The sequence below is a fragment of the Paenibacillus filicis genome (assembly GCF_038070315.1).
Classification (GTDB): domain Bacteria; phylum Bacillota; class Bacilli; order Paenibacillales; family NBRC-103111; genus Paenibacillus_G; species Paenibacillus_G filicis.
On record NZ_JBBPCC010000001.1, the window covers coordinates 286,983 to 344,216 of the forward strand.

Genomic DNA, 57,234 nt, shown 5'->3' on the forward strand with positions numbered 1-57,234 from the left:
CCTTGCTTGCCTTCCTCCGCTTCCATGCGGCAGAGACCAACGAGGACAACACGAGCAGCGCAATTCCGGCCAATATAGACCCTGCCAGCGGTCTGGTTGCAAAGATCGCGAAGCTTCCGTCGGAGATCAGCATCGATTGCCGGAAAGAGGTTTCCAGAATCGGGCCGAGTACAAAGGCCAGGACAAGCGGTCCGGCGTCAAAGCCGAATTTCCGCATCAGATAGCCGAGCACGCCGAAGATAATGACGCACCACATGTCGAAGATGCTGTTGTTGATCGTATACACGCCGATCATCGTCATCATGATGGCGACAGGCCCGAGGATGCCCATTCGGACGCGCAGCAGCTTGACGAAGATACCCACGAGCGGAATGCTCAGCAGCAGCAGGATGATGTTGCCGACATACATCGAGTCGATGACGCCCCAGAAAATTTCCGGATGCTCCTTGATCAGCAGCGGTCCCGGTGTGATCCCGTGAATCAGGAGCGCACCGTAGATCAGCGCCATCACCGCATTGGATGGAATCCCCATTGTCAGCAGCGGGATGAATGCCGAGCCGGCGGAGGCGTTGTTCGCTGATTCAGGTCCGGCAACACCTTCGATCGCTCCCTTGCCGAATTGCTCAGGATGCTTGGACACCCGCTTCTCGATGGCGTACGACAGCATCGGGGAGATAATCGCTCCGCCGCCGGGCAGGATACCGATCAGGAAGCCGACCGCAGAGCCCCGGGCGATCGCCCACTTGGACTCCGCCCAATCCTTGAGCGATGGCCATACACGGCTCACCTTGGATGTGATCAGCGTCGCCTTACCCTTCTGATCCATCGTGTGCAGCACCTCGGCTACGCCGAACAAGCCCATGGTCATCGCAGTAAAGTCAAGCCCGTCCATCAGATGAGTGATGCCCATCGTGAACCGCATGGAGCCTTCAATCGGGTCTTGGCCGATCGTCGACAGCAGCAGGCCGAGCAGCGCGACGATGACGCTCTTGATGACCGACTTCGTCGACAGATAAGAGACGAGCAGCACCCCGAATACGGCCAGCATCGTGTACTCCGGCGGACCGAACTTCAAGGCGAAGGTCGCCGCCACCGGAGCGAGCAGGCTCAGTCCGATGATCGCCACCGTACCGGCGATGAAGGAACCGATCGCGGAGATGCCCAGCGCCACCCCCGCCTTGCCCTGCTTGGCCATCTGGTAGCCGTCGAAGGTTGTGACGACCGACGACGCCTCCCCCGGCATATCCATCAGAATCGAGGTGATGGAGCCTCCGTACATCGTGCCGTAGTAGATGCCCGCCAGCATAATAATCGAAGTTTCCGGCGGGATGTTATAAGTCAGCGGCAGGAGCAGCGCGATGGTCGCTACCGTACCGAGCCCCGGCAGCACGCCCACGACCATGCCGAGCAGCACGCCGACCAGGCAGTACAGGAGGTTTTTGAGCGAAAGCGCCACATGAAAGCCTGAAATCATGGAGTCGAATAATTCCATATGCACCCTCCAGCATTATTGACGGTAAGTTAACAACAGGTCGTCCGGGAACGGAATCTTAAACAGCACGACGAACACGATGTAAAAGACGGCCGTAATGACTATCGTGTTGATTAAGGTGGACTTCCACGTTTCCTTGCCCAAAAACCGCAGCCAGTACACCAGCAAAGCGACAGCCGGCAGCGTAAAGCCGATCCGCTCGAACAGCAGCGTGAAGACCACTAGACTGACCGCGCCATACCCGACGAAGCGGGCAAGCTTAGTGAAGCCCTCGTAATCCTCGGTGAGCTTCTCCCGGATCAGGTGGATCAGGGAGAGCAGCACCAGCAGCGAAGCCAGAAGGAAGGGCCACAGGCCCGGGCCGGGAGAGGACAACTGGCCCAGCGACAAGTCATAGGAGTAGTAAGCAAACAACAGGCCAGCGAGCAGGGCCGCTATACTTCCCAGTCTGAACACAAGGATCACCATCGTTTTCGTTTAAGATAAGGAGCCGGTCTTACTTTTTCTCCAGACCCAGTTCTTTGATGATTTCTAAGTTACTTTTGCTTTCCTTCGCAATTTTGGCCTTCAGCTCGTCCGGTCCGATATAGGAAGGCGTGATCGAAAGCTTCTTCCAGGTTTCCTTCAGCTTAGGGTCTTCGCTGGATTTCTTCATCGTGTCGATCAGGACCTTGGTGATGTCGTCAGGTGTGTTCTTAGGGGCAAAGATGCCGAACCAGACACTAGCATCCAGCTCATAGCCTTGTTCTCCAAAGGTCGGCACATCCGGCATAAACTCGTATTTCTTGGGAGAAGTGACGCCCAGCACATTGACTTCGCCTGCCTTCTGCTGCGGCACGACCTGCGAAGCGACGACGATCGCTGCATCGACATGGCCGCCGAGCACGACGGATACGGCATCATTGGCGCCGGAATAAGGGACGTGTACAAGCTTCAGGCCGTATTTCTTGGCCAGCGTTTCCATCACGATGTGGTTGGAGGTACCAGGACCCGGACTGGCATACTTGACCTTGCCGGGATTGTTCTTGGCATATTCGATAAATTCCTTCAAGGTTTTGAAGGCAGCATTTTTATTGGAGATGATGGAGAAAGGAAGCTCGACCAGTTGACCGATCGGCTTGAAGTCATCCGGCGTGTAGCCGACATTAGCCGTGTAAGGTTTGATGCCCATCGCGCCGGAGGAGCCTGTCAGCAGCGTGTAGCCATCTGCGGTAGCCTTGGACACCTCAGCATGACCTACGCTGCCGCCGCCGCCTTCCTTGTTCACGACGACGACCGATTGTCCCAGCGCACCGCCGGCGAATTCCGAGAAGGCACGCGTGGCCAGATCGGAGATATCCCCTGCGGAAAAAGGGACCACGATGCTGACAGCCTTGGTCGGATACGCAGCCGCCTTCGGAGAAGAGGCTCCTTTATCTCCGGCAGCAGGTGCCGGAGAGTTGGAGCAACCGGCAGCTAATACAGTAAAAGCAAGTAACGAGGCGGTAAGAAGCTTCCCTTTTTTCATCATAGATTACATTCTCCCTTTTTGTGTTATATTTACTAACAAACATATGACGCGAATCGGAATATGTTCATATTACCGACAAAATCAGACATCGTCAACAGTTATTTATCGTTATATGATTGTTAGTTATCGTAATAAAATAATTTTATTTACCTTGGTCAAATTGGACGACAGCCTTGGTCAACGCCTCGACGCCCAAAGCCACTTCCTCATAGTCGGTCCATTCCTCCGGACAATGGCTTCGTCCGCCCAGACTCGGCACGAAGATCATCCCGATTGGCGCGATGCGCGCGAGCTGATTGGCATCATGCCCTGCACCGCTCGGCAGCTCGATCGTAGACGCCGTCTGCGCGCAAGCCTGCTCCACCAGCGACCTCACCTCGGCTGATACACGGATCGGCTCCGACTTGGAGAGCAGCTCCATCCCCACGCTCAGCCCGCGCGTCTGACGCAGCTCCTCAGCCTTCTCCGCCAGCAGGCGCGCCAGCTCCTCCATAATGGGTACATCCAGCGAACGGACCTCCAGATCAAACACGACCCGGCCGGGTACGACATTGGAGGCATTCGGCTCCACCGCCAGCTTGCCGACCGTCCCCACCACAGGCTCCGCATAGCTGCGCCCGCAGATCTCCTCCAGCGCCAGCACCAGCCAGGATGCGCCGGTCAGCGCGTCCTTGCGCATCGCCATCGGGGTCGTGCCCGCATGGTTCGGCTCTCCATCCACCGTCACGCGGTAACGGTGAATGCCTACGATACCCGTGACGACGCCCAGCTTGTTGCCGGTCTGCTCCAGCACCGGCCCCTGCTCGATATGCAGCTCCAGATACAGTGCCACGTCGCCTTTGCGTCTGGCCTGTGCCGGGATCTGCTCAGGATCGCCACCCGCCAGTTGGATAGCATCGCGCAGGACAAGCCCGTCGACATCGGTGCGCTCCAGCATATCTGGCGGCAAGTTATCGACCATACCCCGGCTTCCGATCGTCGAGATGCCGAACTCACTCGGCTCCTCAGCCGTGAAGTCCACGATGTGCAGCGGATGCCGAAGCTTCATGCCGCTGGCATGAATCGAACGGGCCAGCTCGATGCCGGCCAGGACGCCGATAATACCGTCGAAGCGGCCGCCGCCCGTCACCGTATCGGTGTGCGAGCCGACCATGATCGGCTTAAGCTCCGGGTCCGTGCCCGGCAGCCGTCCGATCAGATTGGAAGCGGCATCAATCTCGACCTGGAGACCGGCATCCAGCATCTGCTCGCGCAGCCACTGCCGGCCCTCCGCATACCAGGACGTGAACGGCCTGCGGGTCCAGCCCGGCTTTTCCGGATTCGTGATCGCCGCCAAAGCCTCGATCTGGCGCTGCAGCCGCTCCGGATCTGCCTTCCATACATACTGCTCCATTGTTCGTTCCTCCTTTAAACTTCCGGTTGTCCGGTGTCAGTAAGGCTGGCGCCTCTGGGGACGGCCTTGCGAATCTCATACGACGGCCACTGTTTCCCCACTTTATCCATCACTTCACGGGGGATTTCAGCTAAAGGCAAGGCCGTCGGACGGCGCAAGGCGATAATACCGAGCTTAGTAACGGTCCCGCCATCGACGAGCGGATCGGCGCGGTCGGTCCGGACGCCCGGAATGACCATCAGGTCCTGCTCGGCTCTCATGCGGGCAGCAACGGCCCATTCGACTTCTGTGGGATTATCGATCTTGATGTCATCGTCGACGACCGTGACTTGCTTGATCAGATTACAATGTGCGAAAGCGGCGAATACCGCCTTCTGCCCTTCTCCAGGCCTTGCACCCTTGATGGATACGACGGCATGGCAGCGTCCCATCCCGCCCTCGGTCACAAGCACGGCCTTGGTACCGGGAACGGCACGCCGGATATGTGAGAGCAGAGTCGTCTCGATCGCCATCGCTCCGATCAGGAAATGCTCCTGGTATTTCCCGGGCAGAATGACCTGATAATAGGGGTCATGCCGGTGCGTGACGGCCTTGACCTTAAGCACCGGACTCTTGCCGTAATCCACATACATGCCGTGGAATTCGGACACCCAGCCCTCCTCGTGCAGCTCCTCCGGAACAAACTCGGCCTCGATGACGATCTCCGAGCCTGCCGGAACCTCCACGTCCACCGTAACTCCGGGGGACAGCGTGAGCGGCTCGCCTAGCATCCCTCCGGCAATCTCGAACTCATCCACGCCCAGATCGACATAGGCATTGGCCGCTACCAGTACGGCGGGATGGCTCCCGATGGCGACGGATACCTCGAGCGCCCGCCCCAGCCCGGCCGCCTTGACCATGAGCTGGTACAGATGATGGCTCGGCGACATCCCGATCATCAGCCGGTCCGGCCCCAGTACGAGCAGCCGGTTCATGGACACGTTGCGCTTGCCGGTCTCCGGATCCTTGGCCACCACGATACCGGCCGTAATATACGGCCCGGCCTCATGCTCGAAGTACGTCGTCACCGGCATCAGCTTCATCACGTCGATGTTCTCCGTGACGATAACTTCCCGGCACGGAGCGTCTGCGACCATCACCGCCGGAACCGGCTGCTTCAAGCCGGCCGTGATCTGGGCGAGGGACGCCTCCAGCGTCGGCGCAAGCCCGCAGCTAACGGCATAGTTAGGACGGTTGACCAAATTGCCTACCGCCTTGGCCTTATAGCCCTTGACCTTCTCGAAGACGACAGCCGACTCATCCTGGATCTGCGCCAGTACGGCCGGAAGCTCGAAGCGAGGGTCCACCTCCCCGCCTACGGTCGTCACTCTGCCGCTTTGCTGCAGCAGATTCAGTGCGTAACGAAAATCCTGCCGATCGCTCATCGACTCTCCACCTTTCTCCGCTTGCTGGCCATCCCCGGCACGAATCTGCCAAAGCCCGGCTCCACCGTAATGTCCTCGCCGTCATAGACGACCGTTCCCCGCACCACCGTATATTGAATACGGCCTTGCAGCTGCTTGCCATGAAAAGGGGTCAGCTTCGAATGCGAGCGAAGCTTCGTCTCGTCAACCAGCGTCGCTCCCTGCGGGTCGATGACCGTCAGGTCAGCGTCGCAGCCGACGGCGATCCGACCCTTGTCCGCAATGCCGAACACCTCGGCCGGATGCTGGCTCATCAGCTTGGCGAACTGCACCGGCGACATTCCTCCCTGCATGACCGCCCGGTCGAATAGCAGCGGCACCAGAATCTCCACGCCAGGCAGACCCGAGGCGGATAGGAAAATATTGTCATCGCCAATCTCCTTCTTCTCAATCCCCCATGGGGCATGATCGGAACAGATAAGATCGATCTGACCCTCGTTCACATGGCGCCACAGTCCTGCCACGTCCTCCGGCTCGCGAAGCGGAGGGTTCATCTTAGCCCGCGGGCCCATGCGCTCGAGATCGTTCACGTCCAGCAGCAGGTAAGGGTAGCAGGTTTCGCAGGTCACCTGCACACCCCGCTGACGGAATAGCTTAATCAGCTCCACCGTTTCGGGGTGGCTGACATGGACGATATGGAGCTTCACACCCGTCCAGTATGCGAACTCCATCAGCTTCAGTACCTCGCTCGTCTCCGTCACAGGGGGACGCGTCTCCATATGAGCGCGGGGGTATACCTTGCCCGACTCCTGGTACTCTCGGATCAGCTCGACGATCATCTCGTTATTCTCGGAGTGAAAGGCCGCGCGCAGGCCGGTCTGCTCGATCAGGCGCATCGCCTGCATGATCTCCTGGTCGGGAATCCGAGGGAACCGGTACGGATCGGTTTCGAAGGTCGACATCTTGAAGGCGACCGCCCCCGCCTCGGCGAGAGGCACGATCTGCCCTGTTCCGTTGTATTTCGAGATGGTCGCCCAGAGCGCAATGTCCACTACAGACTGCTGCTCCAGACGAACAACCTTCTCTTCAAATACCGCTACATCCGTAATAGGCTTAGGCAGATCATAGGGCATATCGAGGAAGGTCGTGATGCCTCCGACTGCCGCCGAGCGGCTCGTCGGCTCGAAGCCTTCGTCGGGATTGCTGAAGCAATGGACATGCGTATCGATCATGCCGGGGAATACGTAGCTGCTGCCGCAGTCCATGACGCGCTCTGCTTCCAGCACGGCTGTCTCATCGGCAATACAAGCGATCTTACCGTCCTTGACCCCTACTTGCCCCCGAATGACTTCCGTTTCCAACACAAGCATTCCTTTAATGACGTTATCGAAGCGATTCATGCTGACACATCCTTTGACCATTATAAATAGGTTTGAATTTCATGGACGGCCTGATGCAGATGGCTCACAAGCTGTGCTTCAGCCTTCTGCGACAGCCTCTCTACAGGCCCGGCTATGCTCAGAACGGCGATCACCTGGCCATCCGCATCGCGGATCGGCGCTCCGTAGGCCAGCACCTGCTCATCGACCTCCGATTCGGAGACGGCATAGCCCCTCTCGCGAATTCGCCTCAGGTCTGCCTTCAACAGCTCCGTGTCGACGATCGTGTTGTCCGCGAACTTGCGGAGCAGCTCCCGGCTGTGCAGCAGGTCGACCGTCTCCTCCGGCATATAGGCCAGCAGCGGCTTGGATGAGGCTCCGGCATGAAGCGGCAGCACCTGGCCGATCTCGGCCGATACCTTGATCGGCATCGTGGATTCCACCCGCTCCAGACAAATGACGACCAGATCGGAAGCAATCGTCAGAATCGCCGTTTCTTCCGTTTCCTTCGTCAACACCCTCATCGCCGGCAAAGCTACCGAGGCAAGACTGTTCTGACTCCGAATCATCCTCGCCTTCTCCAGAAACCGGTATCCGAGCTTATATACTCCCGCTTGTGCTTCCATCACATAGCCCTTTTCCTTCAACACCCGCAGATGTCGGTAGACCGTGCTCTGCGGCTGCTCCAGAATAACGGCGATTTGCGGCACACTGAGCTCCCAATGCTCCAGGGAAAACAAGTCCAGGATATCAAGCATTTTGGCTCCACTCATAATCAGCACATCCTTGCAAAACTTTATCGAATTATGATAATTGATTATCAATTATCATTTAACTAAATCATAGGGGATTCCAAAATGACTGTCAATATAAAACACATCTCATGTCATCTTGATGTTACATAAATTTTTCTGACTATTCCTGCAGCTTCCGCTCCTCTAGCAGCCCGGATCAACAGGCAGCAAAAAAAGGACTATCCCGACCGTCATGAAGACATGACAGCGAGACAGCCCCGTTCATCAACCATTATATTCCGCTAAGTAACCTTCGCTTCCCGGACAACCCGGCAAACCCTTCTCATGATCTTCCTCTGGAGCGCGGGAAACAAAATTCAGCTTGTCCTTCGGGCCTATACCCTTCTGGCCTTATCCTTGATGCACGGCACTTTCATCCATATGCATAATCTCCCACAGATGCCCGTCCACGTCCTGGAAGCTCCAGGTGTACATAAACCCGTGATCAATCTTATCGTTGTAAGGCTTGCCTCCGTTATCGAGCGCCTTCTGGACGAATTCATCCACTTGATCCCGGCTCTCCGCCGATAGAGCAAGAATCACTTCGGTCGTAGTAGCCGTATTCGCGATTTCCTTCTGGGTAAAGGTCTTAAAGAAGCTTTCGACCAGCAGCATCGCATAGATGCCATCGCCGATGATCATACAAGTCGCGTTTTCATCGGTGAATTGGGGGTTGAACTCGAAGCCGAGCGCCGTAAAAAATTCGACGGATTTATTCAAATCCTTGACCGGCAGATTGACGAATATTTGTTTCGATTGAAATGCCATTTTTATTCACCTCGTAGATTAGAGTGGGGTGCTGCTCTCGATTCCAGTATAACCCAATCATCCGGCAGACATTTCTTATGGATTGCGAACATCAAAAAAATTATTCGCCTTTCAGGGCTTCCAAGGATTCGATCAGGCCGTCGATCTCCGCCGCCAAGGTTTCCTGACCCTTGCGAATCGTCCGGAAAAGAGGCAGCGCCTGCACCAGCAGCCTGCCGCTATAGGCATAGTAGCTGTAGAATGCCGTTTGGTCGTACCCCGGCGGCTCCCCTTCCTCCCATCCCCCATCATCGTCTTCCTCGCTCTCCGGCCACCAGTACCTCGCATCCAGCAGATCGCTCATCGCCGGCACAGGCTCCCCTTCCCCTGCGTCGCCCACACTGGCCGCTACCGCTGCGTACAGCCGGATTTCTTCGGTCTCCACCTGTTCAGGCTCCCGGCTGTCCAGTTCCCTCAGCAGGAATAGCAGCACCCATGGCGTCACCTGCCACAGGGTACTCTGATGCTCGATCAGGTTCGCTATTTCCGGGTAACGCCGCTCCGCCAAGAGTGCAGGCAGCTCCGTGCCTCTTCCATAAGGAGTTGTGAGCCGCTGCCAGGGAACATCGGATATCCGGATCTTGTCCAGTTCCATAGGATCACTCCTTTTCCCAGTAATCTTTCCGCTTCCCGCTTTATTGTAAGCCATACGCCGATCCGGCAACAGAGAACTTCTTCCTGACTTCGACTTCGCAGGACAATGAGGTCTATCACATATTCACAAGCCTCAAGCCCCCCTTATTGATATATAAAGTATATCTGCTATACTATGTATAGAGGTGGTGAGCAAGATGAACGTTTGTCCTTACATGGAGTATACCTTCAGCATCTTAGGGAAGAAGTGGAACGGCCTGATCCTGTACGACCTGTCGCTCCGCCCGCATGGCGCCGCCCATTTCTCCGAGATCAAGAAAAACTTGACGGATATTACTCCCCGAGCTCTGTCCTTGAAGTTGAGCGAGCTGATGGAATATGGGCTGATCGATAAAAGGGTGACGGCCTCCACGCCGGTCGTGATTACCTATGAGCTGACGGAAAAAGGAAGATCGCTCACCGCTGCGCTCCGCCCTATCCAAGCTTGGGCGCAGCAATATAAACCTGAATGAAAGCGAGGCACACCTACTATGAATTCCACGGGAATGGTTTGCAATATGGAAACGGGAATATGCGGAGAAGCCAGTGAAGCTGGTGAAGGCACGCTCCAGCTCATAGACCTGAGCCCTCCCCGCCGCAAGGCCAAGCTTTACTATGTCACGGATCCGATCTGCTCGCATTGCTGGGCACTGGAGCCGGTCTTAAGGAAATTTAAATGGCAGTACGAGCAGTATATAGATGTTCATATCGTGATGGGAGGCTTGCTGGAGAGCTGGGACGGATTTGCCGATGCGAGCAATGGCATCAGTAAGCCCGCCGATGTAGCAGGTCATTGGAAAGAAGTCGGGGAGCATTCGCGTATGCCAATTGACGGTTCACTATGGCTGAATGATCCCATTCGCTCCTCTTACCCGCCCTCCCGCGTGTTCAAAACAATTCAGCAAACGGACGAACGGCTCGCACGCCTGTACCTCCGCCGCGCCCGAGAGGCTGTGTTTGCCTTCAACCGGAATATCGGAGAAGAATCCATGTTGGAGGAGTTGGTCCGTCAGATAGGGCTGGACGGCGCAGCAGTAGTCGAGCAATCCGGAACGTCTTCCGCGATGAACCTGCTGGAAGAGGACTTCGCACTGGCCAGATCTCTCGGCGTCCGCGGTTTTCCGACCATTGTGATGGTCAATGAAGAGCATAAGGGCGTCAAGATCGTAGGAGCCCGCCCGCTAGAAAGCTATGTAGCCGGACTGGCGCAGGTACTCTCCGGAGAGACGCTGCAAGCCAAAGCCCTTCCGTCCCTCCCCGCCCTTCTCGATCAGGAGCAGCTTTTGTTCTCGAGAGAGCTTGAGGTGATGTACGATCTGGAGCATCATGAGATCGAAGCGTTTGTTCAGGACAATCTGCCCGCTGGCAGCTATGCTCTGAAAGAAATGCTTGGGGAATTATACGTCGAGAGAATCTGAACGGTTATGTAATTCTTAAGATAAACCTGCAACCATACAATCATGAAGAAGCCTCCGGTCTCACGACGGAGGCTTTCTGCTTGCCGACAAGTTGAATTATGGCTCCAGATGGTCAAACTTCCCATCGGATGCAAATACATATTCGCAAACATTCTCTCCCCAGACGGCGGTGATGCTGAACACCCTGCCTGTGGTCGGAATGTCGCTTACGGCAGCAGGAGGATTCGCAAACATATACTTGCCCTTCACCTTCCTCACCGCCACCTCACGGATCGGCAGCAGGGACTCATCATGGCTTTCCGTCAGGTACGCCATCTGTACAGTCACCTGATCGGGCGGGTTAGCTCCGAAGTCTACAGACATTCCCTCTCCCGGCTTCAGCCTACGCAATCCGGTCAGCAGAGTCGGCTCGCTGGACCAGGCCGTTTGATAGAAGGAAAGTCTGTTATAGATGGCGCCGTTCCAGCTCGACTTGAGGACTTGATAATTCCCGATAGGCTCGGTATGCCCTTCATGAGCAATCACGATGTCGGGCGGTTCTACCAGTCTATGACTCCGACTGTAGCCTTCCTCCTGCGACGGGTTCGTGACGGCCGTGCTTGCTCCGAGGACAAGCGCGCACATCATGACGAGAGCCAGCAGCGTATTCGAGAACAGTACGGTTGTTTTCGTATGAGTATGGGGTCGCATGATCGCCACCAGCCTTTCCCTAAGCATCGCCTTCTCCTGGGCAAATGTCGCCTGCAATCCGCCTCCAGCCTGCGGTCTGCGGGCCGCAACGGCCAGCAATACAGCGCCGTAAGCTTGCTTTTCCGATGTTGTGAGACCGCGGACAACCGCCTCATCGCAGGAGCATTCGCAGGCTTGATTGATTTCCTTCCTGACTGCCATCATCAGAGGGTTAAACCAGTGCAGAGAAGTGACGATAACCGTCAGCCATTTGACTGCAATATCCCAACGCCTCAGATGCACAAGCTCATGCTGCAGGATGTAAGTAAGCTGCCCCTCGGTATAGGCTGTATCCGGGATAATGATGCGTGGCCTGAATAGTCCGAGCAGCATCGGAGTGGCCGCATAGGCGTTGCGGACCAGCCTCACCCGGCGGGTCCTGCCCTGGAGCAGCTTGTTCAATAACGCATGCTCGTTATCAGAGGCTGGCCGGCTTGTGTTCCGCATGCTGGCCGCAAAGCGCATATAGCCTGTTACATGAACCGCTAGCGAGATAACAACCCCGGCCAGCCAGCCGTATAGCACGTATTCGTTCACCAGCGTCAGTAAATATGCGCTGTGATCCGGGTCGGCATCATAGACACCGGCCGCACGGGCGTGCTCGGCGCTAGGCCAGGCGACGGAGCTGGAAGTCGCTTCCTCTTTGCCTCCGGCAGGCAGCTTCTCCCCCTGGGAGGCGGTAAAGTCTGGCGCCTGGACGCCAGCAAAGACCGCGTTCATGATGCTTCCTTCCCACGACCAGGGAATCACCAGCCGGATCAGAACGACCACCCACAGGTAATAGGTGACAGACCTGGGGATCCGGTTCCGGAGGAGCGGCTTGATCAGCCAGACAAGTCCTGCCAGCAGGCTGCCCGACAAGGACAGAGACAGGATGAGCGCCAAGGTCTCATGCATCCTTATCTTCCTCCTTCAGCAGCATACGCAGCTCCGCCAGATCTGCGTCGTTCAGCTTGTTGCCTCCGAGCAGTGAGGCGACCAGACTTTTGGCGCTGCCGGCATACAAACGGTCAATCAGGCTTTGCGTCGTATAGTCATTGTATTCTTTCTCGCTAACCAATGGCTTGTAGTAGAACACGTCCTGCTTCTCAGCCAGCACGGCCCCCTTCTCGCAAAGCCTGCGAAGAAGTGTTTTGATCGTGGAGCTGTCCCAACGGCTCGATCGCTCCAGGGAGGCCCTGATCTCTGCCATCGGGAGCTCCCTTCCCGCTTCCCACAGGATACGGAGCACTTCCAGCTCCGAGTCCGTTATTTTCGCTATCGATGGATGCATTCGCATGTCCTCCCACAAGGTTACAGTTGTAGACTATATCGATGAGTTTACATCTGTAACCTCGAATTGTAAAGAAAAATTTTATGCTCTCCGCACCGCAATCCCTTAATAACCTAACAGGGCTCATCCGTTCATACCCTACCGAAATCATGGGATGGAAGCAAATTCCTATGATTTGAAAGTGGCTTAAGCCGCTGTACGAGCTTTTACTTCTGCCCATCTTCAGGCACGAATCGGGGCTTCGAGACGCTAGTGGTGAGTATTGAAAAAAGAGGAGCTGCACCTCGCACATGCGATCTTCGCTCCGGATGCATATACAACAAAAAAAGACCCTCCTCTGCGGGAAGGTCCCGATATAGAAGCAGGCTGGTCAGCCTGTCACAAGTCCCAGAACGAAACCGTCATAGCCCTTGCTGCCCACGGTCTGAATGGCCGTCGCTGTGATTCGAGGCTCCACGGCCAGCAGGTCGAAGAACTTCCGTACGCCCTGTACCCGGGGATCGGAGCTGTTCCTGTTCAGCACTTCCCCGTCGCGGACGACATTATCTCCGACGATGACCGTTCCGGTACGTGAGAATGCCAGCGCCCACTTCAGGTAAGCCGGATTATTCGGCTTATCCGCATCGATGAAGATCAGGTCGAAGGGCTCTACACCTTCTGCTTGCAGCCGGGCTAGCTGCTCGAGCGCATCCCCGACACGGATCTCTACCTTGTCGTCGACCTGCGCCCACATCAGGTTGGACTGCGCCACCCGGGCATGATGCGGATCGAGCTCTAGCGTCACCAGTTGTCCGCCTGCCGGCAGGGCCCTCGCCAGCCAGATCGTGCTGTAGCCTCCCAGCGTGCCGATCTCCAGGATGCGCTTGGAGCCTTGGATCAGCGCCAGCAGATGCAGGAACTTCCCTTGATTCGGCGCTACGTCATACTCCGGCAGCTCCGCCTCCCGGTTAGCCGACAGCGCTTCGTCCAGCGCTGCGTCATGCGGCACAAGACGATCCGAGATATACTGATCCACTTGATCCCACTTCGTCGCCTGATTCATACGATCACTTCTCCTCATTACCGATTTTGACTACAAGTTGATTGTAAACGATCGGAAATGATAAATATAATATATAATAAAATCATATCTATACTTTTCATCTATGAATGAATCAAAGGAGACTGCCTGCTATGAATTTGCATGCGTTGCGGTTATTCCACGTCGTCGCCTCCACAGGCAGTGTAACAAGGGCTTCGGAGCTGCTCAGCATCAGCCAACCGTCCATCACGGCACAGATCAAGAAATTCGAGAAGGAGCTGTCCCTCACGCTGCTGAAGCCTCAGGGACGCGGCATCGCGCTGACCGATGCAGGAGAGAAGCTGACGCTGCTCGCCAAAAGACTGTTCGCAGTCGAGCAGCAGATCGAGCAATTCGCGAATGATTATCGCACTGGGGTTAACGGGAGCATTCGGCTGGCCGCCACGTATTTGCCTGCTCACTTCCTGCTGCCCGCGTGGCTGGCCAAGTTTAAGCAGCAGTACGAGCAGGTGGAGATGACGATTACGACCACCAATTCCAGCCATGCCTTGCGGCAGCTGCTGAATATGGAGGTAGATCTGGCGATCTATGGAGGACTATCGGAGGCCGCTGCAGATGGCATCCAGACCGAGGAGCTGTTCCAGGATGAGCTGTGGTTTGTTGTCGCGCCGCATCATCCGTATGCCAACCAGCACATCACATTATCCGAGATGATGCAGGAGCCTTTCGTCATGCGTGAGGAAGGCAGCTCGACGCGGGAGCGGCTGCTGGCCCTATGCCGTACCTTCAATACGCCTGCTCCCCGCATCGCGCTCCAGTTCAACGGATTGCATGAGGCGATCACGGCCGTCATTGCCGGGTACGGCGCCAACTTCGTCTCGTCCCTCGTCGTGCGCGAATATGTGGAGCGCGGTAAGCTATGCCGGGTGCATGTGGAGGGCATTCATCTGAGGAACATCATCGCCGTCTGCACTCGCCGGCATGAACCGTTATCTGCTGCCGCAGCGAACTTCATCCAAATGCTTCGCGATCATCGGGCAGTCTCCCGGCCGCCAGAATCATTCTCACCTTAGGCAAGCGCCCTGCCCACACGGTTGGTAGGGAGAGAGTCAGGGAATCAACGCAATTTTGCCGAACTGCTTGCCCTCCTCCATCCAACGGAATGCCCCAGCCGCTTCGGCAAACCGAAAGGTTTGATCGAGTATCGGACGAATGTCATGAAGCCCAATGAACTGAAGCATCGCCTTAAATTCCTCTGCGCTGCCCATCGAGGTGCCCAGGAAGCTAAACTGCGGGAAAATAAACGGCCTCAGCGGAATCTCGACCCGGTCCCCCGAGGTGGCCCCCAGACTGACGATCCGGCCGCCCGGACGCAGCACGGAGAAGTACTTGGGGAACGTCGCAGGCCCGATACTCTCTACGATAAGATCGGCCTGGCTCCCTGCGAGCGCCGCTTCCCAGTCTCCGGTGCTATCTATAGCCCTATCCGCCCCCAGGCGCAGTGCTTCCTGCCGCTTCGCTTCTTCCCGCGAGGTGACAGTAACTGTCGCTCCCGCAGCCTTGGCCATCGCCAGCGCATAGGTCGCCACTCCGCTGCCGATGCCGGGCAGCAGGACATGCTCGCCGCGCTGAAGCTGCCCTCTCGTGAAGAGCGCCCGGTACGCCGTCAGTGCGGCAAGCGGCAGGACCCCCGCTTCCTCCCAGGTCAGCGACGAGGGCTTAGGCTCCACGTTAACGGCAGGTACAATGACGCTCTCCGCGAAGGTTCCATCCAGAGGATTACCTAGAATGTCGGGGATTAGCGGGACTTCGTGGGCGCGAAGCCAGCCAAGGCTCGGGTTGATGATCACTTCATCCCCTACGCGTACAGCCGTTACTCCGCTTCCCGTCTCTTCCACGATGCCGGCTCCGTCCGAGCCGGGGATCAGAGGAGAGTCCGCTTCGGTTCTCCGGTCGATTACGAATAGATCGCGATGATTTAACCCCGCAGCCCGAATACTTACCTTGACCTCTCCCGGCCCAGGATGCTTGTCTGGAACCTCGGTGAAGCACAGTCCCTCCAAGCCTTTGGCTCCGTGATGAATAATGGCTTTCATGACTCCACCTCTTTCTCGAGTTCATTGACGACAAATGCCCCCTGTAAAACCAAGTTTACAGGTAGATGTAGTTTAATTATTCATCACCGCATGGCCGATGTCAATTTCACTGAAGAGTCGGCCAGTAGCAAAAACTGCCTTACCGGCTGCCCGATTCTCGTTCCAAAATGATTGACAAAAATTATTCGCAAGGTTACTATATCACTAATCAATATATCATAAATGGATATATTTATAACGGGTATGCTATTCAAACGTATCCTAATCATGCATGTAACGAGGTGATCTGATGTCCCGAAACAATTCGCTGCAAATGGATCAGCTCACGGACTCCGCGTACTATATCCTGCTTGCTCTCCTTTCCCCTAAGCACGGCTATTCGATTATGAAATACATCGAGGAATTGACAGACGGAGAGGTCAAGATCGGCCCAGCCACTCTATACACCCTGGTCAAGAAAATGCTGGATGCAGGGCTGATTGTGATGGATGAAGACGAAGACCCTCGGCGTAAAACGTATCGCCTCACGGTGAAGGGAAAGTCGGTCGTCACCCTGGAAATCGAACGAAGATTCAGAATGGCGCAGCACGGAAAGCTCGCGCTGCAAACCGAAGAGGAGGGATAACATGACTAACGCCAAGCAGACACATTATGTCGGATCAGCCGGACTGGCCTTTGCCGAACGGATAGAGATGAACAAGTTAAGCAGACTGGCTGCGAAGGGCTGGCTGTTGGAAAGCTTTGCTTTCCTAGGGTATAGGCTGCGCAGAGGAACTCCGCGCAACCTGGTGTATGTCTTGGATATTCGGCGTTTAAAGCAGGATGAACGTGAGGAATACTTCCACATCTTCGAAGCTGGAGGATGGCAGCACGTATGCTCGCAGGGGGAGTTGCATATTTTCGCAGCGGAGCCGGGAACGGAAGCGATTTATACGGATCCGTCCACAGCACGTGATAAATATGCGCGAGCCGTACGGGTAGGCCAGTCGGCTACCCTGCTGATGGCTGCTCTAACGCTAGCGGGGTCAGGTCTTCGATATGCAGGTGAAGTTTGGGGGAATTCCACGCTCATTCCGTACATCGGCGTTGGAGCCTCCCTAGTCGGCCTCACATTACTGGTCCCCTCCATCATGGTGTATGCCGCGTATTGGTTGCGGCTTAGGTTCTCCAAGGCCTGATCCGGTTCATACCCAAGGCCGCAAGCAGCCCCGTTCAATCAACCCGGGTCAGCTTACGGCCTTGAATCTTCCATCTTCCCTACTCGCCCTGATACGCCCGCTGAAGCGCGGCGATATCCAGCTTGTCCATCCCCAGCATCGCCTGCATGACTCTGCCCGACCGGACGGCATCCGGACTGTGCAGCAGCTCTCCCAGTATAGCGGGAATGATCTGCCAAGAGATTCCGTACGGGTCGCGAAGCCAGCCGCAGCGCTGCGGCTCCCCGCCCTGAACGAGCTTCTCCCATAGCTCATCCAGCTCCTCTTGCGTTTCACAGCTCACGAAGAACGAGATCGCCGGCGAGAACGTAAAATGCGGCCCGCCATTCAGCGCCATGAACTGCTGCCCCTCCAGCTCGAAGGTCCCGGTCATTACGCTCCCCTCAGGTCCAAGCCCTCCTGCTCCCGAGCGCACCACATTCAGAATCCTCGAGTTGCTGAAAATAGAGACATAGAACTGCATCGCTTCCTCGGCCTGGCCGTCGAACCATAAGAACGGGGTAATTTTTTGCATGGGCTTCTGCTCCTTTTTCAAGCGGATTTGAATTTTAAGGTACCTGACGCACGCCGTCGTAAGCTCGCGGGTCCATTTCATTCTAACAGAATCAACAAAAGACCATCCCTAACAGATGGTGGTGTCGCTCCATGAAATTCAGGAATATGTTGTCTAGAAAGATAGAAGGAGGTGAATAGATGAATCGTAAAAAAACGTTCTATTTGATGGCTCCTCATTTTGGTGACCCTTTTTTGACGAAAGATGTAGGAATCATTCCCTACCTTATGCAAAAATATTATGGATACAAGTCCGTCTACCTCACATATAGGCCAAGCGATGGCATCGCCTCATGGCCTTCCATGCAATTGTATACGGAGAAGGTCGAAGTGGAGTATATCGAACCGTCCTTCGATTACCATCCGGATCATGCGCTGCAAACGGTATTCGGGGCAAACATCCACGATTGCGCTAGAGATTTAGAACAGTACATCTCTATTCATGCGACTCGGATCGACGTCCTGTTCATATTCGGCTTCTATTCGTTCTATTTCGATCCCGTCGCCAAATACAAAGAGCTGAACCCCGCAGGAAAAGTATACCTAAAGCTGGACGCTAATGCTTATTGGATTAACATAACGCCTGTGAATGAACCTCTCAGGCGATTCTTGAGCCAATGCGACTTGATAACTAGCGAAACCTTGACGGAGTACATTAGCCAAAGATGGTCAGTACCTATACATTACTTGCCTAACGGATATTATCCATTTGGCGAGGACGAGAATTACATGAACAAGATTGAAAGGTTCGAGGAGAAAGAGGATATCATACTCACCGCAGCAAGACTTGGCGACCATCAGAAAGCGACACACGTACTGCTTGAAGCATTTCAAGAGGCAGCGCCCTATATCCCGGACAGCTGGAAGCTTGTTCTGGCGGGCAGCATCACAGATTCCTTTATGCCGTATGTCCTAAAGTATACGCTAGAGCATCCTCAGCTGAATGAACGGGTGGTATACACCGGATATATCCATGACAAGAAAGAACTGAACAAATTGTTCAGCAAGGCGAAAATATTCGCTCTGCCTTCGATAACGGAAGGATACCCGAACGTACTTTCCGAAGCGAAGAAGCATGGCTGCTATCTTGTCGCCTCGGATATCGAATCTTGTCGGGACGCCGCCACAAAACATGAATTACGATTATTTTCGTTGAGCGAACAAGATAAGAAGGACAATCGACGAGTTGAATACGGCTCGTTGCACACGGTTGGCGATAGCCATGAATTAGCTTATAGACTTATTGAGGCATGCAACAACCAAAGTCGCTTAGCAACCGTCTGTTATGAAACTCAACGGGATGCAGCCGACCATTTCGACTGGACGAAGCTGTGCCGCAAAATCGATGAATGGCTGCAAGAATCCATCTAAAGGATGGGGTCAGCCGGTCATTGACGCCAAATTTGACAGGATTGTGCCGTTTAGAGGAAGGTTCGCTATTCCTTCACACACCAGCAGGCTGGCCTCACCTCCGCATGTGGTAAGATGGATTCTATAACGTTTCGACTATAGATGACAGGTGCGTTTCCTGCGTGCCACCACATATCAGGAGGTTGTAAAGTGCTCAGAGACATGATTCAATTGACCAAACCAAGACTGCTTCAACTGAACGTCATTGCCGCCCTGACCGGGTTCTGGATAGCCTCCAAATGGGACATAGACTGGTCTTTGCTGATCTGGATGCTGATCGGCTCGACGCTGACGATCGCCAGCGCCTGTGTGATCAACAATTATTGGGACCGTGAGCTTGACCTGAATATGGAGCGGACGAAAAACCGCCCGCTGCCTACAGGACGCCTATCGCCGCGGCTGGTGCTGATCTATGGGATCGTACTAGGTATCGCTGGAGTCGCTCTATTGTTCACGCTCACTAATGCCGTAACAGGATGGCTCGGCCTGATCGGTTGGGGTGTTTACGTCGGCGTGTACACGATCTGGCTGAAGCGGACCTCCACCTGGAGTACGTCGGTCGGCGGAATCTCCGGGGCTATGCCGCCGATCATCGGTTACTGTGCGGTGACGGGTGAGATCGATATGGGCGCCTGTATCCTGTTCGCCGTGCTGTTTCTCTGGCAGCCGCCGCATTTCTGGTCGCTGGGCATCCGCCGGGTCGAGGAATATCGTGCAGCGGGCTTCCCGTTGCTGCCCGTCGTCAAAGGCATCAAGCGCACGAAGCTGCAGATGATTCCTTATGTGCTGCTGCTTATCCCTGCGGTCATTCTCTTGTTCACTTACGGATACGTGGGCTATGTGTTCCTGGCTGTTTCCGTTATTGGCAGTGTGGCATGGCTCATCCACACGGTGCAAGGGCTCTACACGAAGAATGATGAAAAGTGGGCGAAAACGAATTTCTTCATCTCGGTCAACTACCTAATGATCGTCTTCATCCTGATGATCGTCAATACTACAACCTGAATCGACAAAGGGACGCCTGCAGGCGTCCCTTTTGCTTTCCTTATCCGGTTTCCTTCAAGGCTACACTGTTCCAGCAGGACTGGATCAACTGCTCGATCAGCTCATCACTCACGGTCCACTGCCGGTTCATAGCTCCCTTGACCGCGTAAAGCAGAGATCCGTAATGCATCTGAACCATAACGTGCGGATCGATATCGGCTCTGAAGAGCTTTTCCCGGATCGCGTCCGCATAGAGCTTGTCCATGGGCCCGCACCAGCCTCCCGAGTAGCTCTCTTGCTTCACTTCCTGACGAATGTACGGAGAGAAGGAATATTGCTCGATGAATTGAAACCCTTGCGGGTATTCAAGCGACACCCGAATCAGCTGCTCCCACGCCCGCTCCAGACGTGTCCGGATCGGCTCATCGGTGAAGAAGCCCTCTAGCACCCGCTGGCCGTTATACCTCACGATACCCCTATACAGCTCATTGATGATGGCCTCTTTGCTGTCGAAATAATGATAAATACTTCCCGTCGAAACGCCGGACTTCTTAGCGATCAAGGACATCGATGTCGCTTGAAGCTCCTTCTCTATGATCAGATGCAAGGTCGTCTCTAGGACGGCTTGCTGAACTTTGATACATTGAGCTTCTCATTGATCGTATTCTGAATTTGAAAATTTTCGTAAATCGACTTGGGCTTGACAGAAATCCACGCTAGCAGCCCATCATCCGTCATGATCTGCTTGCTGAGCTTCTCGTAGCCGATCAAGCGGTCATCCATCTTCTGCCCCATCAGGCTGAGCAGGTCTGTGGCATATTCCGCCGTACGAGCCTTGGATGAAGCTGTATAGCTCGCGGTCACCACATAAGTTCCGGCCAGGGCCGGAAGCAGAATAAGCGGGGTATACACGAGAAGCAGCTTCTGGGGGAGCCTGATTCTGCCCCAGCGGAGGAAATTAGGCAGCTTGCCTTTGAACATGGATGATCCCCCGATCCGGGATAAAGTCTGCATGATAGGTTGTATCCATCGTTAGTTTACCATAACCCGCATAAACGCGGGAACGGTTTCACTTGTGTATGCTCTGTTGCCAATTGACGAACGAAAAGATTAGGCGTATATTTTATATTGTTTCATACGAAACAATATATTAGATAAAAAGAACTAAAAACCTATTTATAATAATTGATTTAAAATGAAAACACCTCTTTAATTATTATTTCTTATGAAACTATTATTTCAACGACGGTGTTGCATACACGGAGGACGAAAGGTGTGGGTACGCATGAGTATTGCCGCTACGATCCGGGAGAGAAGAAGCATCCGACAGTTTAAAGAGGACCCTGTGCCGGCCGAGCTTATTATCCAATGGCTGAACGATGCGGTATGGGCACCGAATCATGGCCTGCGCGAGCCGTGGCGCTTTATTGTTGCCGAGCGGGCGGAAGCGAGGGAAACGCTGGCCGACCTGATGGTCGATTCGTTAAGCCATCTGAAGCTGGTCAAGCTGATCCCCGGTAAAATAAAGCAAGTGATGAAAGCCAAAATAAGCCGAATTCCTGCCCACCTCATCGTCGTCATGAAGGTGGATAAGGATGAGCACAAGCGGGACGAGGATTATGCCGCCGCGAGCTGCCTGATTCAAAACTTCCAGTTATTGGCCTGGGAGCAGGGCGTAGGCATGATCTGGTCCACGACGGAATATATACGCTCTCCCCTCTTCTGCGACGGCGTCGGAGTTCGTCCTGACGAACGGGTGGTCGGCGTGCTGCATATGGGCTATTTTGATAAAGTCCCCAAGCCCAGGCCCCGAACTCCCGCCGAGCAAAAGCTTACTATCCTGTGAAAGACGAATTCATCTGCAACGATATTCACGTTATAATAGAGGGAGGTACTACAAAAGGAGCAGTCTGCCATGGATCAAACCGACCAGGTCAAAACCAATATTTATAATCTCTACATTAAGTTTATTCAGCAAAAGGATCAGTACGAAGACTCCATAAACAGCGTCCTCCAGGAGGAGCTCCGACAGCTGATCGATCCAGATATCTCGCTGAACATGACGGAAATCCATGTGATTTCCTGCATCGGGCATCATGAGCCGATCAATGTGACCTCCTTGGCCGATAGGATGGAATTAAGCAAGGGCAACATCTCCAAGATTACCTACAAGCTGCTGAAAAGGGGATGGGTCCGCAGGACTCAGTTGAATGACAACAAGAAGGAAATTTATTTTCGCCTGACCTCTCCCGGCAAGAAGCTCTTTGCCATCCATGAGCAACTGCACCGGAAGGAACAGCTCAGGCTATACGGATTCCTGGACGGATTCTCCGAGAGCGAGCTGGTTTTCATCCGGCGCTTCTTTCTGGACTTCATAGACCTGTACGAGACCCGCGAGAGCGAGGGATGATGGAAACAAGCAGCCCTTTGCCCGCCAGCACCGCACGTGAAAAATCCCCTTTGGGCCTGTGGCTGTGCATGATGGGTGCACGGTCGGCCCAAAGGGGATGTACATTTGCCCTTGCAGGGCTATTACCGGAATATTAAGGATGGATCAATTCGGACTTCTGCAGCAGGCGCTGTACCGTCACCGCAACCTCCGCCCGGGTCACCTTGCCTTTGGGCGCCAGCTCGCTGTCTGTACGTCCTGCTACAATGCCGGCTTCCAGGCATAAGCCGTGTCGGAGGTGGTATTGATGATAAAGCTCCCCGCCCGGAGATGGGGCAAAGCCGCCTTGGCCAAGTCAAAGAAGGAGATAATATTCGTTTGGAACGTATTCATCAACTGCTCCCGGGTAATCTCCAGAATGCTGGGCTGATGAACCTGGACGCCGTGGTTGTTGACCAGCACATTCAGTCTCCCGTAGGCTTGGATCGTCGTATCTATGACATAGATTAGAAGCCGCGAAAAGCGGCTCCGAAGCTTTTTGGCGTTGCGCATCAAGCTAGGCTTTGCGGACCTCTTCTATCGCCTGAGCCCGGTATTGCCCCGGCGTCAAGCCGGTCCACTTTTTGAAGGCGCTCTGAAAGGCGCTCGGCTCCGAGAAATGCAGGAAATAAGCAATATCGCCGATCGCATATTCCTTCCTCCGCAAATACCCCATCGCCAATTCCTTGCGTACCCGGACAGACAGATCCTGGAAGGAAGTGTCCTCTTCCTTTAATTTATGCTGAAGTGTTCTTGTACTCGTCCCGAAGGAGGCGGCCGTCTGCTGTAAGGTTGGCAGATGGGACGGCATACAATCGTGCATCCACCGTACCACCTGCTCGGAGAAGGCCCGGCCCCGTGACCACGTATCCAAGGTTTCCTGGGCGATTCCTTCGAAAATGCCATACAGTCTGGCGTCCGCATATAGAATCGGGTAAGCCAGCACCTCTCGGCTCAGGCACAGCACGTTCTCCTCTTCCCCAAAGCGGGGAAGGAGGCCGAACGCTCCGGCGTAGGGCTCCCGGTCCGCTGGAGCCTCATGAGCGAACCTCACCTCCCGCAGCTGGAGCTTCCGGTTGCTCAGCCGCCCGATCAGCCTGTACAGGGAGCTGGCCATATCCTCTACACAGTGGCGGGTAAGCCTTCCTGCCCCCTGCAGAAACATCCGGATCCGGGCCTCATCCCCCTGTACTTCCCAATTCAGATTGAATCCGCTGCACAAGAGCACGTTATATCTTCGATACGCTTCCAGTGCCTGCTCGATCGTACGGCCGTGCATCATCACATACCCAAGAATACCTAGGTCGGCGAACTCGGTAATCTGGCCCTGATGCAAGCCGAAATATTCATCCTTCGTATAAGCCGCTGCGGCCAGCATCAGCCGTTCCAGCTCTTCCCCGGAGATCCGGGCCTCCACATCCTGCAGCAGACGATTATCGAATGAAGCATACGCGGCAAAGTGCTCTGGATCATAGCCTTGGTGCGCGATTGTCTTCATAATTGGATATACCATCGAGATGGCGACTTCCTGGCTTGCCAATGACCTCATCCTCCCCTTGCGCGAATGAACAGCCATCCTGCGCCCTTGATCATTCATTTCTCCCGCTAATCCTACTATGCTGATTGTAAGAGATTCCAAGAAGAATCGCCAGATCCCAAGAGGAGGAACTTTACCATGACATCGAATATTCTAATCGTGATCGGCCATCCCGACACACAAAGCTACTGCTCGGCCCTGGCCGCTGCATACACGGAAGGAGCACTGGCTCAAGGTGCGCAGGTGCGCACCCTTGATCTGAGCACGATCAGCTTCGAGCCGAATCTGAAATTCGGTTACCGCCAGCGTACCGAGCTGGAGCCGGAGCTGGCGAGGCTCAGCGCCTGATCAGTTGGGCAGAGCATCTGGTGTTTGTCTATCCGACGTGGTGGGGAGCCATGCCGGCTCTGCTCAAGGGCTTCGTCGACCGCGTCTTTCTGCCTGGCTTTGCCTTCCGTTACCGCGACAACTCTCCTCTCTGGGATAAACTGCTCACGGGCAAAACCGCCAGGCTGATCGTCACTATGGATACGCCGCCTTGGTACAACCGGTGGGTTTATCGCAGGGCCGGTCTTCAGGTGATGAGGCGGAATATTCTACAATTCTGCGGCATTACGCCCGTACGCATCACCGAGATCGGCCCGGTCAGGCCGTCTTCGCCGGAGCAGCGTGCCAAGTGGCTGAACCAGGTGAAGCAGCTCGGGTCCAAACGGACTTAAAGGTATGTAAGGCTTGTCAGTGCCCTATCATTCGTTGGAATAGCCTGAGCCGATTGGGCCATCAGAACCTCCGAGCCTACTGAACCAACACTGCAGTCAGATTCTCCTTAATCAACGAAGCCGCTGTCAGCAGAAGCTCTTGGCCCCCGGCCCATCTGGATTTTCTTACTCATTCAGATAAGTCGACACCCTGTTCTGCACGAGCTTCGCCACGGCTTCCGCCGATTTTTGCCCTTTGAAGAAGGCTGCGGCCTCCTCCGTCAGAATCTGCTCAACCTTGGAGGGCCGGTATTCTACCGGATGAATCGCATCCGTCAGATAAGCCTCCAGCTCCTGAACCTGTGTGGGCGTGACCTTGAACTCCTTGCCCTTCAGCGGCCCTTCCTCGTCTGCCTTCACCGTGCCGACCTGCAGCATCTGCTCGGCCTGCTTCTTGTAGGCTTGCTTGTTTACAGAAAATCCGCCCGGCTCCGTTTCGTCAGAGAGCAGGAATTTGAGAAACTCCCAGGTCTCGTTGTGCACCGCAGACTTAGCATTGATCCCGAGGGTCGTATCCGTCTTGAAGAAGCCACCGGGCTTCTGTCCCTCCGCCTTCGGCTTGTTGTACAGCTTGACCTTGCTGTATGACTCCGTCAAGTTAGTACCTGCCAGGGTATAGCTGCGGATGGAGCTCACCGTATCCATACGGAAGAACGTATCGGACCGGCCATGATTGTTGACGAGCTTGCCGTCGATCATGGCCTTGATCTGCTTCAGCAGACCGACGAACGCCGGTGAATCGAAGCTCGCCTTCCGATTGACGGCATCGACATACCTATCGTACGACTCGTTGACCATATCGGTGAGCAGCAGTATTTCATCGCCATAGAAGGCATAAGGATGACTGCCCTGCTTCGCAAGCGCCTTGGCCGTCTGGATGAATTGCTGCCACGTCCAGCTTTTGTCGTCGAAGGGGACACCGCTCTTCTCAAGCCCCTCCTCGTTCCCGATCATGGCGTACAGGTAGAAGCGAAGCGGGATGCCGTAGACGCTGCCGCCAAGCTTGGTGTTATCGAGAATATTCGTGAAGTACTGCTCCCGGTGAAACGAGCTGTCCTGCTCCATCTTCTCGCTCAGGTTCAGCAGCAGCTTCTTGCCCGCATACTTGTCCATCGGCAATTGGTCCAACTCCAGCAGATCAGGGCCTTTGCCTGTCAGCATCTGCGTATTCATCGTTTTGATGAATTTCTCCTGATCCGCTTCCCATTGGGCATCGTTGCCTGCAGGATGCGCATAGGTCATCTGGATCTGAATGTCCGGATGCTTCGCCTCGTACTTCTGGATCGCTTCTTTCAGAAAGTCCGTCTCATAGAAAGTCGCGAAGACGATCGTCTTCTTCCCGGCTGCCGTGCCGGACGACGCGGTGCCGGTTGGTGACTCGGCCGTTCCGCCGGCTGCCTGCTGCAGCGGCTCCGTCTCTCCAGAGGGCGTGGCCTCGGCCCTTTCTGAGCCTCTGACGGTGCCTCCGCTGCAAGCTGACAGCATACTACTGAATAGCACGCAGCTCATCATCATCGCAGCGCTGCGGCCGGTTCTGGACTTGTTGCTCATACTTTTTCCCCCTTATTCATTGAGGTACGTACTTACCCGGTTCTGCACGAGCTTAGCTACGGCTTCCGCCGACTTCTGCCCTTTGAAGAACGCCGCGGATTCCTCCCGAATGATCTCCTCCACCTTGGAGGGCTTGAATTCGACCTGATGAACCGCTTCATTCACCAGCTTGTTCAGCCGCTGCATGTCCGCTTCCGTCACCTTAAACACCTTGCCGTGCGCCTGCCCTTCCTCGTCCGCCTTGACCGCGCCGTCCTTCAAGGCCTGCTGAGCCAGCTTGTCGTACGCCTTTTTATTCAAAGGAAACCCTCCCGGCTGTACTTCATCCGAGACGAGGAATTTCACGAAGTCCCAGGCTTCCTTCTGCACGGACGAATTCGCGTTAATCCCGATCGTCGACTCCGTCCGGAAGTAGCCCCCGGGCTGCTGGCCCTCCGCGACCGGCCGGTTATACAGCTTGCGGTTCAGGAACGTGCCCGGGTTCTGCGTCGTGCCGGAGAGGATATAGTTGCGGATGGAACTGAACATGTCCTCGATGAAATATGTTTTCGGAAAATTGACAGCCGCGCTAATCACCTCGTCGTCATACATGCCCTTGAGCTGTGTCATCAGGCCGATGAAGCGCGGCGAATCAAAGCTGGCCTTGCGCTGAATCGGATCTACATAGGCGGCGTAATCGGTCTTCACCATGGAGCTCAGCAGGTACTCCGGTCTTGAGAGAAACGCATACTCCCGGTCCCCCTTCTGCTTCAGCGCCTTCATCGTCTGGGTGAATTGATCCCAGGTCCAGCTCGTATCGTCGATCTTGACACCGCTCTTGCTAATTGCATCCTCATCGCCGATCAGGCCGTACAGGTAGAACCGGACTGGCATCCCGTAGACGCTGCCGCTGAGCTTCACATTGTCTAGAATATTCGTAAAGTATTGCTCCCGCTTGAAGGACGGATCATTCTTCATCAGATCGCTCATGTTCGCCAGCGCCCTCTTGTTCACATACTGCTCGATCGGGAGCTGGTCCATCTCCAGGAGGTCGGGGCCTTTGCCTGCCAGCATCTGCGTGTTGGTCGTCTTGACGAACTTCTCATGATTGGCCTCCCAGTTGGCGTCATCGCCTTTGGCCTGTGCATGGGTGAGCTGGATCTGAATATTCGGATGCTTCGCTTCGTACTTGGCTTTGGCGTCCTTGATGAAATCAGTCTCGTAGAAGGTCGAGAACACGATCGTTTTCTTGCCACCCTGAGAGGTTTCCCCTCCGCCCCGGCCCTGCTCTTCGATCGTCTTCGGAGGCGCCAGCTCTCCCTTCCCGCCGGCCGTCTGCGCGGATGCTTCGCCTGCTGACTGACGGCCTTGGCCTGGCGATACGCCCCCCGAGCAGCCGGTGATGGATAAGGCCAGCATACTGGCCGAAAGCAGTATTCCTATCGGTTTCAACTTCATCGTCCTTTCTGTTTCCTCTTGTCATATCGGCCTATGACGATATGCAGATCTAACCCTACGCTATCTGTTATATGGCATGGATGTAACGAACACTTCTCCAAGTTGTAAACAAAGTGTTTCCAATCCTGTCCGAGGGTTTCGGCCGTAACAGAAAAAACCTGAACGGCTCGCAGCCGTTCAGGAATGGCTAAATTCAATAATAAAAGGGATGCTGCTTTGAGCTGCCGTGGCAGGTCCTGAGGAGACCGGACCAGGCTCTTCTCTACTGTAAGGCTTCCGGCCGGAAAGCAGGATCTTCTTATCGTCCGGACTCCAGTCTATCTGGAAGGGGATCAAGCCTTTATAGATCGACTTTTCGTTCAGGATCGCATTCCCCTGCAGCTTGGCGACGAAAATCTCATCCTGCCCCTTCGTATAGGCGATATATTTGCGATCAGGGGACAACCGGAACGTGCCGACCCGCTCCAGTAGCGTTGAAGTGACACGATTGCGACGGTCGAAGGACAGCAGCGCGCCCTCGGCGCTCGCGAACAGAATCTGATCGTCATGCAGATAGCCGAAGGCCGTACCCGCGCTAGCCGGCAGCTCGTACTGGCTGACGAACGCTTCTCCCGTCAACTGTCCGTAGACCAGCTTGGACTGTCGGCCTTCGCTCTTCACCAGCAGCGCACTCTGCCCGTTATCTGCAATCTGCAGGCCATAGCTCATATCACGGGATGCCCACGCCGGAATCGGATAATCTTGCAGGCTCTTGCCAGCCATGTCATACAGGATCAGCCGAGACTCGTTCTGTATCCGCCCTTCGAGACCATACCCCAGATACTGGCCGTTGCCCGACCAGGCAAGAGCAGTGGCAACCTGCCGGTCTCTCGGAACTTCCTGAATGAACGTCTCTTGTTGCGTGGACCAATCAAGCAGCATAACCTTACGGACGGCATCCTCAGCCTTCACGTAAACGACAAACCGGCCGTCCGGAGACAGCTCGGCCCCCTCCAGACTGGCTCCGAGCTTCATGATGGGCTGCTGTGAGCCCAGTCTATAATCGACCCTATCGAGACTACGGTCCGGGTACCTCCCATACAGGCCGAGCAGCTGATTGCTATCCGCCCAGCCTAGCAACGGACCGCCTGCGGCTCCCGGCTCGGGGAACGTATAGATTTTTCTCACCGCGAAGTCTTCGTTCACCGGCTCCGTTCCGCTGCTTGCCGGTGTATCGGGGATGATGACCGTCCGGGGCGGCCGTTCCTGTCCGCAGCCGGACAGGAGCAGCCCTGACGCCAGCATAGCTACGAGCAATCCCCGCCCCCACAACCGTCCATTCATAGCGTCTCCTCCTCTGCTCCGGCATAGGGAAGTGCAACGTAGACGGTCGTACGCCCCTCTGCGCTCTCGATCCGGATCTTGCCCCGGTGATCGTCTACGATGGCCTTGCAGATGCTTAGCCCAAGCCCCCGGCTTCCCTCATCCGCGAGCTCTCGGCTATCCGCCCGATAGAACGGCTCGAAGATCCGCGCCAAGTCCTTCGGAGCGATCGTCTCTCCTTCATTGCTCACCGTCACATGCACGGTATCGGATACCTGTCCGGCATGGACCGTAATCGTGGAGTGTGCACGGCCGTATTTGATCGCATTGTCCAGCAGGTTGATGAAGAGCTGCCTCAGCCTCGCCGGGCTGCCATACACCCTAAGCCCCGGCTCACACTCGATATCGATTGTCTTCATGTACCTTTCCGCCTTGATCGTCATTCCCTCACATACACCCTGCAAAATCTGCCCCGCGTCCACCATTTCGAAGGTTTCCTGCGTGGAGGTTTCCATCGACAGCTCCAGCAGCTTCAGCACCATCCCATGCAGCCGCTTGCTCTCGTCAATAATATGGTCCATGCCCTTGTCAAAAAAGGGCTTGTCACTCCACTCGTTCTCCTTGATCGTCTCCGCATAGCCCAGAATCGTCGTCAGCGGAGTCTTCAGCTCATGGGTCATATTATCGAAAAACTGCTTGCGGTGCCGGTTCAGCTCCTCCAGCCGGTCCCGGTCCTTCTCGATCCGCTGAATCTGAAGCTTGATCTTCTCGATCATTTGGTTGAAGTTATCGGCCAGCTTGCCGATCTCATCCTTGCGCCTCAGACGGAGCCGCAGGTTCAGGTTGCCTTGGGTCACCTCAGTAGAGGCCTTGGTCAGCTTGACGATCGGAAGCGTGATATTGCGAGAGAGGATGTAAGAAAAGACAAACGCAGCGGCGAAGATCGCGATCGTCACGTAATAAATAAAGGTCATAATCTGCTTGCCCTGCTCATGGAGCAGGGAGAAATCCTTGGAAAACCGCAGGATGCCTACCGTTTTCCCTTCAATGACCACCGGATACGAATAATAGACACCGGTTAGGTTATTCGCATAGGAGATCGTATAAGCCGTCTTGCCCTGCAACGCCTGGTCCAGGTCGTCATGGACCGTGCTGTCGAACTTGGAGGCGTCCGTCTGGTACAGCAGCTGCCCTTGGCTCGTATAAGCGCTGATCTCACTAGATGTCACCAGACGCAGCTCATCAGCCATCTCCTTCGCCGTTTGCTGGAAGTAGATTTCATCGTTCGAGAAATGGTTGATCATGAAGCTTTGCCGGACGTAGACATTATTATTCTTCTTCATCCCGATTAGGTCCTGCGTGATGATCTTTTCATTGCTCGAATCGATAATCTGCACGATGAAATGATTCAGCAGCAGCAAGGAAATGGAGAAGATTATCAATAGCCCGAGCAGAAACTTGACCTTGATCGTGAGAAACATACGTCTACTCCACCTGCTTGTCGAATTTATAGCCGATGCCGAACACAGTGATAATCAGGTCGCTGGCCTCCAGCTTCTTGCGCAAGCGCTGAATATGAATATCCACCGTTCGAGTATCGCCGAAATAATCATAGCCCCATACCAAATCCAGCAGCTCACTGCGGGAGAAGATGCGGCCCTTGTGACTGCATAAAGTAATTAATAGATCATATTCCTTCGGTGTCAGCTCTACCGGGACATTCTCTTTTTTCACGAGACGCTCGCTTTTGAAAATCTCGACATGTTTAAATCGCATGGGAGTATCGGCCGGCTCCGGGGCTGCGCTGGCCGGCTGACTTACCCGGCGCATCACCGTGCGGATTCTCGCGATGACCTCCCGTAGGTCGAACGGCTTCGTAATGTAGTCGTCTGCGCCGAATTCCAGCCCGACGATTTTATCGGTGATGTCCGACTTGGCCGTGATCATGATGATCGGGATATTCCGGACGGCCGTCACCTGCCGGCACACCTCGATGCCGCTTAGATCCGGCAGCATCCAGTCCAGCAGGAGCAAGTCCGGCAGGAAGGCATGAACGGCCTGAATGCCATCCGTCCCGTTCCCCACTATCATCGTCTGGAAGCCTTCCTTCTCCAGCCGGTAGGCGAGCAGCTCGGCGATCGCCCGCTCGTCCTCGATTATCAGAATTTTAGTTCTCTCCACTATGCATCCCCCCGCTTCATGTTAGCATACCCCGCAAGCGGGCTTCTACAGACGCACGCGCTCCCCCTCCTGCAGAGGCTCACTGCTCTCTATGACGACGCTCTGGCTGGGGAAAATCCCTCCCTGCACGGCGACCTGCTGCTCGGTGGAATCAACGATCTTCACGTAAGACTTGCCTACATAGAAGCCGTTGCCTAGTGTCCCCTTCTTCTCCTCGATGACATAGACGTAAGTACCGCCCGAATCCTCACGGATCGCCGACTTCGAGAGCAGCAGCGCCTCCTTGTCTGCCTGTATGCCTTTACGCAAGTGGATACTCGCCGTCTCCCCACCCTTCAGGCTCTCGTCCTGCAGCCGGATGCGCATGATCTTGGACGCAGTAGCCGTGGATGAAGCCCGGTCTGAAGGTGCGTCGTCCATGTTGGCAATTTCACCGTCGATTAGCTTCGTTTCCTCCGCCTCACTCCCACTTTGCTTTCCCTTGACCTGGACCTGAACCTTCTCACCGAGCTGCACCAGGGATGCTTGAGCGGCGGGAAGCGTAACGAAGAGCGCAAACCCTTCGTCCAGCCTGGCGATCGTGACGGACGGGGAGGTCATCCCTTCCGTGGCCTGGATGGCCGTGACAATCCCGGCAAAGGGCGCCCGCAGCTCCCGGCCCTGCTGCAGATTCTGCTCCAGCGCTTGAATATTGCGCTCACGCGCCTCGATCTCCAGCTTGTACTTGTCCACCTCGCGCTTGGCGTTTTTGATTTGAACAGGATCTCCATTCTTGCTCGCTTCCACATAGCTGTCGAATAATCCCCCAAGCTGCAGATTCTGCTGCTTGAGTGTATTTTGTTCATTCCAGATTTGCAGCTCGGTCGCCTTACTATCGAAGGTTATCAGAGCCTCTCCCTGAGCGACCGTGCCGCCCTGCTTGACATGAACCGCCTGGACCTTCCAGCCCGTGTCGTTCTTCAGCTCCACGGATTCCAGCGGGCTGAGCACCCCGCTTCCTTGAATCGTATGGGTCAGACTGCCGGTCGAAGCCTGCTGTGTCAGCACCTTGGGCAGCATCAGCGTCAGCCAGGTATTGCTGAACAAGGTGAAGACCGCCAAGCTTCCGAAGAAGCAGGCAGCCATCCAGCGGATCACCCGTCTTCTCCCCGAATCCGTACGTTCTTCCCTTCCCGCCTCCACGTCTACTCCTCCTCTATCCCTTGATGCCCGTGGTTTGTATGCCCTTGATGAAATACGACTCCGCATAAAGAAACAACATGACCATAGGACTCATATACAGCAGCGACGAAGCAAACCCAAGCCCGCGCTCATCCTTGAGAATATAAGCCAAGAATACAGATAACGGATAATCCTGCGGATCCTCGAGAAAGATCAGCGGCTGCTCCACCATGTTCCAATAGTCCACGAACAATAGCACGATCAGTGCGGCAAATCCGGGCTTCACCAGCGGCAGCACGATCCGGATGAACTGCGTGAACAGTCCGGCTCCATCCATCTGGGCTGCTTCCAGGAGCGCCGCAGGGATGTTCAAGAAAAATTGCCGCATCAGAAATACGCCATAAGTGGCGAAAATCCCCGGCAAAATAATCGCCGACAGATGATTCAACAGCCCCAGCCTGTCCGCGATGATATAATTGGGCACCAGCGTCACCTGGAACGGCATCAGCATCGCCATCACATAGATCAGAAACAGCCCGTCCCGGCCAGGAAAACGAAGGATGGCGAATGCATACGCAGCCAGCGCCGCGACCAGAGTCTGCCCCGCGATGATCGGGACCACCAGCCCTACCGAATTCCAGAATAGAAATAAAAACTTCGGCGATTGAATGAGAATTTTATCAAATTGGGCGAAGGACACCCAGTCGGGAATCAGCTTCAGATTCACGAAGTCCAGCTGCTGGCCCGCTTCGGGCAGCTTGCCAATGACCGAATAGTTCAGTGCAATCTCCTGCTCGGTCATCAGGGCGTTCGTCAACGTGATCACAATGGGAAACAGCATAACCAACGCCAGCAGGAGTAGTATCCCTGTTACCGTCACCTTCCGCCATATAACCGCCACCTGCCCGCCTCCTCTCTGCTCTTCATTCCATAAATCGGCGGAAGCGCCTCTCCAGCGCATAAAGTGCCAGTACGATGACGACGATCGACGCGACCATCAAGGTAGCGGCTGCCGTCAGCTTCTGAATATCCAGAGCAATGAACATGTTATTCATGTAGTGCTGCAGCATATAGATGCTGTCGTACGGATAATCGCCTGCGATCAGGTACGTCTCCCGAAAGACCTTGAACGAGTTGATGATCGACATCAGTACGACGAAGAACATCGTCGGGATCAGATACACGAGCGTAATCCTGCGCAGCCGGGTGAAGGGCCCGGCCCCCTCCAGACAGGCGATTTCGTAATAGCTCTCGGGAATGGCTTGTATCCCCGCTAGGAATAGGATCATGTTGTAGCCGATGTTCTTCCAGATATAGATAGCTGCCACGACGACCATCGCTCCGTCGGACTTCATCCAGTCTACCCGCTCCAGGCTGAACCATTGCAGCCCTGCGTTAAGCGTTCCATTCCAATCGAACAGTGCTTGCCAGATGAACACGACAGAGGCGACCGGGACGACCAACGGCAGGATATACGCCGTTCGCAGCCATTTGCGCAGATAGACGCTCCCATTCAGGAGCAACGCCAGCATCAGTGACAAGCTCAGCATCAGCGGTACGCTAATGAGTGTAAAAGAAGCCGTATTCCAGGCCGCCTTGCGAAACGACGCGCTGTCCAGCAGCGCCTGATAGTTGGCCAATCCGACGAAGACGCCGTCTACGGTTCGATCCTTGAATGAATAAATAAGCCCCATGACGAATGGAATCGCGTAAAACAGCGCAAAGCCGACCAGGCTCGGAGCCAGGAACAGCAGCGCCAGACCCGTCCGCTTGTTGACCCACCGGGTTATTCGCATGCCCTCACCTTACCCTTCAGGCGCACTTGGCGCCTATCCCAGTTATAGTTCACGGATGTTACGAAATCATCTCCAACTTGTAAACAAAATGTAACCGGACAGGCCCGGCCTAGGCCAAATGGGGCAGCCACTCATCATCTCATGCATATCCATAACCCGGTTGGACATACTGGAAAAAGATCACTGTTTAGGAACGGGGAGCTTTGCGTATGCCAACTCAAGATTCGCTTCAGGGTTATGATCCGCGCTACGACGGCCGGGATCCGCAAGCCTTTGTGAACCAAATCCAGCGCTTTCTGCACGATCCTCCCGATCTCGTGATCCACCCGCTTGTGATGTCGCCCGATATCCCTTGCTACTGTGTGTTTCTTGAAACCTTGACCGATAAGAATAAAGTCGAGGATGAACTATTGCCCTTTCTGATCGAGCGTGCTTGCTTCGATCGTACGCTTAGTGCGGAGGACATGATCAGGAGGCTGCAAGGCAGGACTCCCTTCAGCTCGATTACCTCCTCGGACGATTTCAGACAGTGCGTCGACTCCCTGCTCAAGGGCGTCTGTCTCGTCGTGATCGACGGTGCATCCCAGGTGCTTTGGATCAGCGCAGCCCAGACCAGTCATCGCAACGTATCGGAGCCGCTGACGGAATCGACCGTCCGCGGACCGCAGGAGGGCTTCACCGAGGACATCGCGTCCAACCTGTCCCTCCTTCGCAAGCGGATCAAGAACATTCACTTGCATATCGAGCAGGCAACGGCCGGAACGGAGACTGATACGAATATCTCCTTGCTCTACCTAGGCAATCTGGCACCCCAAGGGGTCGTCGAGGAGCTACGCAGGCGAATCTCGTTGATTCAAACCGATAGCATCCTGGACAGCGCTTATGTCGAGGAATGGATTCAAGACCGGACCTATTCACCCTTCGCAACACTGCTGAGCACGGAACGCCCGGACATTGTGGCGTCCCACCTGCTGGAGGGCCGAGTGGCGGTGCTCGTGGACGGCAGTCCGATCGCTCTGGTGGCCCCGATCACGTTCTTTCAATTTTTTATCGCGCCGGAGGATTACTACCAGCGGGCCGACATAGCTACGCTGCTGCGCTGGGTCCGAATTTTATCCTTCATGCTGGCCATTTTTACGCCGGCCTTGTATGTGGCCGTCGTGTCCTATCAGCAGGAGCTTCTGCCCCATTCCCTATTAATCAGCATCTCTTCCCAGCGGGAGATCGTGCCGTTCCCGGCATTCATCGAGGCGAGCATCATGATGGTGACCTTCGAGGTGCTGCGGGAGGCTGGCCTGCGCATGCCCCGCATCGCCGGGCAGGCCATCTCGATTGTCGGGGCTCTCGTACTCGGACAAGCGGCGGTATCGGCGGGGCTCGTCTCGACCGCCATGGTTATTGTCGTCGCGATCACGGCGATTTCTAATTTCGTCGTGCCCTCCTACAGCTTCGGCATCACGCAGCGGCTGCTGCAATTTTTCTACCTGATCCTGGCTGGAGCGATGGGGTTGTTCGGGGTTCTGTGCGGTGTGCTGCTGACCATCGTACACCTGTCCTCCATCCAATCATTCGGCGTTTCCTTCATGTCCCCGGTGGCTCCGACCTCTCTGGCCGACTGGAAGGATGTACTGGTCCGCGTGCCCCGGCCGTGGATGCGCACCTATCCGCAGATGAACGGAACAAAGAAACGAGGAAGGAGAGGCCCATGAAGGCTGCTATCGGCCGGAAGCTAACCATCGCCGGAGTCGCCCTGTGCTGTCTGACCGGGTGCTGGGATCGGATCGAGATCAATCAGTTGGCTGTGGTCGGGCTGGTCGGTTCGGATTCGAATCCGAAGACGCACGAGCAGTCGATCTATTACCAGATCATCAATCCGGGCTCCTTCACCCTCCAGGGGGGCGAGAGCAGCAAATCCCCCGTCTACACCTACAAGATCGTCGGGCAGACGAAGGGAGAGCTGGGGTTCAAATCCGCAGACATCTTGCCGCGCAAGCTGTTTACGGATCAGTATCAGGCGCATATCATCCCCGAGTCCTATGCCCGACAGGGACTTACGGCTTTCCTTAACTTTTACGAACGGCAGTTCAACCGGCGATCAAGCTTGAATCTGTTTGTAACGGATTCTGCCTTGGCCGATGTGATGACAACCTATACTCCCCTTGAACGGATGCCGGGCCGTGCTCTGCGTTCACTGGTGTACAATGCCTATCTGTCCACAGGGCGGATCAGTCTGAAATCCAGGGTCAAGGATCTCGCAGAAACGATGGAGTCTTCGACGCTGAGCGTTATGCCAATCATCACCTTGATCAGTGAGAAGCCTAATCAGACGACCAAACGGTTCGAAATGATTCAAGCGAACCCGGGCAACCTTGCGCTGACAGGCGCGGCCTTATTCAAGCAGGGGAAGATGATCGGGAAGGTCGGGCTGCGAGAGAACGGCTATTATAATCTGATCAAGGGCGATATCGAAACCTTTTTCGAATCGGTGACAGTGGAGGGGAAAGACGTCGATCTGCGCGCCAGCAAATTGAAGGTTCGCAAGCGATTAATCCTCGCTGACGGCATGCCGGTCCTGCAGGTGGAGGTCAAAGCACAGCTCGCGATTATGAGTAACGAGCAGGCGAATAAGATGACCTGGTCCAATGTAGCCCAAATTACCGGTAGCTTTGACCAGCAGGTGAGTGCAACCGGCCAGAAGCTATTCAAGGAAGCGTTGGACAAGAAGTGGGATTTATTCGGCCTGCAGGATCAGATCAAGTACAAGCATGGAAAAGAATGGAAGGAACTTCAGAAACGAGAGGATGCCTGGACAAAGACCAAGCTGCGTCTTACCGTGAAGAGCACGGTCAACGATGTAGGGGAGATTATTAATCCGTACAAGGGAGGGTAACCGTCATGGAACAGAACAACCTGACCGTCTGGCAATTTTTTGTGTTGACCATGTCCTTTCTGGTCGGTACCTCCTTCTTCTTCAGTCCTGGCGGTTTGATTGCGGTGGCCAAGCAGGATGCGTGGATCGTTCCGCTGTGGGGCGGGACGGCCGGTATACTTGCCTCCTTGATCTGGCTGAGCCTAGCTCGGCAGCATCCCGGATTATCGATTGTGCAGATCTGCACCAAGGTGGGGGGCAAAGCCTTAGGGGGGGTATTCGCCCTGCTCTATATCTCTTACTTTATCCAGCTCTCCGTCTTCATCACCCGGAATTTGGGCGACTTCATGAAGCAGACCCTGATGCCTATGACGCCGATGACGGTCTTTCATGTCATGTTTCTCTTCATCACCGGCTATGCGGTCATTAAGGGGATCGATACGATCGCGCGCTCCTCCGAGCTGCTGTTTCTAGTAATGGCGGCAACGTTTCTGTTCATCTTCTTCTTCGGACTGACGGAATGGGACTGGAATCGATTTCAAGGCAGCTTTCATATGGAGGTGTGGAAGACGATGAAGGAAACCCGCTCCATCTTCGGGTTCCCTTTCATGGAGGCACTGATCTTCCAGATGCTGTTTCCGTTCATCCAAACAAAGCGGAAGAAAACGTTTATTCTGGCTATCGTCGTTGCGACGGTTATGCTGAGCATCACGACCCTTTTCACGATCGGCGTGCTGGGAGTAACCCGCGCCTCCCATGACACGTACCCGCTCTTCGTCATCGTCCAGGAAATTCATATCGGAACGTTCTTCGAGCATCTGGAGTCTACGATAGCCCTGATCCTGCTGGCCGCGATCTTCATCAAGCTGTCGATTGCCTACTACTGCTCCGTCCTGGGGCTATGCCAGCTGTTTAAGTTTACGAGCCGCTTCTGGATCACGCTTGCACTGAGCCTGCTCATCTCGGGTTTGGCACTTGGAAACGACAATGTGGTGGAAAATGTCGAATTCAGCAAAAAATACGATTTTGAGTACACGCTTCTGTACAGCCTCTTCATCCCCTGTCTGCTGCTGGGCGTCACCTGGTTCAAGCGCAGACATAAACCGAAGACGGCTGGAGAGTCCTCCCCATGATCTGGTTCATTCTGCTCACTGCCGCAGCCATAGGCAGCTGCGTAGCTATCATGATCCGCCAGCGGAAGAAAACACGGGAAATCACACTGTTCGTCTGTATCGCCCTGCTCGGCACGGCGGACTGGATCAGCATCTTCCTCGATCACAAATTCAAATCCAGCAAGGTAATCGCGAGGCTGCTCGACTTGGTCGGATTGTGACAGGACTGCACAGCCTCGGTGTCCGGTACGTCACCGGCCTGGCGGGTAAGCCGGCCGATCAGACAAACAAAGCTCCCGCTCATGCGTGAGCGCCCCCTCCATGCTCAGCCGTTGGCTGACCATTGGGGATACTTCCATGCAACATCGCGGGAGCTCCCGTCAAGCCAGGCTGCTCAGCTCGTTAGTCGACGCTCTGTCCGGCGGCCCAGCGCACGCTGTTGCGCACCAGCCGTCTGTACGCCTCCGGCTCGAACGACGGGGCATGATGTCCAGGCTGCAGGTAGATGATCTTGCCCAGGCCGTAAGCATGCTCCCAGCCTGCCGGGTACCGGTTGCCTTCGAAGGCGTATTCCAGGAAGACCGTTTTCTTCGTAAACGGATCGAACTCGAACATATACGGCTCTTCGTCCAGCGTGAAGTCCTCCACACCCGTCAGCAGCGGGTGGCCTTCGGCTACGCCATAGTATTGAAGCGTCTGGTAAGGCGGATGGCCGGTGAACTTGGCGCCCATCATCTGCAGCACTTCAAAGCTGCGGTGCAGGGAGATGCCGTTATGAATAACGAGCAGGCTGCCGCCGCGCACCGTGTAGCTGATGAGCCCGGCGATCTGTGCAGGCGTCAGGTCCACTCTCCAGCAATCGGTGTACGAGATGCATACCGGATGCTGGGCTGGGTCCAGCCGGGCGAACTCGTCATAATCAAGCGAGCTTTCCAATATAAATTCTTCCCCCAGGATGCCGGCAATCTGGGCTTTGGCCGGCTCCAGCGGATGCCAATCGGCGTCGGGACCGTTGCCGACGATGAGTACGGTTGCTTTTGCAGTCATCTGTATCTTCCTCTCCTTGTGTTTGGGTGTAATGATGAGTCCGTTACCAAGGCAGCGCGTTACCGGTATCGGCCTCGATGTACAGAGGCTGGTCGTGCACCTCATGCCCCTGCTCGCGGATGCGCTGCCAGATGAAAGCCGCCGACTGCTCCGGCGTGTAGGTGCCTTCGTCGCTCCATTGTCCGCCCATCGACGTCTTGACCCAGCCCGGATGCAGCAGCAGCACGCGGCCGCCCTCGGAGCGTATCTTGTTGTGAATAATGGTTGAGCTCATATTCATAGCTGCCTTCGCCATGCTATAGCCGAACCAGCGCTGACGGTGACTGTTTCGGATGCTGCCCGCCTCCGACGAGATATTTACGATCAGCTTGCCACCCTTCAGCAGCGGCTCGATCAGCGCATGGGTCAAGCGCAGCGCACCGACGGCCGACACGTTGAAGACGCGCTGGATATCGTCGAAGTCCAGCTTGTCCGTAATCGTCGCGCTTGTCTCTCCGAGAATCGCCGCGTTATTGATCAGCAGGTCCAGCGTATCCGTATGCTCTGCGATCCGGGCTGCCGCCTCCTGGACGCTGGCATCGCTGCCCACGTCCAGCTGGAAGGGATGCAGGCGGCCGGGGAACCGCTCGGCTAGTCCACTCATCGTTTGCTCCAGGTCAGGGGAGATGCCCCCCGCAAACACCGTATAGTCCGCTTGCAGCAGCTCATGCACCAGCGCAAGTCCGATTCCCCGATCCGTGCCCGAGATGCAGGCGAATTGTCTAGTCTCCATCGGTAGGTTCTCTCCTCTTCGCCAAGACGGACGAAAGGAGAGGCGCACCTGCGCCTCCCTCACCGTTCCTGACGATCTATTTTGCGTTCTTCGCGTATTGAGCGGTGAACTCCTCGATAACCTTGTCGCCGCCTGCTTTTCTCCATTGCTCGATCGCCTTCTGCCAGCCGGCCTCATCGATTTTGCCAAGCACGAATTTCGTGCGGGCGTCCTCGATGATCTGCTTCAGCTCATTGCCCTTGGTCGTTTGCGTATCGGAGACGAGTGGATTGGATGCATTGTTGACGGCGATGCCTTCGTTTTCCTTGATCATCTTGCCGTATTTCTCCATCAGAGGCGTTTCTTTACCCGTTGTTTTGGCCGTGTACTTGGCTACTTGCAATTGCAGGTAGCTGGAGCCTACCTCTGTGTCGAACAGCTTCTGGTCGATAAAGACCGGCTTGCCGTCCTCCATCTTGTAGTGGCGTCCCTCTACGCCCCAGCCGAGCAGGTCAAGCATGTTCTGGTCGGAGATCTTGTCGAAGAAAGCGAGAATCTGCTTCAGCTCGGCTTCGGTCTTGACGCTCGATTTCGGGAACATGAACACGCTGTTATAGCCGGTTCCGCCCTTGGATCTTTCGCCCTTCGGCCCTTGAATCCGGCTGACGACATCCACATCCGCACCCGGGAAGGTCTTAGCCAGGTTAGCCTGATAGCCCGCACCATCAATCATATTAGAGACGACGGCGCCCGCCTTGCCCGTGTTGATGTCATCCTTCTTCTGCTGGTTATTCAGAACAGGGAAGTCCTGCTTGATCAGCTTCTCGTCATACAGCTTCTTGTAGAACTTCATCGCCTCGAAATATTCCGGAGCCAGGAAGTCCGGGCTCAGCTTGCCGTCCTTGACCTCCCAGTCGTTCGGAGCGCCCATATAGGAAGCCACGGCGGTGAAGCCTTCCATCGTCTTCTCCTCCGTCAAGCCGACCGTGTCCTGCTTGCCGTTCTTGTCCGGATCATTCAGTGTAAATGCTTTCAGAACGTTGTAGAACTCATCGATCGTTTTCGGAGCGCTGAGACCTACGTTCTTCAGCCAGTCGCTGCGGAAGATGATCCCGAAGGTGCTCAGGTCCCGTGCCCGGTACAAGCCGTAAATCTTGCCGTCCACCTTGATGTTGTCGAAGACAGACTTATTCATTTTGGAGAGGTTCGGGTATTGGTCGATATAAGGTCCAACTTCCCAGAACGTACCGGAACGGATTGCGCTCAGAATGTTGGAATCCTTATTGTTCTGGACGAGCAGCACCTTCGGCAGTTCGCCGGAGCCGATCGTCACATTGACCTTGTCCTTGTACGTCGAATTGGGAACCCAGGATATGTCCAGCTTTGTATTGGTGTACGCCTCGATTTTCTTCTGTACGTCGCTGTCGGCTTTAGGCGGCTCTGCATACATCAAGGACATGATACTCAGCTTGAGAGGTTCTTGCTTCTCCGGTGTTTTGGCGCCGCCAGCAGGTGCCGCCGGGGCTGGCGTATTCTTTGCCGGCTCGCTGCTGCAGCCCGCCAGCATAGCTGACGCTCCGATCACCAAGCCCATAGCCGCCATACCTGTTTTCCTCATCTTCATGTACCTTTTCATTCGTTGTGCCTCCCCTATATCATTTTATGTGAATGCATCCCCGGCAGCAAGTGCCGGGAGCTCTTTCAACCTTTCACCGAGCCGAGCATAACCCCTTTGGCAAAATGCTTTTGCAGGAACGGGTATACCAGCAGAATCGGTACTGTAGACACGACGATAACGGCCATCTTGATAATCTGCGGAGGCGGCGCGATGTAGTTCTGATCGAACGACGTCGAATCTCCGATACCGCCCTGGGACAGGATAACAATCTGCCGCAGCCAGACCTGGATCGGCCACATCTTGGCATCATTGATGTACAGAATCGCATTGAAGAATGTGTTCCAGTGACCTACGGCGTAGAACAGGGAGAAAGTCGCCAGCACCGGCGCCGACAGCGGCAGCACGATGCGGAACAGCAGGCCCAGATCGCTGCAACCGTCAATCTTGGCGGCTTCCTCGAGTCCTTCCGGCAGCTGCCGGAAAAAGCTGACCACAACGATCAGGTTGAAGGCGCTGATTGCATTCGGGATGAGCAGCGCCAGATAGCTGTCGATCATGCCGAGCGATTTGACCACGAGGAAGGTCGGCAGGATTCCGCCGTTAAACAGCATCGTGAACACGATCAGCATCATCATCGCCTGACGTCCGCCGAAGTCCTGCCGGGACAGCGGATAAGCCAGCAAGCAGGTAAACAGCAAGTTAATGAGCGTGCCGACCACCGTGATACCTACGGTCACCAATAAGCTGTGAACCATCGTATCTGTCGAGAAAATATATTTGTAGCCTTCCAATGAGAAGGTTGTCGGGAACAAGATGAAGCCCCTCCGCAGCACTTCCTCCGGCTCCGCGAACGAAACTGACACGATATAAATAAACGGAATGATCGTAACCAGCGATACCAGGGTCAGAAATGTATAATTGAAGCCGTCGAATAGGCGGCTGGCCCAGCTTCTACCTATCATCATCTCGCGTCATCTCCTTAGTACAGGCCGCTTTCGCCGAATTTTTTGGCCAGCCGGTTGGCACTCACGACCAGGACAAGCCCGATCAAGGATTTGAATAAGCCAACGGCTGTGCTGTAGCTGAATTGTCCCTGCTGAATCCCCACATCGTACACATAGGTATCAAAGACATCGCCGACCTCCCGGTTCATGGAGTTCAGCATCAGGAAGATCTGTTCGAACCCGGTATCCAGGAACGAGCCAAGCCTCAGGATCAGCAGAATGACAATGACACTGCGGATCGCGGGGAGTGTAATATGCCACAGCTGTCTCATGCGCCCTGCGCCATCGATCGTCGCCGCTTCATACAGCTGCTGGTCGACGCCGGCCAAGGCAGCCAGGAAGATGATCGTCCCCCAGCCTGTTTCCTTCCAAACCACCTGCGAAACGATCATCGTCCGGAACCAATCCGTGGAAAGCAGGAAATCGATCTTAGGCAGGCCGACAGCGGCCAGGAGATCGTTGACAATCCCTCCTTCGGTCGTGAAGAAGATGTACGTAATCCCTACGACGACAACCCAGGAGACGAAGTGCGGGACGTAGACGATCGTTTGAATCGTGCGCTTAAAGGCTTCCTTGCGGATCTCATTGAGCAAGAGCGCCATCACAATCGGCAGCGGGAAAAAGAATACCAGATTGTAGAGAGCCAGGATGATCGTATTGGTGAATAGCCTGAGAAAGGCAGCATCGAAGAAAAACCGTTCGAAATGCTTGAGTCCCACCCACTTGCTATGCAGCATCCCCAGGGTCGGCTGGTAATCCTGAAAGGCAATCAGCAGCCCCCACATAGGCAAATATTTGAATACCAGAAAGTAAAGTAAGCCAGGAATGGCCATCGCATACAGCCACCTGTTTTTAAGTAGAAGCGCCAATCTTCGGCGGGCTACACTCTTGGCGGCCCGCCCAGCTGTCGCAGAACTCAGTTCCACCATGCTTTGTCCTCCTCGGTTCCGTTTGATAGTGTCAGCATATCTGGCGGCCGGATTGCCTTCAATAATCCGCAGCGCTCCAGTTGTGAGAGCCCAGGCGTATCAAGGGATAGCGGGGCCAGCCTAATCATTTGCGCTCCTGGGACATAATCATTGGAAACATGTCCTGAACGCGAAAAAACCGCCGGGGAAGGGTAGCCTTCCTGGCGGTTCATACAAATCGTCAATTCAATTCGTTTTTTTGCTCCCTGTACTGCCCGGGGGTCATCCCCTCCAGCTTGCGGAAGTGGCGAATAAAATTCTGGGCATTGGTGTACCTCAGGCGCTCGGCAATCTCGGTAATTTTCATACTGGTCTCGCTCAGCCAGCTCTTGGCCTTATCATGCCTGTATCCCGCCAGATAGTCACTGAAATTCATCCCCGTCTCCTTGCGGAACATCCGACGTATATAATGCGTGCTATAATTCAAGCGCAGCGCACATTGCTCCAGCGTCAATTCGCTGTCATAGTTCTCATGGATCAGATCGATGACCGAGCGGGAAATGCTTTTGCCAGACGACTCATGCCGCTTGCGGGTCAGCTCCATCATTGGGCGAATCATCTGCTTATGGAACCAGATCTCGATCTCTTGCGGCGTCTTTAGATGGAATAATTGTTCATACTTATTGCGGTGATCCTGTGCAAACAGTTCTTCCGTACCGCCCATTTCATAGATCGCCTTCGTCAGATCAGTCAGCAGCATCGCAAACGCAATCCGGTACAGATTCGGATCGTTCTCGACCTGCAATACCTCCTGGATAAACTGCTTCAGCAGAGCTTCCGCCACCTCTTCGTCCAGGAATGCGACCGCCTGTGTCAGCTCGGACGCGAGATGATGCGGGTAATAATGCCCGGATGCTTGGCGCGGCTTCAGATCGCCCAGATGCAGAATCGCTTTTTCACCCAACCGAAGGCGGTATTGCAAAGCTTCCTTGGCCTCCAGAAAGGCTTGCGGTGTCGCATAGATCTGCTCGTACGGCCGGCTGACCCCCACGCTGATTTTCAGCCCCAGGAACTCTTCGACAGCCCGCTGTACGGCCTCAGCCAGAGCGCTTAGCTCGCTCAGCAGGTCCGCATGATGGTCCGCATCGCTGCCCACGAGCGTCACCTGATAGTTGCCGATCGGCATCGCATGAATGCGCCGAGGCGGGGGAATCAGCTCGGCAGCGATATTGTTGATCGCGAACAGCAGCAGATCCTGCTCCTGCGTCTCATAACGCGTTTGCGCAAGCGTATCGATCTGAATAACCAGCACCGCATAACGGTGCCAGGAAGTAATATGGAACTGACCGGCCTTCTCCTCCAGCTCATGGCGGTACAACTCGCCTTGAAACAGCTTCAGCATGAAATAATCGACGAGCTGGCTGGATTGGATCTTCATCTTATCCTCCAGCTGCTCCTTGGACTCGTGCAGCGTCGCTAGATGGCTGCCTATCCACTGAAACTCGTCCTTCACGGCCTTGCCGATACCGGCCGGCTGTCCTTGACGCATCGTCACCTCCAGCAGACTGCGCACCGGGAAATACATGCGCTTGGAACCCCAATACGACAGCAGTGCGGCCAGCAGCAGCAGGAGGACGCAGGCTGTCAGCGTCACCCAGCCGATCAAGGCGGATTCCTGCTTGGTCTCCTCCAGCGGGATGAACGACACGTAGGTCCAATTATTGTAACGGGACTGGTTGTAGACCACACTGCTGGACTTGTCCTTCGAGGTAACATTCATATAGCCCTTCGTCTTATCTGCATGCTGCATATCCTTCACCCAAGACTCGGACAGCACGCTTTGGCCGACTCTCTTGTCGTCGCTGCTAACGATGATGTTCATCTTATCGTCCAAAATCATCGTTTCTCCGCTGGAGAAGCCCTTGGCTAACAGCTTGGCCAGCTCTGCGTTCGACATCCGGACGGACAAGTAGCCCATCGGCTCTGCGCCGGTTGTCGGGATCACTCTCACTAGTCGGATACCGGCAGAGCCTTCCTTCATCTCCGGCTTCCAGCCGGTATTGTAGCCGAGCTGCGAGACATCGACATCCGCCGCCGGATCCTTGCCGAAGAAGAAGCCCCGCTCCTTGATATACCAGCCGTTCCAGAGGCTGTGCAGCTCGACATCACGAACGCCCAGCTCATACGTCTGCATGCCTTGAAGACCCTTGACTAGCGAATCGATATCCTTGAAGTCCTCGATCGCCAGCTGCTTCGCCACGCTGCTACTCACGAGTGGCGTCTCGGCAAATCGGACCGCGAGCTGGTCGATGACCTTCAGAATCTGCTCCACCCGGCTCTGGGACTGCTGCAGCATAAAGACATTCGCTTCATTGACCTTGGTCTGGACCGTAGACGTAGACTGGAAGAAGGCGAAGATCCCGAGGAGGAGCAGCGGAACCGTGCTGATCAGCGTTGTAAACGTTATCAATTTCATGAAAAAGGAATATCTTGAGGACATAGCTTCCTCCGCCCACCAATGTAATGGATTTCATTGTATCACATACGTCCTGATTTGAGGACATTCCTTTTGCAGAAATTGTTAGCGGATTGCGGTCACGACGACTGCCGATTCTTCCCTCCAAGGTCTCATGGCGGCTGAATGCATGAGACGGAGTCCCTATCCGCAGCCGCCCGCCTCTAAAGCGTTTCCACTTCTACCGTCGAAATATGTACCAGCCGTTTGAACTCTACGAATACATCGGACGCGTATTTTCGGTCGACGAGGACGAGGAAGTTCAGCTCCTGCTGGTGGTCATTCAGCTCCTTAATATGGACGCTCTTGATTTTATATTTCATGGCCAAGATGGATTGTATGGTCGACGTAAGCTCTCCTTCGCCCGACACAACGAGTCTGACGCGAAGTTCCTTCAGGATCAGAGGCTTGGGCCCGACCAGCTTGATGAAGTAAGGCAAAGCCACGACACTCACCATAATCAGGATGACACCGAAGAATGCCTCCACGAAAAAACCAGCCCCTACCGCGATGCCGAGTCCGCTCGCTCCCCAGATCATCGCCGCCGTCGTCAGACCGACGATCACATCATTATGCTTGCGCAGGATAACCCCGGCCCCGAGGAAGCCGATACCGCTTACAACTTGGGCCGCAAGTCGCATCGGGTCCATCACATGGAGGCCCGCTACCGCGTATTTGTTCGACGATTCGATCGATACGATCGTGAGCAGGCAGCTGCTCAGGCAGATGACCAATGACGTCTTGAGGCCGAGCGGCTTATTCCTGATCTCCCTCTCCAAGCCGATAATCAGCCCGAGCAGAGCCGAGATGCCTAGTTTTAGTAAAATATGAGGATCTACTTGAATCATGTTTGTGCCCCTTCTTTATTAAAAGTCCTTAAAAAATAGCAACCCGCCTTGTTCCATCTTGCCGAACAATAACAGGTTGCCCATATTCCCTTACGGTGCGATGGCTGCCGTCGATTCCCGGATAATCAATTCCGGTCGCAGCACGACCCGCTGCCTCACGGGCGCGGAGCCCTGCAGCTCGTCGACAATCATGTTCACGACCAGCTTGCCCATATGCTCCATCGGCTGGGCGACGGTCGTCATCGGCGGATTGGTCACCGCCGCCAGAACCGTGTTGTCGAAGCTGACGATGGACAGCTCCTCCGGCACCTTCTTGCCCAGCTCCTTGGCCGCCTGCAGCGCGCCGACCGCGAGCATGTCATTACAGGCGAAGATCGCCGTCGGCGGCTCCTCTACGCTCAGCAGTTCTAGAGCTTTGACCCGGCTGTCCTCGACCTTGTAGTCGCAATGCCTGAGCTGCTCGGGCGTGAAGGTCACGCCGCTCTCCTCCAGCGTCTGCCGGAAGCCTCGGACGCGCTCGCGGCTGCTGCGTACCTTCTCCCGCTCCCCGAGCATCGCGACGCTCCGGTGGCCGAGCTCCAGCAGATGGGCGGCCGCTAGGCAGCCGCCGATATAGTCGTCGACGACGACCGTGTTCACGGCGACTAGCGGCATATCGCGGGCCAGCAGGACGACCGGGATCGACTTGGATAAGAGCTGCTCCAGGATGTCCTTGTTGTCGATCCCCGTGGCGATGATGATGCCGTCGACCTTCTTCTGCTGCAGCAGGGAGATGTATTTCTCGACCTTGGCATCCTTGTTGTCCGTGCTGCAGATCATGACGCTGTAGCCGAGCTGCTCGCTCTGATCCTCGATCGCGCGGGCGATCTCGGAGAAGAACGGGTTCGAGATATCCGGCACGAGCAGGCCGAGGGTAAAGGTGCGCTTGCCCGTCAGCGCAGTAGCGATAAGACTGGGCTGATAATCCAGACGCTCCATGATCGCGAAGATCGCTTCTCGCGTCTCCGTGCTGATCTTGCCCTTGCCGTTCAGTACCTTTGATACGGTTGCAATCGAGACGCCCGCTTCCTTGGCGACATCGTAGATGGTTGCTTTCATGTCGGAATTCCTCATTTGCGGTTGAAATAGACTTATTCCTTCATTATGAGGATGGAGGCGCTGAGTTGCAACCGGGAAAACCCGCTTTCTCGATCCGGCCTAGCGCGCGGAAGGAGGCTTCATCAGCCAGGCATGGTTCGGATCGTTGTGGAATTTCCACGTACGTGTCGGACCGGCCATGACATTCAGGTAATACACCTCATACCCCGGAGGCGCAGACACCGGATGATACCCCTTCGGTACCAGGACGGCTTCCTCGTTCTTGACGGCCAGCACTTCATTGAGCGACAAGTCGTCCGTGTATACACGCTGCAGCGCAAAGCCCTGCTCCGGCTCAACGCGGAAGTAGTACGTTTCTTCCAGGTAGGATTCCTCCGGCAGCGCATCCCGGTCATGCTTATGCGGCGGGTAGCTCGACCAGTGGCCGTTCGGCGTGAACACCTCGACGACCAGCAGACTGTCGGCCGGCTCCTGCTCCGGCAAAATATTGTGAATCTGCCGCTCCATGTTGCCGGAGCCGCGGATTTCAACACCAACCTGTTCCGGCGCGATCAGACGGGCTTCCAGACTGCCTTGACCCGGAGCTTCGCAGACTGCGACTTCCAGCGTCGTGACCGCTTCGATCTCATAGCTGTCCTGCGACGGCACATACACGGAGTACGGCGGAATTTTCTCAAAGACACTCATCCGCTGGCCGATGTTCTCGAAGCTGGCCTTCTCCGTCCGGACGTGTCCTCGTCCGGTCAGCAGCACGAGGCAGACTTCCTTATCCCCCGTCGCCTTCTTCAGCGTCTGTCCGGCCTCCAGCTTGTAAACGGAGAACCCGACATACGTCCAGCCTGCAGATTCAGGCGTAATCGTCAGCACATTGCCGTCAGCCAGCGGCTGCTTACGGGAAGGAACGATCAGCTCGCTCATACCGTTACCTCACCCGCAAGCTGCAGCGCATCGGCGATGCGTACAGGCTTGCCCAGCTTAACAGACAGCTTGGCGGCCAAGGCGATCAGCTCCGCCTGGAAGCCGTCATTGCCATCCACTGGCGGCTTCGAGCCCGTACGGATGCTGTCGACGAACATGCGGACCTCTTCCACGTACGCCTCTTGGTAGCGCTCCAGGAAGAAATGCAGCGGCTTGTCGCGGTAGATGCCTTCTGCCGTGCTGATCTCGGTTGTATTCGGGTAATCATTGTTAGCCGTCACGCTGCCCTTGGAGCCGAATACTTCGACGCGTTGGTCATAGCCGTACACGGCTTGGCGGCTGTTGTCGATCACGCCGATTGCCCCGTTGGCAAACGTCAGCGTCGTAATAGCCGTATCCACATCGCCATACTTGCCGAATACGGGATCAACGAGCACGGTGCCGCGCGCGAACACTTCCACGACGTCGCTGCCGCTCAGGTAACGGGCCATGTCGAAGTCATGAATCGCCATGTCCATGAACAGACCGCCCGACTTCTCGATGTAATGCTCCTGCGGAGGATTCGGGTCGCGGGATGTGATCTTGATGATATGCGGATCGCCCAGCTGGCCTTGCTCCAGATAATCGCGAACGCGCTTGAAGTTATGATCGAACCGGCGGTTAAAGCCGACCTGCAGCTTCACACCTGCCGCATCGGCCGCTTCCATCGCCGCCTTCGTCTGATGAATATCCATGCTGATCGGCTTCTCGCAGAAAATATGCTTGCCAGCCTTAGCCGCGGCCAGAATCAGCGGCACGTGCGAATCCGTCAGCGAGCAGATGAAGATCGCGTCGACTTCCGGATTGTTGATCACGTCGTCACTATTCTTCGTCACTTGCGCGATGCCGCGCGCGTCGGCCCAGTCCTGCAGCTCCTCATTCGCGAACAGGTCCGCGACGATGCTGACCTCTACGCCCGGCATGCGAAGCAGATTGTCCGCATGAATTCTCCCGATGCGGCCGGCACCGATAATCCCGATTTGTACTTTCTTCATGTATGCTTCACCCTTCCATTATGCTTTGCCCGATGATCCAAACTCGCGGATTTTGCTTTGTACGCCCTGCTGTACAGCATCCCGTGCTGGCCCCAGATATTTTCTTGGATCGTATTCACGTTCCTGCTCGCTAAGCGACTTGCGAACCGTAGCTGTAAAGATGGACTGATTGTCCGTGTTGACATTGATCTTAGCCGTTCCGAGCGAGATCGCCCGCTGGATGATATCATCACCGAGGCCGCTGCCGCCGTGCAGCACGAGCGGAAGCCCCGTCAGCTGATGAATCTCCTCCATCTGCTTGAAGCCGATGCGCGGTTCTCCCTTGTAAGGGCCATGCACCGAGCCGAGCGCCGGAGCGAGCACATCGATCCCTGTCTCGCGGGCCAGATACACGCATTCCTCCGGAATCGCATACATCATCTCCGCCTCGTCGACGTTAATGTCGTCCTCGCGGCCGACGATGCGGCCGAGCTCTGCTTCGACGGAGACGCCGTGAGCATGCGCCAGCTCGACCACGCGCTTCGTCTCCGCCGTGTTATGCTCCAGCGGATGATGCGACGCGTCGATCATGACGGAGGTGAACCCCGCCTCGATCGCGCGGCGGCACACGTCATACGAGGAGCCATGATCCAGGTGCAGCGCGACCGGTACGGTGATGGCGAAGTGCTCCATCAGTCCCTTCACGATGGAAGTGACAGTCTGCAGCCCGCCCATATAAGGAATATAAGCCTCGCTCAGGCCCAGGATGACGGGGGCTTGCTCCGCCTGCGCCGCCTTTAGAATCGCCTGGGTGAACTCGAGGTTGTTCAGGTTGAATTGTCCAACGGCATAGCGGTGCTTGGCCGCCGTCTGGAGCATCTCGGTCATGGAAACCAGTGACATGGTTTACCTCCTTGCGGTTGCTTGAGGTGCTTGAAATTAAGTCCTAAGAGAACCTTAAAGCGAGAGCGCAGCCAAGCTGCGCCCTCGTCAGCGGCTTACCAGCGAGCCGTGACCATTTTCTTGCGTGTATAGAATTCGACGCCGTCGTTGCCGTTGGCATGCAGGTCGCCGTAGAACGAATTTTTCCAGCCCGAGAACGGGAAGAAGGCCATTGGAGCCGGTACGCCCAGGTTGATGCCCAGCATCCCTGCGTCGATCGTCTCGCGGAACTGACGAACATTGCTGCCGTCCTGCGTGAACAAGCAAGCGCCATTCGCGAATTCGGAGCGGTTGGACAGCTCGATCGCTTCTGCCAGCGTGTTGACGCGTACGACGGACAGCACCGGTGCGAAAATTTCATCCTGCCAAATTTTCATGCCGTGCTTCACGTTATCGAAGATCGTCGGGCCTACGAAGTAGCCCTTCTCGCTGGATGCGGCATCCTTGCGTCCGTCGCGAACCAGTGTCGCGCCTTCGTTTTCGCCGATCTCAATATATTTCAAGGTTCTTTCCTTGTGCTGCTCGCGGATCACTGGACCAAGGAACACGCCCTCGTCCATCCCGTTGCCAATCTGAATCTGGTTGCCCGCTTCGACCAGCTTGGCGACCAGCGTATCGGCTACATCGCCGACCGCGACGACAACCGCGCAAGCCATGCAGCGCTCGCCGGCGGAGCCGAAAGCGGCATTCGTAATTTGGTTGACCGCACCATCCAGATCCGCATCCGGCATAACGATGGAGTGGTTCTTGGCGCCAGCCAGCGCCTGCACACGCTTGTTATGCGCAGTGCCCGTCCGGTACACGTACTCAGCAACCGGCTGAGAGCCGACGAACGAGATGCCCTTGATGCCCGGGTGCTTCAGCAGTCCGTTAACTACATCATGCGCACCGTGAACGACGTTCAGCACGCCAGCTGGGAGTCCAGCTTCGATGAACAGCTCAGCCAGACGGTTCGCCAGCAGCGGCGTCCGCTCGGACGGCTTGAGCACGAAGGTGTTGCCGCAGGCGATCGCGAGCGGGAACATCCAGCAAGGCACCATCATCGGGAAGTTGAACGGCGTGATGCCGCCGATGACGCCGACCGGATAGCGGTACATGCCGGATTCGACGTTGGTCGCGATGTCCGGAAGCTGCTTGCCCATCATCAGGGATGGCGCGCCGGAGGCGAACTCGACGCACTCGATGCCGCGCAGCACTTCGCCATGTGCTTCATGATAGCTCTTGCCGTTCTCCTTGGTAATCAGCACGGCCAGCTCTTCCCAATGATCAACCAGCAGTTGCTGGTACTTGAACAGAATTCTCGCCCGGCGAGGCACCGGTGTCTTGCTCCAGGTAGCGAAGGCTTCCGTCGCCGCAGCTACAGCGCGGTCCACGTCCTCTTGGGACGAGATCGGCACTTGGGCCAAAACCTCTTCGGTAGCCGGGTTATAGACCGGGTCGTACTTAGCAGAAACGGTGTCGACCCACTGGCCGCCAATCAGGTTTTTCAAAAGCGGCGCCGAGGATGCAGAAGCGGATGTCGTCATAAGAAGAAGTCCTCCTTGTTTTGTGTAAAAGTAATATGATAATGAACGCGTGAGCTACGCAATAACAGTCATGTACGAATTAAGAAGCTGTAATTTCGCCGTTCTTGCAGCGGGTGATATAGTCTTGAACCTGCTCCGCCGTCGGCATCGCATCCGAACAGCTGTGGCTGGAGACGACGATAGCGGCGGCGCCGCTGCCGAACTCCATGCTCTTCTCGACGGTCCAGCCATGCATCAGGCCGTAAATGAAGCCTGCCGCGTAGGAATCGCCAGCGCCGAACGTTTTGATAACCTTAGCCGGGAAGCTGTTCGCCGTATGGCTCTCGCCATCTTGCGTATAAGCGATGGAGCCTTCCTTGCCGTGCTTGATGACCACGATCTTGGCTTGGTACGAGAACCACTTGGACGCGGTCGTCCGATCGTCGCGCTGCCCCTTCTCGAACTGCTCCATCATGTCGAACTCTTCGCGCGTGCCGATGATAACATCGCATTTCTCAGAGGCCAGATTGTAATAGATCGCCGTCTCTTCCTTGGACGTCCAGGTGTAAGGACGGTAGTCGAGGTCGAAGATGATCGTCGCGCCATGCTTCTTGGCATAATCCAGCGTCAGGAACACCGCCTCGCGGGAAGGGCTCTTTGCCAGCGCGGTGCCCGAGATCAGCAGCACCTTCGCCTTGGCAACCGTCTCTTCGAGCACCTCGCTCGTCTCGAGCAACAGGTCCGCCACGTTGTCACGGTACATCAGGATGCTGCAGTCCGTCGGACTCTTAATCTCCGTGAAAGCAAGCCCCGTCACCGCGCCCGTGCGGTCTGTGACGACATTGCTCGTGTCGATGCCGTTCTTCTCCAGGTAGCTTACAATGAAGCGTCCCATCTGATCGTCCGCGACCTTGCCGATGAAGCTGGTGCGCATGCCCAGCCGGGACATGCCGATGCAGATGTTGGCCGGGGAGCCTCCGACGTACTTGGTGAACGTCATCGTCTCTTCCATCGGACGGTTGATTTCATTGGCATTCAGGTCGATACATAGCCGGCCGATGGCTACGAAGTCCAGCTCTTTGCCTTCGGGAATCGGAAGATAAGCCATGGTTACACCTCTTCTTTCTTAGCAATGGAATGAATATAGTCCAGCGCCTTGCGCGCGTATTCGTAAGCGGGAGATACCGCCGGGTCCTGTTCGCCCTCCAGCAGCGCCCAGCCGTTGTAGCCGCGCTGCACGAGCTCGCCGATGATCGGAGCGAAGTCGATGACGCCGTCGCCGGGAACCGTGAACACGCCCTTGCGGATGCAGGTAACGAAGTCGACGCCTTCCGCTCTCGCTTCGTTCAGGATCGGCAGCCGGATATCCTTCAGATGAATATAAGCGATCCGGTCGTAATGCTTGCGGAGCAGGGTCAGCGGGTCGCTGCCGCCGTAGTAGGCATGCCCCGTATCGTACAGCAGGGAGACCAGGTTCGGGTCCGTCAGCTCCAGCAGGCGGTCGATTTCCTCCGGCTGCTCGACGGCCGTTCCGCCGTGATGGTGATACGTCAGCTTCAGGCCGTGCTCGCTGGCGATTTCTCCCGCCAGATTCAGGCCGTTAGCCAAGTCCTTCCACTCCTGATCGTTCAGCCTGGCAACCACGGTCTCATGATCCGAGCGGCGCGGGTCCCAGTGCAGGGAACCGCCAATCTCGCAGGTGCTGATAACCTTTGCACCCATTTCCTTAAGGAACAGCACATGCTGCCGGTAAGACTCCAGCTCTTCATTCAGCCGCGAAGGCTCCGTGAAGAACACGGACTTCCACTGGGATACCAGCTGAATGTCCCGGGCGGCGAGCTCCCGCTTCAAGGTCGGGATGTCCTTGGGGTACTTGCGCCCCATCTCCGTGCCCTTCAGCCCCAGCTTTGAGATATCGGACATGATCTGCTCAAAGGTCGTATCGTTTCCATGCTCATGCACATCCTCGCCGACCCAGTTGATCGGATGAATGCCTAGTTGAAATGGTAAGCTCACAGTGATCGTTCCCTTCTTAGAGTTGGCTCGCCGCCTGAATGTTGTTCTTCATCTGCTGGTGGGCATCCAGCACTTGCTCGCTGTTCGAGACCTCAGGCACGCCGACTCTCCACCAGGATTCGTATCCGGTCGTTCCGGTGCCTGGCAGCACCTTGATATCGATCAGCGTCGAGACGGTCTCTTCTTTCGCCTGTGCCAACGCTTCACGGAGGCCTTCCAGCGTCGTGACGCTGTAAGATTTGGCGCCGAAGCTGCGGGCATGTGCCGCGAAGTCAATCGGCATATAATCCGCGCTCAAGCGGCCGTTCGCTTCGTCCCGGAAGCGGAACTCGTTGCCGAAGCCCTTGCTGCCGTGGCCGCGCTGCAGGTTGTGAATGCACTGGAAGCCGTGGTTATCCAGCAGCAGCACCGTGATCTTGCGGTTCTCTTGAAGGCTGGTGAGCAGCTCCGAGTGCAGCATCAGGTAGCTGCCGTCGCCTACGATTGCGTATACCTCGCGGTCCGAGTCCGCCAGCGCCGCGCCGAACGCTCCGCTGACCTCGTAGCCCATGCACGAAAAGCCGTATTCCATGTTGTACGTCTTCGGCTCCTCACATCTCCACAGCCGGTGCAGGTCGCCCGGCAGGCTGCCCGCCGCGCAGACGATGACGTCGCGTGGTCCGAGGAAGTTGTTGATCTCGCCGACCACCGCTGTCTGCACCAAACCTTGCTCGCTCTGCAGGCTGTACAGGCGATCGGTCTCCGCATCCCAGCTTTGCTTCAGCTCACGCAAGGCCTGCTTGTCATATGCCGATTGATAGCCGGCTTCCCACAGCGCACGGTGGAGCGTCTTCAATGCTTCCTTCGCATCGGCGTCGAGACGGACGGCATTCATCTTGAAGGTGTCGAACGCACTGATGTTAATATTCAGGAACTCCACCTCTTCATGCGGGAAGGCCGATTTCGACGAAGTCGTAAAGTCCGAGTAACGCGTGCCGATTCCGATGATCAGGTCGGCTTCCTTGGCAGTCAGATTGGCTGCCAGCGTGCCTGTGACGCCAACCGCTCCGAGGTTCAGCGGATGCTTCCAGGACAAGGCGCTCTTGCCCGCCTGCGTCTCGGTAACCGGGATGCCGAACGCTTCGGCGAAATCCAGCAGCTCTTGGTAAGCGCCGGAGTAGTGCACGCCGCCGCCCGCAATGATCAGCGGCCGCTTCTTGCCTTGGATCAGCTTGACCGCACGGGCGATCGCGTCGCTCGACGGCGGACGCCGATCAATCACATGCACCCGCTTGGCGAAAAATTCAGCCGGGTAATCATAAGCCTCAGCCTGCACATCCTGCGGCAGTGCCAAGGTAACCGCCCCGGTCTCCGCCGGGTCCGTCAGCACCCGAATCGCATTCAGCGCGGCGCTGATCAGCTGTTCAGGTCTCTCGATGCGGTCCCAATATGCGCTGACCGGACGGAAGGCATCCGTCGCCGAGATCGTGTAATCCCGCGTGACCTCGAGCTGCTGGAGCACCGGGTCAGGCTGACGGCAGGCGAAGTTGTCCCCCGGCAGCAGCAGCACCGGAATCCGGTTCACCGTTGCCGTCGCGGCGGCCGTAACCATGTTCAGCGCGCCAGGACCGATGGAGCTGGTACAAGCATAGATTTGGAAGCGGTTACTTTGCTTCGCAAAAGCTGCGGCCGCGTGGACCATTCCCTGCTCATTTTTCCCTTGAATAAAGCCCAGCTCGCCGCTGTCATTCTCCAGCGCTTCGCCAAGCCCTGTCACGTTGCCGTGTCCGAAGATCCCCATCACGCCCTTGACGAACTTGATCTCCTCACCGTCGACGGACACATACTGATTGTCCAGAAACCTCAGCAGCGCTTGCGCCATTGTTAACCGTATGACCGACATCGATACTCGAACCTCCCGATTCAACTTGCTAGATTAGGGTAATCGCTTAACCTCGCATAAACGAAATGAAAGCGAATAAAAAAGCGATAAACATGTAAATTTCAGAACTTATACCCCGAGTATACTGCCGTCAGACGAATTTTTCAATCCCTTTTCTAAATATTTAGGTTAAGCGCTAACCTTTATGTATTTCCAGTCTCCGCTGCGCCGCGATATCGGTCACCAAATTATCACACAATCAGCGGGGCAATGCCGTACGCGCGGCTCGCCGATGCTTAATGCCGTATGCGGCACCCAGGAACCAATTCCCCGTACATACAAAAATAAGCTGCCCCGCGAGGGACAGCCCATGGATTAAGGCTTGAGAGGGAGCGTTACTTGCAGCTTAGGGTCATACTTCGGCTCGGTGCTTTCGTAGAAGGTGCTTACGAACGTTATATTCGATTGAGGATCGATCACAGGAAAGTCCGCAACATACGCGTTGGTTTTCCTATCAACCAGTCTTTTTAGCCCATACAGTTTCTGTCCAGCCCCGTCTTCCATAAATAAACTCAAATCATAGGGGCGAGGACCTTCCGTTACAAAACGAACCTCGGTTTTATCTTTGCTATAGCTGATATCCGTAATTTTCGCCACTCCCCACGTTCTTTTCAATACAAGGGGCTTCTCGGCTGTCGGTTTATACTCAACTGGCGCCTTGTGTAACAATGGTAATTTTAATTCCGATTCTTCTCGGGTAAATTCAATCTTGATCGATTCGGCAAGCGCCTGGACGGGGCTGAATGAATCAATAGATTCGATGGAATATCCGGTTTCTGTAGGTTTAAAATTGACTATGCCTTCAACCGGCAGGTACTTCGTTCCTTTCTGATCTTCGATTCTCATGTGATTTTGATAAAAACCGCTGCTCAAATGCTTCGGAAAGC

At 55.6% G+C, this 57,234-nt stretch carries 56 protein-coding genes and 1 pseudogene (2 of these 57 running past the window's edge); 14 read left to right on the forward strand and 43 right to left on the reverse strand.

Going from position 1 to position 57,234, the window contains the following annotated elements:
- From WMW72_RS01345 to WMW72_RS01385, 9 genes are all read right to left on the reverse strand, one after another.
- Positions 1-1,492, reverse strand: partial view of a tripartite tricarboxylate transporter permease gene (locus tag WMW72_RS01345; protein WP_341413601.1) — the 5' portion only. The gene continues 14 nt to the left of window position 1, outside the view; 1,492 of the gene's 1,506 nt are visible here — the first part of the coding sequence; its start codon is at positions 1,490-1,492; the stop codon falls past the left edge of the window.
- Positions 1,493-1,507: 15 nt separating this feature from the next.
- Entirely contained in the window at positions 1,508-1,948 is a 441-nt protein-coding gene (locus WMW72_RS01350) for a tripartite tricarboxylate transporter TctB family protein (protein ID WP_341413602.1), read from the reverse strand.
- Positions 1,949-1,988: 40 nt separating this feature from the next.
- On the reverse strand, positions 1,989-3,002 hold the full coding sequence (locus tag WMW72_RS01355) for a Bug family tripartite tricarboxylate transporter substrate binding protein (protein ID WP_341413603.1): 1,014 nt from the start codon (positions 3,000-3,002) through the stop codon (positions 1,989-1,991).
- A gap of 142 nt (positions 3,003-3,144) precedes the next feature.
- On the reverse strand, positions 3,145-4,395 hold the full coding sequence (locus WMW72_RS01360; protein ID WP_341413604.1) for a Zn-dependent hydrolase: 1,251 nt from the start codon (positions 4,393-4,395) through the stop codon (positions 3,145-3,147).
- Between the two features lie 14 nt (positions 4,396-4,409).
- Complete coding sequence (locus WMW72_RS01365) at positions 4,410-5,819, reverse strand: UbiD family decarboxylase (protein ID WP_341413605.1); 1,410 nt, start codon at positions 5,817-5,819, stop codon at positions 4,410-4,412.
- The gene (locus WMW72_RS01370; RefSeq protein WP_341413606.1) at positions 5,816-7,198 is read right to left on the reverse strand and encodes a dihydroorotase; all 1,383 of its coding nucleotides are present in this window, start codon (positions 7,196-7,198) and stop codon (positions 5,816-5,818) included. Before WMW72_RS01370 ends, WMW72_RS01365 begins: the two co-directional genes overlap by 4 nt.
- Positions 7,199-7,218: 20 nt before the next feature.
- Positions 7,219-7,950 (reverse strand): IclR family transcriptional regulator, encoded by a 732-nt coding sequence (locus WMW72_RS01375; RefSeq protein WP_341413607.1) that lies wholly within the window; start codon positions 7,948-7,950, stop codon positions 7,219-7,221.
- Between the two features lie 372 nt (positions 7,951-8,322).
- Positions 8,323-8,739: a VOC family protein gene (locus WMW72_RS01380; protein WP_341413609.1), complete on the reverse strand. Its 417-nt coding sequence runs from the start codon at positions 8,737-8,739 to the stop codon at positions 8,323-8,325.
- A gap of 100 nt (positions 8,740-8,839) precedes the next feature.
- On the reverse strand, positions 8,840-9,373 hold the full coding sequence (locus WMW72_RS01385; RefSeq protein ID WP_341413611.1) for a hypothetical protein: 534 nt from the start codon (positions 9,371-9,373) through the stop codon (positions 8,840-8,842).
- A 196-nt stretch (positions 9,374-9,569) separates the two neighbouring features.
- On the opposite strand from WMW72_RS01385, the gene WMW72_RS01390 reads away from it, so the two are divergent.
- Both WMW72_RS01390 and WMW72_RS01395 read left to right on the forward strand, forming a co-directional pair.
- A complete protein-coding gene (locus WMW72_RS01390; RefSeq protein ID WP_341413612.1) occupies positions 9,570-9,884 on the forward strand; it encodes a winged helix-turn-helix transcriptional regulator in 315 nt (104 codons plus the stop codon).
- A gap of 18 nt (positions 9,885-9,902) precedes the next feature.
- Complete coding sequence (locus WMW72_RS01395) at positions 9,903-10,829, forward strand: DsbA family protein (protein ID WP_341413613.1); 927 nt, start codon at positions 9,903-9,905, stop codon at positions 10,827-10,829.
- Positions 10,830-10,925: 96 nt separating this feature from the next.
- On the opposite strand, the gene WMW72_RS01400 is transcribed toward WMW72_RS01395, so the two are convergent.
- The 3 genes from WMW72_RS01400 to WMW72_RS01410 all read right to left on the reverse strand — a co-directional run bounded on the left by WMW72_RS01400 (position 10,926) and on the right by WMW72_RS01410 (position 13,873).
- Entirely contained in the window at positions 10,926-12,455 is a 1,530-nt protein-coding gene (locus tag WMW72_RS01400) for a M56 family metallopeptidase (protein WP_341413614.1), read from the reverse strand.
- Positions 12,448-12,831, reverse strand: coding sequence for a BlaI/MecI/CopY family transcriptional regulator (locus WMW72_RS01405; protein WP_341413615.1), 384 nt, complete (start codon positions 12,829-12,831; stop codon positions 12,448-12,450). Before WMW72_RS01405 ends, WMW72_RS01400 begins: the two co-directional genes overlap by 8 nt.
- Before the next feature lie 370 nt (positions 12,832-13,201).
- A complete protein-coding gene (locus WMW72_RS01410) occupies positions 13,202-13,873 on the reverse strand; it encodes an O-methyltransferase (protein WP_341413616.1) in 672 nt (223 codons plus the stop codon).
- A 131-nt stretch (positions 13,874-14,004) separates the two neighbouring features.
- Between WMW72_RS01410 and WMW72_RS01415 the strand changes: the two genes are divergently transcribed.
- Positions 14,005-14,925: a LysR substrate-binding domain-containing protein gene (locus WMW72_RS01415; RefSeq protein WP_341413617.1), complete on the forward strand. Its 921-nt coding sequence runs from the start codon at positions 14,005-14,007 to the stop codon at positions 14,923-14,925.
- Between the two features lie 36 nt (positions 14,926-14,961).
- On the opposite strand, the gene WMW72_RS01420 is transcribed toward WMW72_RS01415, so the two are convergent.
- Entirely contained in the window at positions 14,962-15,948 is a 987-nt protein-coding gene (locus tag WMW72_RS01420; protein WP_341413618.1) for a zinc-binding dehydrogenase, read from the reverse strand.
- A gap of 289 nt (positions 15,949-16,237) precedes the next feature.
- On the opposite strand from WMW72_RS01420, the gene WMW72_RS01425 reads away from it, so the two are divergent.
- Together WMW72_RS01425 and WMW72_RS01430 are read left to right on the forward strand one after the other, a co-directional pair.
- Positions 16,238-16,573: a PadR family transcriptional regulator gene (locus WMW72_RS01425; protein ID WP_341413619.1), complete on the forward strand. Its 336-nt coding sequence runs from the start codon at positions 16,238-16,240 to the stop codon at positions 16,571-16,573.
- Between the two features lies 1 nt (position 16,574).
- Positions 16,575-17,126: a DUF2812 domain-containing protein gene (locus tag WMW72_RS01430; RefSeq protein WP_341413620.1), complete on the forward strand. Its 552-nt coding sequence runs from the start codon at positions 16,575-16,577 to the stop codon at positions 17,124-17,126.
- Between the two features lie 79 nt (positions 17,127-17,205).
- Here WMW72_RS01430 and WMW72_RS01435 read toward each other — a convergent pair whose 3' ends face one another.
- Positions 17,206-17,679, reverse strand: coding sequence for a VOC family protein (locus WMW72_RS01435; RefSeq protein ID WP_341413621.1), 474 nt, complete (start codon positions 17,677-17,679; stop codon positions 17,206-17,208).
- Positions 17,680-17,858: 179 nt separating this feature from the next.
- Between WMW72_RS01435 and WMW72_RS01440 the strand changes: the two genes are divergently transcribed.
- On the forward strand, positions 17,859-19,088 hold the full coding sequence (locus WMW72_RS01440; RefSeq protein WP_341413622.1) for a glycosyltransferase family 4 protein: 1,230 nt from the start codon (positions 17,859-17,861) through the stop codon (positions 19,086-19,088).
- Between the two features lie 189 nt (positions 19,089-19,277).
- On the forward strand, positions 19,278-20,132 hold the full coding sequence (gene cyoE, locus WMW72_RS01445; protein ID WP_341413623.1) for a heme o synthase: 855 nt from the start codon (positions 19,278-19,280) through the stop codon (positions 20,130-20,132).
- A 40-nt stretch (positions 20,133-20,172) separates the two neighbouring features.
- On the opposite strand, the gene WMW72_RS01450 is transcribed toward cyoE, so the two are convergent.
- Both WMW72_RS01450 and WMW72_RS01455 read right to left on the reverse strand, forming a co-directional pair.
- The gene (locus WMW72_RS01450) at positions 20,173-20,679 is read right to left on the reverse strand and encodes a TetR/AcrR family transcriptional regulator (protein WP_341414084.1); all 507 of its coding nucleotides are present in this window, start codon (positions 20,677-20,679) and stop codon (positions 20,173-20,175) included.
- A gap of 47 nt (positions 20,680-20,726) precedes the next feature.
- Entirely contained in the window at positions 20,727-21,125 is a 399-nt protein-coding gene (locus WMW72_RS01455; protein WP_341413624.1) for a hypothetical protein, read from the reverse strand.
- A gap of 259 nt (positions 21,126-21,384) precedes the next feature.
- On the opposite strand from WMW72_RS01455, the gene WMW72_RS01460 reads away from it, so the two are divergent.
- Entirely contained in the window at positions 21,385-21,957 is a 573-nt protein-coding gene (locus WMW72_RS01460) for a nitroreductase family protein (RefSeq protein ID WP_341413625.1), read from the forward strand.
- 69 nt (positions 21,958-22,026) lie between these two features.
- Entirely contained in the window at positions 22,027-22,521 is a 495-nt protein-coding gene (locus tag WMW72_RS01465; RefSeq protein WP_341413626.1) for a MarR family transcriptional regulator, read from the forward strand.
- A gap of 133 nt (positions 22,522-22,654) precedes the next feature.
- On the opposite strand, the gene WMW72_RS35510 is transcribed toward WMW72_RS01465, so the two are convergent.
- Genes WMW72_RS35510 through WMW72_RS01475 form a run of 3 tightly spaced genes read right to left on the reverse strand, consistent with a single transcriptional unit; the run spans position 22,655 to position 24,088 of the window.
- Entirely contained in the window at positions 22,655-22,780 is a 126-nt protein-coding gene (locus WMW72_RS35510) for an S-layer homology domain-containing protein (RefSeq protein WP_423227507.1), read from the reverse strand.
- Positions 22,762-23,052: an SDR family oxidoreductase gene (locus WMW72_RS01470; RefSeq protein WP_341413627.1), complete on the reverse strand. Its 291-nt coding sequence runs from the start codon at positions 23,050-23,052 to the stop codon at positions 22,762-22,764. Before WMW72_RS01470 ends, WMW72_RS35510 begins: the two co-directional genes overlap by 19 nt.
- Before the next feature lie 4 nt (positions 23,053-23,056).
- Entirely contained in the window at positions 23,057-24,088 is a 1,032-nt protein-coding gene (locus WMW72_RS01475) for an AraC family transcriptional regulator (RefSeq protein ID WP_423227508.1), read from the reverse strand.
- A 126-nt stretch (positions 24,089-24,214) separates the two neighbouring features.
- On the opposite strand from WMW72_RS01475, the pseudogene WMW72_RS01480 reads away from it, so the two are divergent.
- Positions 24,215-24,795, forward strand: a pseudogene (locus WMW72_RS01480) (NAD(P)H-dependent oxidoreductase).
- 165 nt (positions 24,796-24,960) lie between these two features.
- Here the strand turns inward: WMW72_RS01480 and WMW72_RS01485 are convergent.
- The 8 genes from WMW72_RS01485 to WMW72_RS01520 form a co-directional block, all read right to left on the reverse strand.
- Positions 24,961-26,385, reverse strand: a complete 1,425-nt coding sequence (locus tag WMW72_RS01485) for an ABC transporter substrate-binding protein (RefSeq protein ID WP_341413629.1) — start codon at positions 26,383-26,385, stop codon at positions 24,961-24,963.
- Positions 26,386-26,397: 12 nt separating this feature from the next.
- Positions 26,398-27,822 carry an ABC transporter substrate-binding protein gene (locus tag WMW72_RS01490; RefSeq protein WP_341413630.1) on the reverse strand — a complete coding sequence of 475 codons (1,425 nt, stop codon included), beginning with the start codon at positions 27,820-27,822 and terminating at the stop codon, positions 26,398-26,400.
- 177 nt (positions 27,823-27,999) lie between these two features.
- Positions 28,000-29,145, reverse strand: a complete 1,146-nt coding sequence (locus tag WMW72_RS01495) for a hypothetical protein (RefSeq protein WP_341413631.1) — start codon at positions 29,143-29,145, stop codon at positions 28,000-28,002.
- A complete protein-coding gene (locus WMW72_RS01500) occupies positions 29,142-30,605 on the reverse strand; it encodes a sensor histidine kinase (protein WP_341413632.1) in 1,464 nt (487 codons plus the stop codon). Before WMW72_RS01500 ends, WMW72_RS01495 begins: the two co-directional genes overlap by 4 nt.
- Positions 30,606-30,609: 4 nt before the next feature.
- Positions 30,610-31,305 (reverse strand): winged helix-turn-helix domain-containing protein, encoded by a 696-nt coding sequence (locus WMW72_RS01505; RefSeq protein WP_341413633.1) that lies wholly within the window; start codon positions 31,303-31,305, stop codon positions 30,610-30,612.
- A gap of 45 nt (positions 31,306-31,350) precedes the next feature.
- Entirely contained in the window at positions 31,351-32,487 is a 1,137-nt protein-coding gene (locus tag WMW72_RS01510) for an efflux RND transporter periplasmic adaptor subunit (RefSeq protein ID WP_341413634.1), read from the reverse strand.
- A 13-nt stretch (positions 32,488-32,500) separates the two neighbouring features.
- Positions 32,501-33,307, reverse strand: a complete 807-nt coding sequence (locus WMW72_RS01515; protein ID WP_341414085.1) for a carbohydrate ABC transporter permease — start codon at positions 33,305-33,307, stop codon at positions 32,501-32,503.
- Positions 33,308-33,389: 82 nt separating this feature from the next.
- Complete coding sequence (locus WMW72_RS01520) at positions 33,390-34,262, reverse strand: carbohydrate ABC transporter permease (RefSeq protein ID WP_341413635.1); 873 nt, start codon at positions 34,260-34,262, stop codon at positions 33,390-33,392.
- 209 nt (positions 34,263-34,471) lie between these two features.
- Here WMW72_RS01520 and WMW72_RS01525 point away from each other — a divergent pair, with 209 nt between their 5' ends.
- Genes WMW72_RS01525 through WMW72_RS01540 form a run of 4 tightly spaced genes read left to right on the forward strand, consistent with a single transcriptional unit; the run spans position 34,472 to position 38,464 of the window.
- Positions 34,472-35,971 carry a spore germination protein gene (locus tag WMW72_RS01525; protein ID WP_341413636.1) on the forward strand — a complete coding sequence of 500 codons (1,500 nt, stop codon included), beginning with the start codon at positions 34,472-34,474 and terminating at the stop codon, positions 35,969-35,971.
- Entirely contained in the window at positions 35,968-37,152 is a 1,185-nt protein-coding gene (locus WMW72_RS01530; protein WP_341413637.1) for a Ger(x)C family spore germination protein, read from the forward strand. Before WMW72_RS01525 ends, WMW72_RS01530 begins: the two co-directional genes overlap by 4 nt.
- A 5-nt stretch (positions 37,153-37,157) precedes the next feature.
- On the forward strand, positions 37,158-38,264 hold the full coding sequence (locus WMW72_RS01535; protein ID WP_341413638.1) for a GerAB/ArcD/ProY family transporter: 1,107 nt from the start codon (positions 37,158-37,160) through the stop codon (positions 38,262-38,264).
- On the forward strand, positions 38,261-38,464 hold the full coding sequence (locus WMW72_RS01540; protein WP_341413639.1) for a hypothetical protein: 204 nt from the start codon (positions 38,261-38,263) through the stop codon (positions 38,462-38,464). The genes WMW72_RS01535 and WMW72_RS01540 overlap by 4 nt, the downstream gene beginning before the upstream one ends.
- A gap of 181 nt (positions 38,465-38,645) precedes the next feature.
- Here WMW72_RS01540 and WMW72_RS01545 read toward each other — a convergent pair whose 3' ends face one another.
- The 16 genes from WMW72_RS01545 to WMW72_RS01620 form a co-directional block, all read right to left on the reverse strand.
- Positions 38,646-39,290, reverse strand: coding sequence for a ThuA domain-containing protein (locus WMW72_RS01545; protein WP_341413640.1), 645 nt, complete (start codon positions 39,288-39,290; stop codon positions 38,646-38,648).
- 43 nt (positions 39,291-39,333) lie between these two features.
- A complete protein-coding gene (locus WMW72_RS01550) occupies positions 39,334-40,062 on the reverse strand; it encodes an SDR family NAD(P)-dependent oxidoreductase (protein WP_341413641.1) in 729 nt (242 codons plus the stop codon).
- A gap of 76 nt (positions 40,063-40,138) precedes the next feature.
- The gene (locus tag WMW72_RS01555; RefSeq protein WP_341413642.1) at positions 40,139-41,677 is read right to left on the reverse strand and encodes an extracellular solute-binding protein; all 1,539 of its coding nucleotides are present in this window, start codon (positions 41,675-41,677) and stop codon (positions 40,139-40,141) included.
- A 65-nt stretch (positions 41,678-41,742) separates the two neighbouring features.
- A complete protein-coding gene (locus WMW72_RS01560; RefSeq protein WP_341413643.1) occupies positions 41,743-42,624 on the reverse strand; it encodes a carbohydrate ABC transporter permease in 882 nt (293 codons plus the stop codon).
- Between the two features lie 14 nt (positions 42,625-42,638).
- Positions 42,639-43,592: an ABC transporter permease gene (locus WMW72_RS01565; protein WP_341413644.1), complete on the reverse strand. Its 954-nt coding sequence runs from the start codon at positions 43,590-43,592 to the stop codon at positions 42,639-42,641.
- A gap of 220 nt (positions 43,593-43,812) precedes the next feature.
- Positions 43,813-46,047: a helix-turn-helix domain-containing protein gene (locus tag WMW72_RS01570; protein WP_341413645.1), complete on the reverse strand. Its 2,235-nt coding sequence runs from the start codon at positions 46,045-46,047 to the stop codon at positions 43,813-43,815.
- A gap of 203 nt (positions 46,048-46,250) precedes the next feature.
- Positions 46,251-46,934, reverse strand: coding sequence for an MgtC/SapB family protein (locus WMW72_RS01575; protein ID WP_341413646.1), 684 nt, complete (start codon positions 46,932-46,934; stop codon positions 46,251-46,253).
- Positions 46,935-47,024: 90 nt separating this feature from the next.
- Positions 47,025-48,032: a LacI family DNA-binding transcriptional regulator gene (locus tag WMW72_RS01580; protein ID WP_341413647.1), complete on the reverse strand. Its 1,008-nt coding sequence runs from the start codon at positions 48,030-48,032 to the stop codon at positions 47,025-47,027.
- A 99-nt stretch (positions 48,033-48,131) separates the two neighbouring features.
- The gene (gene iolB / locus WMW72_RS01585; protein WP_341413648.1) at positions 48,132-48,950 is read right to left on the reverse strand and encodes a 5-deoxy-glucuronate isomerase; all 819 of its coding nucleotides are present in this window, start codon (positions 48,948-48,950) and stop codon (positions 48,132-48,134) included.
- Positions 48,947-49,984 carry an inositol 2-dehydrogenase gene (gene iolG, locus WMW72_RS01590; protein ID WP_341413649.1) on the reverse strand — a complete coding sequence of 346 codons (1,038 nt, stop codon included), beginning with the start codon at positions 49,982-49,984 and terminating at the stop codon, positions 48,947-48,949. Before iolG ends, iolB begins: the two co-directional genes overlap by 4 nt.
- Before the next feature lie 18 nt (positions 49,985-50,002).
- Complete coding sequence (gene fba / locus WMW72_RS01595) at positions 50,003-50,866, reverse strand: class II fructose-1,6-bisphosphate aldolase (RefSeq protein WP_341413650.1); 864 nt, start codon at positions 50,864-50,866, stop codon at positions 50,003-50,005.
- 95 nt (positions 50,867-50,961) lie between these two features.
- Positions 50,962-52,431, reverse strand: coding sequence for a CoA-acylating methylmalonate-semialdehyde dehydrogenase (locus WMW72_RS01600; protein WP_341413651.1), 1,470 nt, complete (start codon positions 52,429-52,431; stop codon positions 50,962-50,964).
- A 79-nt stretch (positions 52,432-52,510) separates the two neighbouring features.
- Positions 52,511-53,518: a 5-dehydro-2-deoxygluconokinase gene (iolC, locus tag WMW72_RS01605; RefSeq protein WP_341413652.1), complete on the reverse strand. Its 1,008-nt coding sequence runs from the start codon at positions 53,516-53,518 to the stop codon at positions 52,511-52,513.
- 2 nt (positions 53,519-53,520) lie between these two features.
- Positions 53,521-54,432 carry a myo-inosose-2 dehydratase gene (iolE, locus tag WMW72_RS01610; protein WP_341414086.1) on the reverse strand — a complete coding sequence of 304 codons (912 nt, stop codon included), beginning with the start codon at positions 54,430-54,432 and terminating at the stop codon, positions 53,521-53,523.
- A 10-nt stretch (positions 54,433-54,442) separates the two neighbouring features.
- A complete protein-coding gene (gene iolD, locus WMW72_RS01615; protein WP_341413653.1) occupies positions 54,443-56,308 on the reverse strand; it encodes a 3D-(3,5/4)-trihydroxycyclohexane-1,2-dione acylhydrolase (decyclizing) in 1,866 nt (621 codons plus the stop codon).
- Between the two features lie 354 nt (positions 56,309-56,662).
- Positions 56,663-57,234, reverse strand: partial view of a DUF4179 domain-containing protein gene (locus WMW72_RS01620; protein ID WP_341413654.1) — the end only. The gene runs 724 nt beyond the window's last position; only the last 572 of its 1,296 coding nucleotides appear in the window; its start codon lies off the right edge, out of view — the gene reads right to left on this strand; its stop codon occupies positions 56,663-56,665.

Excerpts from the sequence above, each read along its gene's own strand:
- WMW72_RS01355 (WP_341413603.1), bottom strand. The coding sequence starts at position 3,002 with ATGATGAAAAAAGGGAAGCTTCTTACCGCCTCGTTACTTGCTTTTACT.
- WMW72_RS01360 (WP_341413604.1), bottom strand. The coding sequence starts at position 4,395 with ATGGAGCAGTATGTATGGAAGGCAGATCCGGAGCGGCTGCAGCGCCAG.
- WMW72_RS01365 (WP_341413605.1), bottom strand. The coding sequence starts at position 5,819 with ATGAGCGATCGGCAGGATTTTCGTTACGCACTGAATCTGCTGCAGCAA.
- WMW72_RS01370 (WP_341413606.1), bottom strand. The coding sequence starts at position 7,198 with ATGAATCGCTTCGATAACGTCATTAAAGGAATGCTTGTGTTGGAAACG.
- WMW72_RS01375 (WP_341413607.1), bottom strand. The coding sequence starts at position 7,950 with ATGAGTGGAGCCAAAATGCTTGATATCCTGGACTTGTTTTCCCTGGAG.
- WMW72_RS01380 (WP_341413609.1), bottom strand. The coding sequence starts at position 8,739 with ATGGCATTTCAATCGAAACAAATATTCGTCAATCTGCCGGTCAAGGAT.
- WMW72_RS01385 (WP_341413611.1), bottom strand. The coding sequence starts at position 9,373 with ATGGAACTGGACAAGATCCGGATATCCGATGTTCCCTGGCAGCGGCTC.
- WMW72_RS01390 (WP_341413612.1), top strand. The coding sequence starts at position 9,570 with ATGAACGTTTGTCCTTACATGGAGTATACCTTCAGCATCTTAGGGAAG.
- WMW72_RS01395 (WP_341413613.1), top strand. The coding sequence starts at position 9,903 with ATGAATTCCACGGGAATGGTTTGCAATATGGAAACGGGAATATGCGGA.
- WMW72_RS01400 (WP_341413614.1), bottom strand. The coding sequence starts at position 12,455 with ATGCATGAGACCTTGGCGCTCATCCTGTCTCTGTCCTTGTCGGGCAGC.
- WMW72_RS01405 (WP_341413615.1), bottom strand. The coding sequence starts at position 12,831 with ATGCATCCATCGATAGCGAAAATAACGGACTCGGAGCTGGAAGTGCTC.
- WMW72_RS01410 (WP_341413616.1), bottom strand. The coding sequence starts at position 13,873 with ATGAATCAGGCGACGAAGTGGGATCAAGTGGATCAGTATATCTCGGAT.
- WMW72_RS01415 (WP_341413617.1), top strand. The coding sequence starts at position 14,005 with ATGAATTTGCATGCGTTGCGGTTATTCCACGTCGTCGCCTCCACAGGC.
- WMW72_RS01420 (WP_341413618.1), bottom strand. The coding sequence starts at position 15,948 with ATGAAAGCCATTATTCATCACGGAGCCAAAGGCTTGGAGGGACTGTGC.
- WMW72_RS01425 (WP_341413619.1), top strand. The coding sequence starts at position 16,238 with ATGTCCCGAAACAATTCGCTGCAAATGGATCAGCTCACGGACTCCGCG.
- WMW72_RS01430 (WP_341413620.1), top strand. The coding sequence starts at position 16,575 with ATGACTAACGCCAAGCAGACACATTATGTCGGATCAGCCGGACTGGCC.
- WMW72_RS01435 (WP_341413621.1), bottom strand. The coding sequence starts at position 17,679 with ATGCAAAAAATTACCCCGTTCTTATGGTTCGACGGCCAGGCCGAGGAA.
- WMW72_RS01440 (WP_341413622.1), top strand. The coding sequence starts at position 17,859 with ATGAATCGTAAAAAAACGTTCTATTTGATGGCTCCTCATTTTGGTGAC.
- WMW72_RS01450 (WP_341414084.1), bottom strand. The coding sequence starts at position 20,679 with ATGTCCTTGATCGCTAAGAAGTCCGGCGTTTCGACGGGAAGTATTTAT.
- WMW72_RS01455 (WP_341413624.1), bottom strand. The coding sequence starts at position 21,125 with ATGCAGACTTTATCCCGGATCGGGGGATCATCCATGTTCAAAGGCAAG.
- WMW72_RS01465 (WP_341413626.1), top strand. The coding sequence starts at position 22,027 with ATGGATCAAACCGACCAGGTCAAAACCAATATTTATAATCTCTACATT.
- WMW72_RS01470 (WP_341413627.1), bottom strand. The coding sequence starts at position 23,052 with ATGCGCAACGCCAAAAAGCTTCGGAGCCGCTTTTCGCGGCTTCTAATC.
- WMW72_RS01475 (WP_423227508.1), bottom strand. The coding sequence starts at position 24,088 with ATGAGGTCATTGGCAAGCCAGGAAGTCGCCATCTCGATGGTATATCCA.
- WMW72_RS01485 (WP_341413629.1), bottom strand. The coding sequence starts at position 26,385 with ATGAGCAACAAGTCCAGAACCGGCCGCAGCGCTGCGATGATGATGAGC.
- WMW72_RS01490 (WP_341413630.1), bottom strand. The coding sequence starts at position 27,822 with ATGAAGTTGAAACCGATAGGAATACTGCTTTCGGCCAGTATGCTGGCC.
- WMW72_RS01495 (WP_341413631.1), bottom strand. The coding sequence starts at position 29,145 with ATGAATGGACGGTTGTGGGGGCGGGGATTGCTCGTAGCTATGCTGGCG.
- WMW72_RS01500 (WP_341413632.1), bottom strand. The coding sequence starts at position 30,605 with ATGTTTCTCACGATCAAGGTCAAGTTTCTGCTCGGGCTATTGATAATC.
- WMW72_RS01515 (WP_341414085.1), bottom strand. The coding sequence starts at position 33,307 with ATGCTGTTTCCCATTGTGATCACGTTGACGAACGCCCTGATGACCGAG.
- WMW72_RS01520 (WP_341413635.1), bottom strand. The coding sequence starts at position 34,262 with ATGCGAATAACCCGGTGGGTCAACAAGCGGACGGGTCTGGCGCTGCTG.
- WMW72_RS01525 (WP_341413636.1), top strand. The coding sequence starts at position 34,472 with ATGCCAACTCAAGATTCGCTTCAGGGTTATGATCCGCGCTACGACGGC.
- WMW72_RS01530 (WP_341413637.1), top strand. The coding sequence starts at position 35,968 with ATGAAGGCTGCTATCGGCCGGAAGCTAACCATCGCCGGAGTCGCCCTG.
- WMW72_RS01535 (WP_341413638.1), top strand. The coding sequence starts at position 37,158 with ATGGAACAGAACAACCTGACCGTCTGGCAATTTTTTGTGTTGACCATG.
- WMW72_RS01540 (WP_341413639.1), top strand. The coding sequence starts at position 38,261 with ATGATCTGGTTCATTCTGCTCACTGCCGCAGCCATAGGCAGCTGCGTA.
- WMW72_RS01545 (WP_341413640.1), bottom strand. The coding sequence starts at position 39,290 with ATGACTGCAAAAGCAACCGTACTCATCGTCGGCAACGGTCCCGACGCC.
- WMW72_RS01550 (WP_341413641.1), bottom strand. The coding sequence starts at position 40,062 with ATGGAGACTAGACAATTCGCCTGCATCTCGGGCACGGATCGGGGAATC.
- WMW72_RS01555 (WP_341413642.1), bottom strand. The coding sequence starts at position 41,677 with ATGAAAAGGTACATGAAGATGAGGAAAACAGGTATGGCGGCTATGGGC.
- WMW72_RS01560 (WP_341413643.1), bottom strand. The coding sequence starts at position 42,624 with ATGATGATAGGTAGAAGCTGGGCCAGCCGCCTATTCGACGGCTTCAAT.
- WMW72_RS01565 (WP_341413644.1), bottom strand. The coding sequence starts at position 43,592 with ATGGTGGAACTGAGTTCTGCGACAGCTGGGCGGGCCGCCAAGAGTGTA.
- WMW72_RS01570 (WP_341413645.1), bottom strand. The coding sequence starts at position 46,047 with ATGAAATTGATAACGTTTACAACGCTGATCAGCACGGTTCCGCTGCTC.
- WMW72_RS01575 (WP_341413646.1), bottom strand. The coding sequence starts at position 46,934 with ATGATTCAAGTAGATCCTCATATTTTACTAAAACTAGGCATCTCGGCT.
- WMW72_RS01580 (WP_341413647.1), bottom strand. The coding sequence starts at position 48,032 with ATGAAAGCAACCATCTACGATGTCGCCAAGGAAGCGGGCGTCTCGATT.
- iolB (WP_341413648.1), bottom strand. The coding sequence starts at position 48,950 with ATGAGCGAGCTGATCGTTCCTTCCCGTAAGCAGCCGCTGGCTGACGGC.
- iolG (WP_341413649.1), bottom strand. The coding sequence starts at position 49,984 with ATGAAGAAAGTACAAATCGGGATTATCGGTGCCGGCCGCATCGGGAGA.
- fba (WP_341413650.1), bottom strand. The coding sequence starts at position 50,866 with ATGTCACTGGTTTCCATGACCGAGATGCTCCAGACGGCGGCCAAGCAC.
- WMW72_RS01600 (WP_341413651.1), bottom strand. The coding sequence starts at position 52,431 with ATGACGACATCCGCTTCTGCATCCTCGGCGCCGCTTTTGAAAAACCTG.
- iolC (WP_341413652.1), bottom strand. The coding sequence starts at position 53,518 with ATGGCTTATCTTCCGATTCCCGAAGGCAAAGAGCTGGACTTCGTAGCC.
- iolD (WP_341413653.1), bottom strand. The coding sequence starts at position 56,308 with ATGTCGGTCATACGGTTAACAATGGCGCAAGCGCTGCTGAGGTTTCTG.